This is a genomic window from Vagococcus allomyrinae (assembly GCF_017829975.1).
GTDB lineage: Bacteria > Bacillota > Bacilli > Lactobacillales > Vagococcaceae > Vagococcus_D > Vagococcus_D allomyrinae.
Genome location: NZ_JAEEGA010000009.1, coordinates 1 through 57,671 on the forward strand (window position 1 = coordinate 1; position 57,671 = coordinate 57,671).

Consider the following 57,671-nt stretch of genomic DNA (forward strand, 5'->3'; position numbering starts at 1 on the left):
TTTATTTTTTCTACCTATATTATCTCAAATTGAACGGAAAAAGTCTGTAAAATCAAAAAAAAGTTGTATAAAACAGCTATCATTTTATACAACTTTAATTATTTAACTTTTTCAGCAGCCTCGGAATTTTCCTAAGTCTTTTTGTTTTGGGGCTGTTGCAGTTCTGTATCAAGCAGCGCCACGGCCTTTGTTAAAAAGTCATTAATTACCATCTGTTGTTCGTAGCTATAATGATCTGCTAGATCAAGCATGGCAAGATTTAATGACTCATAGCTAGTTTTAATTTCGGCTTTTTCCTCATAAGTCGGAACAATCATCACTCGTCGGCGGTCATTTGGATCTTTTTCGCGGCGAGCGTAACCAATTTTTTCTAACCGATCGATTAAAGCGGTAATCGTCCCTGTAGATAAGCCGGTTTTTTTACTTAATTCTCCTGCGGTCATGGGCCCCAGTTCATTTAATAGGTCAATCGAGATAAAATCATTGCCTGAAATATCCAACTGTTTAATGACTGATTGCTGATAGAGAATCGTTCGTGAGCCAAGAGCCCGCATTAGATCGGTTAATTGTTTTGAGGTTAAATCCCTCGCGTCTTGATTCGTTGACAAAATAAGGATCCCCCTTTATGATGTAATATATCTCGTTAAACGAGATACTTTTCTAACGAGATAATTAAATTATAGCAAATCAGCTTCATTACAGCAAGTCGACGAAAGGAGAACAACATGGAAACATTGATTATTTATGGAACTAAATCTGGTGCTTCAGCAGAGTGTGCCAAGTTATTAACTGAAAGCATAGTGGGAGCTAAGATGATTGATATCGAGAGGGCTCAGCCTGAGCTGGCGAAATTTGAGCGAGTCATCGTGGGAGCTGGGGTGCGCAATGATAAAATGTATAAATCGATACGGGACTATTTGCAAAAAAATCAAGCTGAATTATTATCGAAGGAGCTAGCTTGCTTTTTATGTCAAGCCAAGCCGCAAACTACTGAAGCGGTGATTGTAGCTAGTATTCCTGAAGCCATTCGTCAAACGGCGCTGGCAATTATGAGCTTTGGCGGATATAAAGCCAATTGGGTGCCAGTTAGTTCTGAGCATAAATTAAAGGGCATTGATCAGGGAAAAATAGCCGAGTTTGTAGGCAAACTCAGCTAAACTTAAGAAGCTTTTGATCAGTGGTTATTGGAAGGGGGTAGTGGCAGTTTGAATGCCTTGTTTGTGATAGCTAACCAGCATTTTTTCTTTCATTTTTTGACTCGTTGCAAATAACCCATCTTCGAGAATGGTCACATCGTAACCGCGGTTTTTTCCTCCAAGGGCTGTTCGATAGACACAACTGCTGGCATCTGCTCCCACGAGGTAGAGCTGTTTAATCTGGCGTTTGACTAAGTAGGCGTCGAAGTCAGCAGCTGTAAAGGCATCAGCTCGATGTTTGTGGAAGACAAGGCTTTGATTAGCAAATTCGGCAATTAATTCTGTGTCTGCTGTTCCCGGTTTCATCTGTCCAGCTGTTAATAAGCTATCAATTGGGTGTGGGGGAATGCTGTGTTTAATATAAATCACATCTAATTGCTCGTTTGCCCCATCGATGATCCCTTGAACGGCTTTAATCAATTCCTCCTTTTTTTTATAATGAGGCTGATTGATAATGCCCACTTGCATATCGATCACCAACAAAGCAGAGCCTGTGGCCTGTGGCGAAATCTGAGGACCGGTTGTAGCGGCTATTAACCGATGAAGGCGCCAACCAATTAGAAAAATCAGTGAAACGAACATTATCGTGATGAAAATTAACATATTAAGACGACCTTTCAAGCTCCATTTTTGGGTTTATCCCCTATTGAATAATCCAGTGGAGCTATCTATTCGGATTATTTTACGGAATGTATCGATCAGTTTTCTTTGGGCGGTGTAAAAACTAGCGCCATCGTGTGGAGCTTCTGCTGGTTATCCGGATCAGTCCCTTTGGTTTGGTAAGGTTTGGTCACATTTGCGATCTCTTGGGCCAGCGTTTGCAATTCTGTTTCCGTTACATAAATCGGTGTGGCGGAAAAACCAGAGCCATCATGGCGTATATCAATGATGGGTTGTTCCGAGTAGGCCTTAAATTCGGCCAGTAATTGGAGGGTAAAGCTACTCATGAGCTGGAAGTAAGCTGCACCGTTATTTTCGGCAATCATCTTTTCGATATCTGGGGCAAAGGATGTGTTTAATCCGTAAGTTTTTTCCGTAACGGCCCGAACTTTTTTTTCCGAAACAACGGTAATAATGCCGATTTTTGTCAGGTGTTTTAAGGTTCGATAAAGCGTGGCTTGAGGAATTTCCGGCTGATGGGCCATCAGTTCTTTAGCAGTGCAGTTCCCCAATTGTTGAATGGTGAGAATCAGACTGCTTTTGGTGGGATTAACAAAACACTCCATCAATTCTTTGGTCGTTAGTTCCATTTTGAGCATCCTTTCATGTTGCTTAAGAGGCGATTTTTTTTAGAAAAAACGCCTGCTGAACGATTTGTTTTTATTATCATTGTAATTATGTTATCATTTTGATAATATATAGTCAACAGCAATGGAAAGAAGGATGACAGGGATGTTAACAATCAATAACTTTAGTAAGACGTATAAAGGGGGCAAAAAGGCCGTCGACACTATTAGTCTAAAAGTTGAGGCAGGTGATATTTTTGGTTTTATCGGTCACAACGGTGCGGGAAAGAGTACCACGATTAAGGCTGTGGTGGGAGTTTTGGATTATGAAGAAGGAGAGATTCTGATTGACGGCCATTCCATGAGAACAGAGCCGCTTATTTGCAAGCAGCAACTGGCTTATATTCCTGACAATCCTGATTTATACGAGCATTTAACTGGGATTCAATATTTAACCTTTATTGCCGATGTGTTTGGTGTAGCGGCTAATATTCGGCAGGAGCGAATCAAACAATACGCTGATGCTTTTGAACTAACAGCCAGCTTAGGTGATTTAATATCCTCTTACTCTCACGGCATGAAACAAAAGTTAGCCATCATTTCAGCTGTGGTTCACGAGCCAAAGCTCTTGGTCTTAGACGAACCCTTTGTTGGTCTTGATCCAAAGGCAGCAGTGGTCTTAAAGCAATTGATGCATGAGTTGTGCGGCAAAGGCAGTGCGATTTTCTTTTCAACTCATGTTTTGGATGTGGCGGAAAAACTTTGTAATAAAGTGGCCATGATTAACCATGGTAAATTGGCTTTTGCTGGTACGATGGAGACGATGTTGGCCGAAAAAGCGGGTGGCAGTTTGGAAGATGTCTTTATGGATATTCTGAGTCAAGAGGTCTAGGGGGACGGATAAATGAATGAACATGTGCAAAAAACGGGCAAACATCTGACTTGGTTGTTGGTAAAAAACCGCCTGTTAGCTCAAACGGGTTTAAATGTTTTTCGTTATGAGAAAGACCCTAAAAAGAAGCGTCATAAACTCATGATGATGATCGTGATTGTGTTTGTCATGATTATACTTCTCGGTTATCTGACAAGTATGGCGGTTGGTTACGCCTTGCTTGGCTTTAATGACTTAACACCAAGCATTGCGTTGTTAATTAGTAGTTTACTTAGTTTGTTTTTTACGATGTTTAAAGCAAATGGTGAATTATTTGGCTTTAAGGATTATGATATGGTGATGTCATTGCCCATTTCAACCCGGGGCGTGATCAATAGTCGTTTTATTAATATGTATCTTTGGAACACTTTGTTTAGTTTAGCGATAATGCTACCTATGGGGGCAGTCTATGCTTGGTATGGCCAGCCCGCCTGGTATTTTTATCCCTTATGGCTGTTGGGCATCTTGCTAAGCAGCTTACTGCCAACTACCTTAGCGGCTGTTTTAGGCGCGCTGATTACGGCCGTTTCTGCTAAGTTTAAATATGCCAGTGGCATTGCAACGATTTTGTCTTTTGTCCTGATTGTGGCCATCTTAGTTGGCAGCATGAGTTTAGGCTCTGCGGATTCTGTTGTAGCCGGGTTATTTGATAGTTCTGGTAATATTGACATAGGGGCCCTATCCTCCTTTGTTCCGCTTGTTTCAGAGAGCATTAATCAGCTCTATCCACCAGCCGCTTTGTTTACAGCTGGAGTGGTGGAAGGCCAGTTTTGGCAGTTTATTTTATTTGCTGGGATTTCGATTTTTTGGTACTTGGGTTTTGTCTATTTATTGTCATGGCGTTATCAACAAATAAATACGGCTATCACCTCTCGTGCCAGTCGGGCCGACTATCAATTGGTGACCTTACATCAGGGGAACCAGCTCGGTGCCCTGTACAAAAAGACCTTGATGCGGATTTTGAAATCGACCGTCGCCGCAACTAATTTATTGATGGGATGTCTGATGGCTCTGATCGCGGCAGGAGCCGTGTTAGTGGTCGGACCAGAAAGATTTGCTCAAACTTTAGAAATGCCCGGCTTGTTACCTGTCTTAAAAAGTGCAGCCCCTTTTATTGTCGCGGCAATGGCCAGCATGACCAATACCGCCTGTGTCTCACTAGCATTAGAAGGGAAGACGATTTGGCTGATTCAGTCACTGCCGATTTCGCCGAAAACGTTATACGACAGTTACTTATTGGTCAACCTAACCTTTACCTTACCAACCTCAATTATTTGTTCTGCTTTAATGAGTTTGGCCCTCAAACCTAATTTTGGGGAAACGATTAATCTTTTTGTGACACCGGTCGTATTAGTAATTGCCTCTGCTTTTATCGGCGTGATGATCGGCAACCGCATGGCTTACTTTGATTGGCAGGAAGAAACACAGTTGATTAAGCAGAGCATGATGAGCATGTTAGGAATGCTCGGCGGCGTCGTGGTGATCGGGTTGTGTGGTGTTTTTGTGACAATCGGCATCATTCCGCTGGAGCCAGTTATATTATCCCTATTGTTAAGTTTGCTTGTGGCGCTGATCACCGGCTTGCTTTACTCGAAAGAAGCAGTACGGCCGATTAAGAAATAGTCAAAAACACCTAAGGAAAGGCCTTAGGTGTTTTTATCGTTTCGCAGCAACTGACAACCTTAAATCTTTGCTAAAAAAGCAAAAAAGGAATTGTTCAAATCCCAATAGTCTGCTAAAGTAAATAAGTTACGTAGGAGAGTAGGGAAAAGATGAAAAAGAAATTAGTTATTGGCACATTTTGGTTATCCTTTGCCAATATGTTCTCCAAAATATTAGGCATTATTTATATTATCCCTTGGCTGGCGATGATGGGCAGTCAGCAAGAAGGCTTGGAAGCTCAAGCCTTATACAATGTGGCTTATGTTCCTTATGCGCTATTTTTGACCTTGGGAACAGCCGGCTTTCCCAGTGCGATCGCCAAGCAAGTTGCCGAATATAACGGCAAAAATAACTTTAGAACCAGTTTAAACGTCTTAAAAGTCAGCGGTCTGTTGATGACTGCTACTGGGATTGTTTCCGCAGTTTTAATGTATCTATTAGCACCTCTTTTGGCGCAGATCAGTCCAGTTAGCAACACTGAAGACGCGATCATGTGTATTCGCTCCCTCTGTCCTTCATTGGCGCTGATTCCCGTTTTAAGTGTTTTTAGAGGTTTTTTTCAAGGGAACAATGAATTGAAACCTTTTAGCTTGTCGCAAATATTGGAGCAGTTTGGTCGGGTAGTCTTTATTTTAGGCTTTACCTATTTCGTGCTACAAGTCAATCAGGGAAAGATCGCTGAAGCGGTCAAACTCAGTACCTTTGCTTCTTTTATTGGTGGTCTATTAGCCTTGGTCTATCTGTTGGTTTATGCCTATCAAAGGCGTCAATTCTTCCAACAAAAAATTAGCGACAGTTTACCTGCGTTGCCAGTCTCTGTTAAACAATTGCTTTTTTCGATTATTAAGGAATCGATTCCCTTTGTGATTATTGGATCGGCGATTACCTTGGCTCAATTGATCGACCAATTGATGCTAAAAGAAATTTTAGTCGCTAAGGGCGGTATCACTCCTAAAGACATTGAGTTTCTCTTTAGCCAATCCTCGGCGAATCCCAATAAATTGACAGCCTTAGTCATCGCATTAGCCGCCTCAGTCGGAAGTGCCTCGCTACCATTAATTGCTGAAATCGGCAAGCGCGATCGGGCTGAGTTGGAGCGGGCAGTGGCTGATAGTTTGCGCATGACCTTGATGATGTTGTTGCCGATGGCAGTTGGTTTGATGGTGTTAGCTCAACCGGCCTACCGTTTGATTTTTGGTGTTGACAGCCAAGGCGGCAATTATTTAGTGATGGCAGTTTTTGCTGCGGTGGCTTTTTCACTGTTTGCCGCTGTTTTTACGATTATTCAATCCTTAGGGGAACATCGCTTAGCCCTGAGTTACTTCGGGTTTGGTCTGCTTGCCAAGGTGCTCTTACAGATCCCATGTATTTACTTCTTTGAAGGGTATGGCGCCAACTTGGCTTCCACTCTTTCTTTCAGTTTGATCACTTTTTTGGCCTACAAGCGGTTGACGGATAAGTATCAGATTCGCCCACTCTACTATGTTCGCAGTAATGTTGGTCGAGTTTTAGGTGGTAGCTTGATAATGGGGGGAGTCTGCTATTTGGCAGGAAGGATGTTACAACCTTATGTGGATCTAAATTCATGGCTGGCTAGTCTGCTTTATGCGATAATCATTGCTGCCATTGGGGTTCTCGTATACGGCCTCATTGTCTTTCGCAAAACGGCTAAGCACTATTACTTAGCTTTCAAAAATAAATAAAGCAAGCCTCTCCAACAGCTCTGTCAGTGAAGTCAGTCTGTTCGAGAGGCTTTTTCGATTAATAAACGAGAGTTAAGCAAGTAGGGTAGCTTATAACGACGAGCCAGTGAGTACAACAAGGGCTTTACCTGATCGTTTGTTAAACTAAGAGCGGCTAGTTTGGTTTGAAAGTTGGCTTTTTCTTCAGGGGTTGCTATTTTCTTAAAATAGCCCCAAACATGTTGGTAAGCATTGCGCAAACTGCCAAGGCTGGGTTCGGTTTCTTGAGCTGTTATTAAAAGCTTACGGAAGTGTTTTTCTTTTTCCACCGTCCATTGATTACCTGAAAAAAGTTGGCGAATGTCGTTATAGAGACCTTGTGAACGGGACATGACTAAATACTTCCAAGTAGCCCACTCTTCCTGTGGCGGCGAGAGCTTTGCCATTTGGTTTCCTCCTTTGTCACTAGATGAATGACAGTGTTAGTTATTAGTGTAACTCAAAGAGCCTGAGATGCAAGATAAACAAAATCGGTTGTTGTCGGTCATTTGACTTGTTGTACTAACTTTGCTCAAGTCAGTGAACTGAGAGGTCTGTCCAATTGGAAAAGTTAACCTTTCCAATTGGATCCAGCTTCACGAGGCAACCCTTCGGAAAAAAGACAAAAATATTTTAGTGACAAAAAGCATCACTTAACTATTTTGCTATTTTTCTTTCAGGGCTGAACGCCTCGTTCCGCTTTTCTTAATGGGAAGAGTACTTTTAAAGAAAACCAGTTGTTTTCCATGGAGACGCTCATATTTCCTTCATATTTTTCAGCGATGTAAGAGATGCTTTTTAAGCCATAACCGTGATAATCTTTATTTGACTTGGTTGTTTGAGGCAGGCCGTCCAATAAGTCGATCTGGTCTGTGGCGTAGTTTTCCACTAAAATCATGGCCAAGTGCCCCCTTTTGAAGACCCTTAGATTAACCAGTCGTTGTTCCTTGTCAGGTAATCGTAAAACCGCTTCTGTGGCATTATCCAAAGCATTGCCAAAAAGGCTGCAGATGTCCATCGTATCCATAAAATTTAGCAATTGACCGTCGACAATACAGGTGAACCGGATCTCTTTTTCAAGGCAGTAAATGTTTTTCCGTGATAAGATGGTGTCCAAAATGCCATTTCCCGTATGAATATCGGAGCTAAAGGTATTGATGGCTTGCGTCATTTCATCCAGATAGGCTTCTTTTTTTTCTGAGTTTTTTTCCGTACGAATAATTTCAATTTGGTGTTTCAAATCGTGAAATTTTTGCTCGATCAAGCCGGCACTTTCTTTATAAGCCACGTATTGTTCATAGTGATTTTGGAAGATATTGTTAACGGCTTTTAATTCATTTTGCAGATGGTGTTCATACACCTGTTTTTCTTGCATATACAGAATGCAAATGCCACAAAAGTTAATCAATGTTCTCACTAAAAAAATCGACAAAGGGTCGCCAAAAGAGTAAGTGGTGGTGGCTAATAAAAAGCCGATATTGCTGATGGCAAAAATAATGACGGCGGTCAGGACAGCGATAAAGACATTCCGCGATTGAATAGTTAAGGAGGCATCGATGCGATGAATTCGCTGTTCATATAAGTAAATAATGGTTAAAATAACCAGATACCAAACTAAGTTAGTGCCTAAGGCGATATAGGGGTTGTCAGGAAAAGATTCCAGGAATAAATGACAATACATTTGCCAAGCAAAGGCTGCCATAAATTCGGCAACGATAAAGGCTTTGGCGCACAGATAACTGGCGTACTTCAAATTAATTGCCCCGCTGGCATAAATCGTTAAAAACATCCATAAGACATTTAAGGCCATACCGGGTATCCAAAAAGCCAAGCTCCAGCGGCTAACTAACAGTTGGAGGCCGACTTGACCAATGCCCATTAAGGTGAAAATCAGTGGCCAGCGCGCCCGTTTAGTTAAGGGTAAAATAACGATTAAACAGGTTAACCACTCGGCCAAAGCTGTGTAATAGCGCGGAATATTAGGCAAGAGATCTTGCATCATGACAGGTCATCTCCAATGTAGTTAGTCAGCGCTTCGAGAAACTCCTTTTTTCGGGGACGGCTGATCTGCAAGTCGTAGCGTCCTACTTTAGCGATGTTTTTTTCGATGCCAGAGACGTGTTTAAGGTTGACTAAATAACAGTTATTACAACGAAAAAAATCATCCTTTAGCAATTTCTGTTCCATATTTTTCATGGACTCTAAAATCGTGTGGGTTTGTTCACTAGTGTGTAATTTTAAGTAATGGCCGTCACTTTCCACAAAAATCAAGTCACTGAGGTTGATTTTTTGAAAGCCGCTACTGGCTTTTATCGTCAGATGTTTTTGTTCCTGATTGGCTTGTTTTTTTAAGACTTTTTTGAAGTGCTCACTGAAGTTAAAATAAGTCAGTGGTTTAAGCAAAAAATCGACTGCGTTGACTGCGTAGCCTTCAATGGCAAATTGCACGTAGTTGGTGACAAAGACGATCATAACTGCCTCATCTACTTGCCGAATTTTTTTGGCAGCCGTCATGCCATCCATTATTTCCATTTCCACATCAAAATAAATGATATCGTAATTGCTTTGGTAATTGTCAACGATACCTAAGCCGTCATGATAACAATCAATGGTACACTTGATGTGATGCTGATTAAAAAAAGTTTCGATATGGTGTTCCAGCGTTAAACGATTGGCTTCATTATCTTCAACAATCGCAATTCTCATCCTGTTCGCTCCCTCATCTTGATAGGTAACTGTTACTTTCGTGAAATAGTATAACAAACTTTTTAGACTTGTGCTATAGATATGGAAAAGGTCTGCTTCTCGTCATACTTAAACCTGCGACAGAAAATGAATGAAATGACTCAAGTTATGCATGCTTGATTGCAAACGTTTCCCCTGATGCTATACTAAATTTAAGAGCTTAAATGGGCTGCCATCGCCTTTTTACTAATTGAAATAGCTGAGCTGATGGGATCGACCATTTATAGGAGGAGTGACGTAAGAATGAAACATCAACAATTAATTGAGCAATTATCTCTGACACAAAAAGCCTTTTTAATGTCAGGAGCAAGTACGTGGGAAACCGTCCCTTATGAGGCTTTAGGGATTCCGGCGATCTTTCTAGCAGATGGGCCTCACGGCTTACGCAAACAGGAAGGGGCTTCTGACCATCTAGGGTTAAATGCTAGCTTAAAGGCGACTTGTTTCCCAACGGCCGCTACCGTTGCCAACAGTTGGGACCCTGAGTTAGGGGCGGAGATCGGCCGTAGTTTAGGAGCAGAAGCGCGCAATAACAATGTTCATGTGGTTTTAGGACCAGGCTTAAACATTAAACGACACCCTTTTTGCGGGCGAAATTTTGAGTATTTCAGTGAAGATCCCTATCAAGCAGGGAAAATGGCTGCGGCTTATACTCGTGGCATTCAAGAGAATGGGGTTGTCGCATGTCCGAAGCATTTAGCGGCTAACAGTCAAGAAACCCGCCGCATGACGACTGATTCGATTGTCGACGAGCGGACTCTAAGAGAAATATACTTAACAGGATTTGAAATAGCAGTCAAAGAAGGACAGGCTAAGTCTGTGATGACCGCTTATAATCGCTTAAATGGCGTATATGCCAATGAAGACGACTGGTTGTTGCAAGAAGTCCTCGTGAAGGAATGGGGGTTTGATGGCTTTGTAGTATCTGATTGGGGTGGCAGTAATGACCACGTAATGGGGGTAGTAGCAGGTAGTCATTTGGAAATGCCGACGACAGGCGTCAATGGAGCCAAGGAGCTTGTCGACGCTGTTGCCTCAGGTCGTTTATCAGAAAGTCTGCTTGACCAGCGTGTTGATGAGTTATTGTCAGTGGTGTTGGCAACCGCCAGCAACAAGGAGAGAAGCCAACGGACTTTAGAAGAGCATCATGAAGTTGCCAAAAAGGCTGCCCGGGAAAGCATTGTCTTGCTGAAAAATCAAGAGGTGCTTCCGCTTAAAGCTAAAACGACCATCGGCATCATCGGTGACTTTGCCGAAACGCCTCGCTATCAAGGGGCCGGTTCATCCGTTGTCAATCCAACTCAGTTGGATACGACTTTAGAAGTGATTGGTGCTTATGACCTTGATTATCGAGGGTTTGCGAAAGGTTATCATCGCAGTTTTAAAGAAGATCAAAAGTTGATCGATGAAGCGGTAACGTTAGCTAAACAAGTTGACACAGTTCTGCTTTATGTGGGACTTGATGAAATTAGTGAGTCAGAAGGATTGGATCGCACGACCTTGTCTTTGCCTGATAATCAGTTAGCCTTGATTAAAGCCATTTCGGCAGTTAATTCAAAGGTGGTTGCCATTATTTCCGCCGGTTCAGTCATAGACATGGCTTGGGATGAGGAGGTTCAAGGGATTCTTCACGGGTACTTAGGTGGTCAAGCTGGGCCAAGCGCGATGCTTGACGTTATTGTGGGACAAGCCACTCCTAGCGGCAAATTAAGTGAAACCTACCCTCATGACTATCGGGAGTTACCAGCTGCTAGAGACTATCCGAGTGCTACCAATCAAACGGTTTATCAGGAAGGGCCTTATATTGGTTACCGCTATTTTGAAACCGTGCAAAAGGCAGTCAAATACCCTTTTGGTTACGGCTTGAGTTACACTCAGTTCGCTTATGCGGATTTAGAGATTAGTCAGACCGGCATTAGTTGTCTAATTAGCAATGTAGGGCAGTATGATGGGGCTGAGATTGTGCAACTATATGTAGCCAAAGAGTCGGAGCTGATCTATCGTCCAGAAAAAGAATTGAAAGGTTTTACCAAAGTCTTTCTAAAAGCTGGCGAGAGCCAGCGAATAGAGATACCCTTTGATGATAAAACCTTCCGCTACTACAATGTAGCGAGTCAAGAGTGGCAAGTGGAGCCAGGGGAATATCAACTGTTGGTTGGGGCAAGTGTTCAGGATATTCGCTTAAGCGGTAGTTGCCAGCAAAAGGGGCAAGAGGTTGTTTTATCTTATGATGTGGCGACAATCCCTCATTATTTTAGTGGTCAGGTCGCTCAAGTTACCATGGCCGAATTTGAAATATTATTAGGGAAAGAAGTTCGTCTTTTACCTTTTACAAAAGGCCAAGAACTGTTTATGAATGATTCGATTAGTCAATTGGTCTATGCTAAAAGTGGCGCCGCCCGTGTGGTCTATCATATTTTAAATGGAATTTTAAAACGCAGTGAGAAAAAAGGGAAACCTAATTTAAATATTCTGTTTATTTACAATATGACCTTTACAGCAGTTGGAAAAATGACCAATGGTATGGCCAATCATGAGATGATGGAAGCTGTTGTGGTCATGGTGAATGGGCGTTTTTGGTCAGGAGCGGGTCAACTTTTTGGGGCTTTCCGCCGTAATCGAAAATTGCAAAAAAGGGGAATTTAAGCTACACTATACTATACTTATAAAGGTGATTAATCAGTGGAATCTAAAAAACAAGGCCCCTTAATGGCCATTCGAAAATTTAAGGAGAAACACCCAGATTTATTTGAATTTATCATGTTTAATATCATGAGCAATGTGGCGACGATCACCAATTTTATCGTGTTGTGGATTGGAACAGGTCTTTTGTTTGCAAGCTTATCTGAGATTAATTTTCATTGGTTTATTTTTAACTATTCGGCAACCGAAGGCGGACTTGCAGGGTTTCTGAGTTTTCTTTTAGCCTATGTCTGCGCTCAAATTGTCAATTTTATTGTTCAACGGAAGTTTGTATTTTCGGCAACGGTTGACATCAAAAAAGTTCTGCCATGGTATATTTTAACCGTGACGGTTGCGGGGATTCTTTCTGTTTGGTTACCACCTTATATGATAAAACTAACACAACCATTTTTACATGGTTTTGCCCCAACATTTGCCAATATTGTGAACATCGTCTTACAGGTGGTGATTAATTACCCGATGATGAAGTTCAAAATTATGAAGAAGGAGTAAGGGCTAGAAAAAGGAGTATTTAATAATGAAATTGTTAAGCGTGGTCGTCCCTTGTTATAATTCAGAAGCCTATATGAACCACTGTTTGGATTCGCTGTTGAGTGGTGGTGAAAGCTTGGAAATTATCATTGTGAATGATGGTTCAACTGATCGAACGGCTGAAATTGCTGATGATTATCAGCGCTGGTTTCCGACGATGATCAAGGTGGTTCATCAAGAAAATGGTGGACATGGCATGGCCATTAATTCTGGATTAAAGATCGCCACAGGTGACTATCTTAAAATTGTCGACAGCGATGACTGGGTGGATCAAGCTGCCTTAAAAGCTATCTTAAGCCTGATTGAAAGCTTAAGGTCAGAAGGTGGTGTTGACATGATCATCAATAATTATGTTTATGAAAAAGTGGGTGCTCGCAATAAGAAGAGCATTAACTATTCAACCACCTTGCCGGCTAACCGCGTTTTTTCCTGGGACGAAGTCAAGTTGCCGATCGGCAAATATTTACTGATGCATGCCTTGATTTACCGACGTTCTGTTCTGGAAGCATGTCAGTTGAGTTTGCCTAAACACACCTTTTATGTGGACAATCTTTACGCTTTTGAACCGCTCCCTTATGTTAAGCGGATCTATTATTTAGACGTGGATTTTTACCGTTATTTCATCGGACGTGATGACCAATCGGTAAATGAAAAAAATATGATTGCTCGCATCGATCAACAGCTATTCGTCAATCAGCGGATGGTTGATTTTTATACGCAGTTGACAGATTTAAATGAGGATCAGAAAAAATACATGCGCCAGTATTTGGAAATTATCACCAGCGTTTCTTCTGTGATGCTACTAAAAGAGGGCTCACCGGAAAATCTACAGAAAAAAGCCCAGTTATGGTCGTCTATTGCCAAAAAAAATCTGCCATTGTATCGAATGATGCGAAAAAGCTTAATTGGCTATAGTGTAAATCTGCCAGGTAAAACGGGGCGCTACACGGTAATTGGTGTTTATCGGGTGCTACAAAAAATTTACGGATTTAATTAGGGTGAGATTAGGGGGAAAGGCGTATGTCTGAGTTTGATTATTTAGTTGTGGGAGCCGGCTTGTTTGGTTCAACCTTTGCTTATGAAGCGGCTAAACGGGGCTGCCGAGTTAAAGTGATTGACAAGCGTGACCATCTTGGCGGTAATATTTATACGGAGCGAGTAGCCGGGATTGATGTTCATCGTTATGGTGCGCATATTTTTCATACGAATAATAAATCCATTTGGGACTACCTAAATCAATTTACTGAGTTTAATCATTTTGTTAACGCCCCGATCGCAAATTATCAAGGAAAACTCTATAATTTACCATTTAACATGAACACCTTTTATCAATTATGGGGGACCCTTACGCCAGCTGAAGCTCAAGCAAAAATTGCAGAACAGCGAGAGGTTTTGGCCGGCAAAGACCCGCAAAACTTGGAAGAACAAGCTATTACTTTAGTGGGGACGGATATCTACCACACCTTAATCAAGGAATACACCAAAAAGCAATGGGGGAAAGATCCCAAGGAACTGCCAGCTTTTATTATTAAGCGATTACCTGTGCGCTTCACCTTTGATAATAATTATTTTTCTGATAACTATCAAGGAATTCCGATTGGCGGATACACTGAGATTATTAAAAAGATGTTAGCCTCAGATCAGATTGTGGTTGAAACTGAGGTTGATTTTTTTGATAATAAAGTCGAGTATTTACAAAATTATCCCAAAATTATCTATTCAGGCATGATTGATGAATTTTTTGATTATCAGCTAGGGACGTTAGCCTATCGCTCTTTGAGATTTGAAACAGAACTGTTGCAAGGCGTTGCTAATTATCAGGGCAATGCAGTTGTTAATTATACCGATGGGCAAACGCCTTATACGCGGATTATCGAACATAAACATTTTAATTTCGGCCAGCAGCCGGACACGATTATTACCAAGGAATATTCTAAAGATTGGCATCAAGGAGATGAGGCTTATTATCCAATTAATGATGATGAGAATACTCAACTCTATAAAAAGTATGTGAAATTAGCCAAAAAAGAAGATAATGTTCTTTTTGGTGGTCGTTTGGGTACTTATCAGTATTTAAATATGGATCAGGTCGTTGCCAGTGCGCTTGCGATGGTGAAACGAGAATTTAACTAAAAACCAGGAGAACTCCGTCTTTTCGCGAAAAAAATCGCTGAAAAGAATGGGGCTCTCTTTTTTGTGTGTCCTAAATTAAGCGGGTGACAAGATATGTTTTTTTCGCGACAGGTTATGCAAGAATTATTTAATCCAAACAGGGAGATGCTATACTTAATATAACATTTGAAGAATATTAAACTGCCTTGAAAGCGGGCGGCATATTCTAGAGACATAAGGGGGAGAGTTGTGAGATGTTTTGACATTTTTTGTCACTCAATTGAAAGCGTTCTAAATGTTAGAGGGGCGAGCAGGCCTCCTAGTAATGAGACCATGAGAGGAAGCGTTTAAATGAAAAAGAAAAGAAGGTTACCAATACCAGTTGCAGTTATTATTTATTTTATAACAATTATTTTGACTGTTGTATTAGTTGTGGGAAATGTCGTGATTTTATCTTATTCACAAATCGTCACAGGATTTCTGGGGCAGTCATCCTCTAAACTAGTACCAGCAAAAGGGGAAGAACCAGTGGATTATTTCACGAGTGATTTTGATTCCAATGAGGCCCTACATGATTACAGCAAACAACTAGGGCAGGAGATTGTTGAAGAAGCAATTGTTCTATTAAAAAATCAAGAGAAGGCGTTGCCACTGGCGTCAGGCAATAAAGTCAGTTTATTGGGACAGAATTCGGTGGACTTGATTTACGGCGGTGGTGGTGCAGGTTCGATCGACACGAGCCAAGCCCCTGATTTTAAGACTGTAATGAAAAAATCTGGTTTTGAGATCAACCCGACCTTATGGGATTTTTATACCGAAGGACCAGGGAAAGAGTTCCGTAAAGAGACTCCAAGTATTACTGGGCAAGGCGCCTTCAAAGTAAATGAAGTGCCTAAATCAGTTTATACAAAAGAAGTGATCAGTAGTTTTGCTGATTATCAAGATGCAGCGATTGTTACGATTGGCCGTTCTGGTGGTGAAAGTGCTGACCTGTCTCCAGACAAATTAGACTCTGGTTTTCATTACTTGGAAATAGATCAAGAAGAACGGGATTTACTACAGTTAGCCCAAGATAATTTTGACAAAGTGGTGGTTATTTTAAATACCTCTAATCCGATTGAACTGGATTTTCTTGAGAATTACGATATCGATGCGTGTATTTGGGCTGGCGCTTTAGGACAAACTGGGGCATATGGCATTGGTGAAGTTTTAAATGGCAATGTAAACCCTTCAGGGCGTTTAGTGGATACATACGCTTATGATGTTTTCAGCTCGCCTGCCATGGTTAACTTTGGTGATTACACGATTAAAAATAGCGAAGTGGCGAGTGGTGACAAATACGTTGTTTATGGTGAAGGAATCTACATTGGCTATAAATATTATGAAACCCGTTATGAAGATGTGGTCTTAGGCAATGAAGACCGTCAGGCCTATGATTATGAGACACAGGTTCAGTATCCCTTTGGTTATGGCCTTTCTTATACTGATTTTGAATGGTCTAATTACCAAGTCAAGGAATCGGATGATTCCTTTGAAGTTAGTTTAACAGTGACTAATAAGGGCCAGACGGCTGGAAAAGAAACCGTTCAACTTTATTTACAATCCCCTTATACGGATTATGATAAGGACAACTTGATCGAAAAAGCAGCGGTTCAATTAGTTGGTTTTGATAAGACCGTCGAAATTGCTGCTGGCGAAGCAGAAACTGTTACAATTGAGGTCTCAAAAGAAGAGATGAAAGCATACGACAGTCAAGGACACGGGACTTATATTGTCGATGCTGGGGACTATTATTTGGCGGCGGGCCGAAATGCTCATGAAGGGTTAAACAACATCTTGGCTGCTAAAGGCAAAACGGTTGCTGACGGCATGGATGTTGAAGGCCGCAAAGAATTGGCAAAGAAATTTACCGTGGATCAATTAGATGCTAAAACCTACGCTGTTTCAGCAGAAACTGGCAAAGAGATTAGCAATCAATTTGAAAATGTCGACATAAAAAAATACGATGACGACTTTGTCTACCTTTCCCGCAATGACTGGGAAGGCACTTGGCCGACAGTCTATGCTGATGGCAAATGGAAGGCTAGCGAACAACTGTTGGCCGACCTTGAGTTTTCTCATGAAGAAAATAAAGAGGACAAGATGCCTGAATTTGAGAAAATCAGCGAGGAATACGGCAAGCTTAGCGCCGCTATGTTAATTGGTGCAGATTATGACGATGATAAGTATCAAGCACTGTTAGATCAAATGAGTTTGGAAGATATGACCACCTTAGTGAGAATGGGCGGATATGCCACTCGCTACATTGAATCAATCAACTTACCAGGAACGATTAACAAAGATGGTCCTGCTGGGATTTCCAGTACCTTGGTCGGTGGTGGTGAATCGACTGCCATGGGCTATCCCGCTCAAGTAGTCGTGGCCTCAACTTGGAATTCAGACGTTGTGAATCGCATGGGTCAAGCGATTGGGGAAGATAGTTTAGCTGCTAAAGTGTCAGGTTGGTATGCACCTGGGATCAACACTCACCGCTTGCCATTTGGTGGTCGTAATTTTGAGTACTTCTCAGAGGACAGCTTTATTTCTGGTAAACTAAGTGCTAGTGAAGTTGAAGGCGCCCAAAATAAAGGAACCTTTGTCTTTATGAAACACTTTGCCTTAAATGACATTGAAACAAACCGAATGGGTGGGGCGATGTTTGCCAACGAACAAGCCGTTCGGGAAGTCTTCTTGAAACCATTTGAAACAACCGTTAGAGAAGGAAATGCTTCAGGTGCCATGGCTGGGATGAACCGAATTGGCCCGCGTTGGGTAGGGAGTCACAAAGGCTTGATGACTAACACGCTTCGAGAGGAATGGGACTTTACAGGTCTTGTGATTACTGACCAAGCTTCGTTCCCGAATTTTTATTACCAAGACATGTTTGGTGGGTTAGAAGCGGGGACAGACATGTGGTTAAATACTAGCACCATGTTATGGAACTTCTCCGATGAGTCGTTGACGCCGACGATGGCTAACCATTTGCGGAATGCTTCACACAATATTATTTACACGATTGTTAACAGCAATGCCATGAACGGCATGACGGCAAATACAGAAGTTAAAAAGGTCACCCCTAAATGGAAATTTATGCTGTTTGCAGCGGATGCAGTAATTGGTGCGTTATTAGCCTTTATCTTCTTTATCACAACACGAAAGTTAATCAGACAACGACGTGAGAAAAAGGCGGCAATTAGCGAATAAATAAAGAAAGAAACGTAAAACAGCCTGGGAAAAAATTTTCCAGGCTGTTTTTGTCAGCGGTATTCTTAAGTGAGTTAGGACGTTTACATAGCAGGACGGCTATTTAGCTTTCTGATAGGATGGTGATGATAGCGAGGTGCTTGTTATATAATTTTATTGGAAATTATGAGTCATATCCGGAATCAGTTGACGTTGAAGTCTCGCTGAGCAAATGGTTATAAAACTTGATATACCTGTGTTTTGCTACTGCTAATGCAACGACATGAGTAAAATAAAAGACGTCAACTATAACGATACGAAATTTTGGTAAAACCGTTTTCCTGTGTTATTTAATATAGCTGGTATAACCAAAGCTATTTTTTGAATGGCATCTAAGGAGAAGTTGAAACAATTTGTTATACTATTTAATCGAAAATTGAGGGTTATGTCCGTAATCAGTTGACGTTGAACCATTGGTGAGTAAATGGTTATAAATATTGATATGACTGTGTTTTACTACTGTTAATGCAACGATGTGAGTAAAATAAAAGACGTCAACTGTAGCGATACAAAATTTCCAGAAAATTGTTTGCTTGTGTTATTTAGTTTGGTTGGTATAATTAAAACCATTTTTTGAATAGCACCTAAGGAAAATTTGAAACAACTCGTTATACTATTTAATCGAAAATTGAGGGTTATGTCCGTAATCAGTTGACGTTGACACCTCGCTAGGAAAATGGTTATAAATCTTGATATTCCTGTTTTTTACTACTGTTAATGCAACGACATGAGTAAAATAAAAGACGTCAACTGTAGCGATACAAAATTTCCAGAAAATTGTTTGCTTGTGTTATTTATTTTGGTTGGTATAAACAAAACCATTTTTTTAATAGCCTCTAAGGAGAATTTGAAACAACTTGTTATACTAGTTAATCGAAAATTGAGGGGCATGTCCGTAATCAGTTGACGTTGACACCTCGCTAAGCAAATGGTTATAAATCATGATATGCCTATGTTTTACCGCTTTTTTTTCAATGGGATGAGCGAGAAAAGGGCGTCAACTATAACGATACAAAATTAGAAAAAAGTATTTGAAAGTTGTTTTTTTATTCAGGTAGAGTAAGTTGAATAAACTAGATGTTTCTAATTTCGATCTTTGATGAATACAATAAAATAAAACTAATAACTTCGCTTTAGTTTTAACATATTTTTGTCATTTTGTAAAACCGCTAACTCACCCTTTTTGACCATGTAAATTTTCGAAAAAATTACGTAAACAAGTCGAATTGGCGATATAAAGGGGTTTTCCAAAATGAGTACAGAGAAGGATTATCAAAAAGTAGGCTAAAAAGGGTCAGTTAGCTGGCAAAAAAAATATTACTTATATGACTTATCTGAGTTAAATGAGAATCAAGATGATCATTTAGGATATAATGGAAGAAAGAATAAGTTCATTGGAAAATAAGGGGATGAGATTAATGGAACTGCCAATTAACCAATTAGGCCAGATACTAAAAGGATTGTACGAATCGGGTTATTTCGAAACTGAGGGATTGCAAGACGGGATTGGGCAATTAATCAATGATCAACAAGGAACGATAGGTATTTCGATGCAAGAGAACCCAGAAGAACAGTAGCTTAACTGTTAAAAAGTGAAATAGCAAGGACGGTGTGTATGAAAAAAGTAAATGTGATCTTATTTTCTGAATTTGAATTATTGGATGCAACAGGACCAATTGAAATTTTTAGTCGGTTAGCTGATTATCAAGTGACTTGTTTTTCGGAAAATGGCGGACTAATAACCAGCGCTCAAGGTGTCCAATTACAGACTACTCCCTTTTTGACAATAGATCCAAGAGGGATTCTATTAATTCCTGGAGGGAAGGGAACAAGAAGACTGGTTGATAATGACCAGTATCTTAGCCAATTAAAGCAATTGTCGATTGAGGCAGAGTATGTATTGACAGTTTGTACAGGAGCCGCGCTATTAGCCAAAACAGGATTACTAAATAATCAACGAGCAACAACGAATAAACTGGCGTTTAGCTGGGTGAAATCGGTCAATCAAAATGTCAAATGGGTTGAGCAGGCGAGATGGGTGGTCAGTCGTAACATTTATACATCTTCTGGCGTTTCAGCTGGAATGGACATGGTTTTAGGGTTTATTGCAGATCGACATGATCAGCAATTGGCCAAGCAAGTAGCAAGAGAAATTGAATACAACTGGCATGAAGATCCAGACGTAGATCCCTTCGCAATCACTGAATAATAATTAGCGGACAACGGACCTATAAGAAAAAGGAGTGTCACCATGGAAAAGTATTGTCAGTACGGTAAATTGTCGGCATGAATGAAGAGGAGCCAAACGCCGTTTATGTTTTTGAAGTTTGGGAAAACAAGGAGCTTATGAAGCCTGACTTTCCTTGGTGATTGTCGAAAGCTAATTGGCAAGCAATGCCGATTCTTGATCTATCAGTACATAGTCATTATCCAGAATTGACAATATATGGTGGTAAAGCAACGTGATAAATTGAAAAGCTAGGAGCGGTTAAATGTTAAAACGTGGAGATAAAATTGGGTTAGTTGTCAATTCTAATGGATTGTCATTGGACCGTGAAAAAGAAGTGGCGATGTTAATAAAGGAACTTATTGAGATGGGATTGACACCTGTTTGTAGTCCGTTTTTGTTTCAAAATAAAGGGATCTTCAGTGGGACTGCCGAGGATCGAGGCATGGTGATGAATGCTTTTTTTGCCGACGAGTCGATTAAGGCTATTTTCGATATTTCTGGTGGCGATATTGCTAATCAAGTCCTGCCTTATTTAGATTATGAGTTGATAAAAAATTACTCAAAGCCTTTTTTCGGCTATAGTGATTTGACTACACTTTTAAATGGAATCAACCAACAAACCGGTGTTATGACATATTTATTTCAATTACGAACGATTCTCTGGGATCAAACAGGGCAGCAAAAAGCTCGTTTTATTAAAAGTATCTTCAACGATGATGACAGTCTATTCAAGAGTCATTGGCAATTTATGCAAGGAAAGAGTATTAGTGGTCCGTTAATTGGTGGAAATATTCGTTGTTTTTTGAAGTTAGCAGGGACCCCGTATTTTCCTGATTGTCGAAATAAAGTGTTGTTTTTAGAAAGTAATGGTGGTGGTATTCCTCAACTAACGACTTATTTAACGCAATTACGACAAATGGCGGTGTTTGATCAGATTAGTGGTATTTTATTAGGTAGTTTTACTGAATTGGAAGTAAGTGATGAAGAAATGACGATCAGTGAGTTATTGTCTCAAGTGATCGCCAATCCCGATTTGCCTGTAGCAAAAACGTCGGATGTCGGCCATGGTTCACACTCACGTTGTCTTGTAATTGGCGATAAAATCGAGCTTACTAGTTAAGGACAATCCTCTTGTTAGTTGAGATGTAAAGAAAAACACGACTGAAACGTTCAGTCGTGTTTTTCTTTATTCGGTTCGTTTTAATTGATCGATGACGAGGTTAACGACTCAAGGAGTGAGCGATCCAACCTCTCAATCCATTAGCAATATTATCTCAAATTACGTGAGTTAATATTAATTTATAAAACATAGGTTCTTAGAGGTTCCCTTTAATTTTGGAAGAATAAAACCTTTAAATCTAATATACAAGGAGTTGTCTGAAAGTCATCCCTTGCAATAGCCTATAGTTTTAACTAACAGCGTCTTCGGTGAAAGCTAGTTTGTGTACAGCGTTTTTCTTTTGTGTACAAAATACATTCAGTGTTTCTTGAGTCAAGCTTTAAGCGAAGTATTGTAATCGTTTGCTGTTATTCATATACTGAAATTACGAATAAAGGAGGGGACAATAAATGAAAGAATTTTTACAAAAATTAGGGAAATCGTTGATGATGCCAATATCGATTATTGCGGCTGCCGGGATATTTTTAGGTCTGGCATCAGTTTTGCAAAACCCACTAATCGTAGGAGAAGGCTTTGTGTCATTAGGACACGTTCAAAATGTGATTGGTTTTATTAGAGCGATCGTGGCAGCTCTGTTTGGCAATTTACCGATTCTCTTTGCCATCTCAGTCGCCATTGGCTTAGCAAAAGCTGAGAAGGCAACCGCCGCCTTTGCTGCGGTTATCGGTTTTATTTTATTCCATGTGACGATTAGCTATATTTTAAATCTTAATGGTATTAACGCCTTAACCACTTCTGTTGATGCCCTAGTGGAGGCTGGCTCAAGCCAATTAGAAGCGACTCAAATTGCTTCGGCCTATGAATCAGTATTAGGCTTCTTCACCTTGAGAATGAATGTTTTTGGCGGGATTTTAGTCGGCTTATGGGTGGCCACAGTTCACAATCGTTTTTATGGGATAGAATTACCGATGGCCATTAGTTTCTTTGGCGGTAAACGGTTTGTCCCGATTATTACCACAGTGACCATTCCCTTTTTAGGCCTGTTAATGTACGCGATCTGGCCGGTTTTAGGCAAAGGAATTGAAGGGATTGGCTCAATCATTGCTGGCGCTGGAGTAGCTGGTACGTTTCTTTTCGGTTTTATCGAGCGCTTGTTAGTGCCGACAGGGTTGCATCATATTTTAAATCAACTAGTTCGTTTTACGCCAATCGGTGGTGTCGCACTGATTGATGGCGAGCAAACCGTTGGGGCCCTAACTATTTTTAATACCTTGCTGGCTCAACCAAATCCAGATCTAACGGTGATGCAAGAGGCCACTCGCTTTTTGGCTCAAGGGAAAATCCCTTTTATGGTCTTCGGTTTACCTGCGGCCTGTTATGCCATGTTTAAAACTGCAAAACCTGGTGAGAAAAATCGAGTGAAAGGCTTGCTCTATGCGGCTGCCTTGGCTAGTTTTACGACGGGAATTACGGAACCGATTGAGTTTGCGTTTATCTTTGTCTCGCCTTTCCTCTTCATTTTTCACGCCTTAATGTCAGGCTTGTCATTTATGTTGATGGACCTTTTCCATGTCTCCATCGGAAATGTTCAAGGAGGGGCAATTGATCTGACGGTCTTTGGTATTTTAAGAGGAGTGGACACTAGATGGTTTTTAGCTGTTCTAGTGGGAATCGTTTATGCCTTTGCTTATTATTTTGTCTTTAAAAAAGTTATTTTAAAGCATAATGTTAAAACTCCTGGACGAGAAGAGGTGGAAGGGGAATCAGTTGTCATTCAGGACGGGGGCAACCTTGGCCAAACAATTGTTGAGGCGCTTGGTGGTAAGGCTAATATCAAAGAAATCGAAAATTGTTTTACCCGCTTGCGACTGGTGTTAGTCTCAACAGACCCTGTTGATGAAGGTGCCTTAAAAGCCACAGGGGCAGCGGGAATTGTCAAATTAAATGACACGAATATTCAAGTGATTTATGGGCCTCAAGTAGAGGGAATCGCATTAAAAGTTAAAGGAGCAGCTCAAATTGAAGAAAAATAATATTGTATTAGTAGGTGGCGGGTCAACCTGGACACCGGGAATTTTAAAGGCCTTAACCACTCATTTAACCAGCTTTGGTTTAAATCGCGTGACACTGTATGACACAGATGGTCAACGGCAAGAGGTAATTGGCGAGTTTGGGAAAATTTTATTTCAGGAGGAAGCCCCAGAAGTTGATTTTCGCTATACGACTGATAAAGAAGTTGCCTATCGTGATGTTGATTTTGTTTTTTGTCAAATGCGAACTGGTGGCTATCCCATGCGTGAGCAAGATGAAAAGATCCCTTTAAGCTTTGGGGTTTTAGGTCAAGAAACATGTGGGCCAGGCGGATTTGCTTATGGGATGCGTTCGATTCGTGATATGGTTGAGATGGTTAAAGAGGTTCGCCGCTTAAGCCCTGAGGCGTGGATTTTGAATTACACCAATCCTGCGGCAATTGTGGCACTAGCTCTCGATAGCTATTTTCCTGATGATCAACGAATTTTAAATATTTGTGACCAGCCTGTTAATTTATTGCGATCTTACGGGCGATTGATCGAGGCGGATTATACGAAATTTGAGCCGACCTATTTTGGATTGAATCATTTTGGCTGGTTTACTCATATCTACGATGAAAATGGTCAAGACTTAGCCCCACAAATTAAGGACACCATTTTAAACGGAGGGTTTCGTCCAGTTGATGCAGAACAGCGTGATCAGTCTTGGTTGGACACCTATGCCATGGTTGAGGACATGTTGCTTGATTTTCCTGAGTATCTGCCTAACACTTATTTACAGTATTATTTATATCCAGAGTATAAGGTAAGCCATTCAAATCCTGACTATACGCGGGCGAATGAAGTGATGGCAGGACGTGAAAAAAATGTTTTTGGCGAGTGTCGTGATATTGTGGCCAAAGGAACGGCCAAAGATTCCCACGTGGTTCATAATGATGCCCATGGGGACATGATTGTCGAAGTGGCAGCATCGATTGCCAACAATCTTCGTCAAACCTATATTGTGATCGTGCCTAATAATGGCATTGTCGCTAATTTGCCCAATGATGTGATGATTGAAGTGGCGGCGTCACTGGGAATTAATGGGCCTATGCCGTACGCCGTTGGTCAAATTGAGACCTTCTATAAAGGGCTGATTGAAGGGCAACACGCTTTTGAAAAATTGACTGTTGAAGCATATCGTGAAGGATCTTACACGAAAGCTCTACAGGCGTTGACCTTAAATCGGACGGTTGTTGATGGGAAAAAGGCGCGCAAAGTATTAGATGCATTGATCGAAGCCAATCGAGCCTATTGGCCAGAATTAACTTAAGGAAAAATCGGCCTGCTCAAGAAGGAGTTAGGCCGATTTTTATTGTTGATAATAAGCAGCTAAATACTCGGTAAAGAGTAAATTTGTGAGATAATGTAGACTAAAGCGGTCAGCGGTATCAATTCCTTCAATCGAAGCCGGCGAAATCATGCCGTAAAGCTGGTAATCAGTTAGTGCGGCGATTGGATTAGTGGAGAAACCAGTGATGCTGAGAGTGGTTGCCCCTTTGACCGAGGCAATCGTCGTGGCCGATAAAACAGTTTCGGTCGTACCGCTGACGCTAAGGGCTATGGCTAAGTCGTTTTTTGTTAACAATTTTGCATTGTGTTTCATCACATGAGGATCGATAAAGGTGTGGCTGTTTATGCCTAAAATTTTCAGGCGCTCATGAAGTTCTTCAGCCGGGAAGCGTGAGAGACCAACAGCAAAAAAGACAATGCGGTGGGCTTGGTGGATCTGCGTGATGATTTTGTCAATCACGTCTTGGTTGATCAGTTGTTTTGTTCGCACAATTTGTTCATCTAAAGTCGTCAACGTGATGACGTTCTCCTTTTCATGAGTCGTCAAATACAAGGCCTCTCTAAAATCAGAAAACCCTTTAAACCCTAATTTTTGACAAAGGCGGGTAACGGTATTGGGGACAGTATAATTTTGGGTGGCAATCTCACGGATGGTTAATGATTTGATGACGTCTGCCTGATTTAACAAGGATTGTAAGACATCTTCCTCTGTTGAGTTAAGTTGATGACGGTTCTTTTTAAGCAATTCGTAAAAATACATAAAGAGCCTCCTAAAGTAGCAAATGTGATGATGTTCAGTTGCGGTCGTGTTGATTAAACTAGCCGAGTTTCCTGGCCCCAGCTAGAGATTATTTGACAGAAACGATCGCTTTATTTCCGGTAACAGCATGACGAGGGATATAGGTTTATCATAGCTGATTTTTTTCGGAGTTTCAAATTTATCTGAAGAGTCACTGAGTGAAAAAAAGCTGCTTTTTCATTAATCAGTAAGTAATAAACAAGGAAAGTAGGAGCAGAAATGAAAATTGGTATAGCGATGGATTCTTTTAAAGGAAGCGTGACAAGTTTAGCTGCTGGGTTGGCTGTGGAGCGCGGGATTAAGCGAGTTTTGCCAAAGGCCCAGATTGAACTTTGTCAGGTTTCAGATGGGGGAGAAGGTAGCTTAGAGGCGATTTATGGGCACTGTGGGGGAACGTGGCAAAGGCTAAAAACGGTTAACCTGATGTTTGAACCTGTGGAAGTCGACTATCTAATTAGTTTGATTCAAGGAGAAAAAACTGCTGTCATTGAAAGTGCCAGAATAATTGGGTTGCATTTTATTCAGCCTAGTGAGTCTACCGTTGATCAAAGTAGTAGTTATGGGCTGGGGCAAGTCATTAAAGATGCCGCTGGTAAAGGTGTCAAAAGAGTGATTGTCACTTTAGGAGGAAGTGGCACGACGGATGGTGGCTTAGGTCTGTTGCAATCATTGGGAGCTGAGCTTTTTGATGAACAAAAGAAGCTGATTGGCTTGACCAATCCTCTCAGAATGATTGCCAGTTTGGACATCGAGCCAGCCCTTGAGTTTTGTCGACAATCTGGCATTCAATTGGAAATAGCCAACGATGTGACCAATGTTTATGGCGGAGAGGCAGGGGCTGCTTTTGTTTTTGGTCCCCAGAAAGGGGCAAGTGCTAGTCAATGTCAGTGGTTGAACGAGCAATTATTGAAAGTTGCGGCTTATGGTATCGAGACTTACGATATCGACTTACAAAAAGTTTCTGGAAGTGGGGCGGCTGGTGGACTTGGTGGTGCCTTCTGTTTGCTCGGTGCGAAGATGATTTCGGGATTTGAGCTGATGTCAGAGGTGCTTAACTTGGCGGAACGTCTTAAAGGAACTAGCGCGATTTATACGGGGGAAGGCAGCTTAGATGGTCAGTCAGCTGCTGGGAAAGTCCCAGCTGGCATCGCAGAAATCGGCAATCGCTATGGCATTCCTGTGATCGCATTAGCTGGACGACGGGATCAGTCTTTAGGTCAGTTAGAAGGGCAATTAACAGCGGCTTTTTCAATTCAATTAGAACCATGCTCTTTAGCTGAAGCGTTGACTAAAGAGAAAACGGAGCAGGGACTGGAGACAGTTGCCAGTCAAAGCATTAAACTACTGCAAGCCTCTTTTGCCTCAGTCGATAGCTGAGACAAGAGAAACTTAAACTAAAAGTAGCTTGGCATCTTTGGTTACGGCGTAGATATCTTCAAATTTTTCGTCAACGATGGGCGATAACTGTTTGGTTCGTTTAATTGTTAAACTTCGGTAAAGAAAGTAAGGCATGATCCAACCGAGAGTGCCAGGAATAGCTAAGCTGACCATTAAGGGGATCTGATGACCGAGGATGGCAAAGACCGCTCCTGCCATCAAAGCAGTCCCGATCACGCCGAAAAGATAAGCGACGGTGGCGGGAATCAGTCGTTTAGCGTGTTTAAGCGAGATGATTTCTGCCACAATCCCATCAAATTTCCGTTGCAGACGGTTTAGTTCAGCCTGGTGGTCAATTTTGCGGTCTCGTTTGAATGTTAAGGTGACGGTATTAGGTTGAAGCGTTGCCGAGTGACTGTCTAGTTGCCAGCCAAAATGAAGGTAGTTGTCCAGATAGATTCCTGCTACTTGCTCATTAATGGTTATGTCCGTATAGTCGTAGCCGATAAATTTATTTTTTTCCACGTGTCTCACTCCAGTTAGTCAGTCTTTCAAGGTTTCCCCTTGTTGATTCCTTTATATTACAAGGAGAATGTTGGCAAATCGTTTAATAAATGTTGCCAAAATGTTAAAAAGCTAATCCTTTTGAGCGATTTCAACAAGTTTTTAGGGTAATGATAACCGTCGTCCCACGCCCTAATTGACTGGTAACCTCAATTCTTCCTTCCAGTAATTCAATGACTTTTATAACCAAGGCAAGGCCTAAGCCGTTTCCTTGGCTATTGTGAGAGTGATCTCCCTGATAAAATTTATCAAAAAGATGGTTTAGGGTGTAATCGTCCATGCCACAGCCGTTATCACTAATGGTAACAGTTAGTGAGTCATGATCAGATGTTTGAGATAAGGTAATGGTGCCAGCGACTGGCGTAAATTTTAAGGCATTTGCCAAGATGTTTCGCCAAATAATTTCGACCATGGCGGGATCGGCTTGTATGTTTACTCGTTCTTCTATATTAGCTTGAATGGTCATCCTTTTTTCATTAAATAGTGGTTCGAAGCTCAACAAGGAGTCTGTTAACTGTCGGCAAACATTGTAAGGCTCTGTTGCTAGCTGGATTTCCTGATTTTCCAACTTGTTTAGGCTTAAGATATTCGTCACTAAATGACTGAGGTTATTGGTGGCCGTAATGATGGTCCTCGTATAGGCCTGTTGTTTCTCAGGGGATAAAGGTTCTTTGAGCGCTGTTGCGTAGTTTTGGATTATTGCTAACGGGGTTTTAAGTTCATGGGAAACGTTGGCAACAAAATCTGTTTTTAGGGTTTCTAAAGAGCCTAGTTCCTCTACCATTTTATTAAAATCCTGAAACATCACATCGACGTGAGTTAATTTTGTTGAGTGATGAATCGGTGCCAAATGGATTGAAAAATCACCATTAGCGACTTGTTTCGTCGCCTGACCTAGCCGTCTCATAGGTTCATCAAAAGCACGTCGCTTTTGAATGGTGGTTATAAATGTAAAGATAGCCGCAATAAGTGCCCAGTATAACAGGTACCAGAATAGATATGGTTGGCTTTCTTTAAGGATGTCCAGCTTGTCGGTTGCGGTTATGCCGTAGATGATTCCCGGGAAAGCACCAAGAGCGCCTAATAAAAGGAACGAGGCGGCGTAACCCCACCAAGAAAAATAGCGAACGTTAATATCAAAGGGTTCTTTTTTCATACCAACACCGCCTTATAACCTAAGCCATAAACTGTGACAATTTTAAATGCGGTGGCAGTTGAAAATTTATCTCGCAGTCTCGTCATATAGACATCAACGGCTCGCAAACTGGTTTGACTGTCAATCCCCCAAAAATCATCCATCAGTTGGCCACGAGAAAATGTCTGGTTAGGGTAACTTAACAATTTGTACAGCAAATTAAATTCGCGTAAGGTAACAGGAACATCTTCTCCCTTTAAGGTGGCGGTTAAAGCCTGTTGATTCAAAACGAGTTCGCCAATTGTCAGTGATCCTGCCGTCGCGATGTTGGCGCGGCGCAATAAAGCCGTTATGCGCAATGATAATTCCGCCATATTTAAGGGTTTGACCATATAATCGTCAATGCCAATATTAAAGCCACGCTGTTTGGCCGAAAAATCATCTCGTGCTGTCATAAATAAAATTGGAATGTGGGCATCAACCTTGCGAACGCTCTGGGCAAACTCAAAGCCGTCGATCTCAGGCATCATAATATCCGAGATGATCAGATCAAACGAATGGTTATACATCTTTTCATAAGCCTCGTTAGCATGGCTGCAAGGGCTAACTTTATGGCCATTATTTAGTAAAAAATCACTGATAATATCCCTTAATTTGTCGTCATCTTCAACAATTAGAATGTTACTCAAGATTTCCACTCCTTTAACTAGTTGTTACACTTATTATACGGTAAAAAAAGTGAAATACACAGGTTATTGCGAGAAATGGATTTAATTGAGTCGTTATGCATAACTTAATGATATGTCAGAGGAATGGCCTAAAGAGGAGGCTAATTCGCCAAGGGTTCCTCTAAAACACAATGTTAAGTCTGCTTCTTGGGTGAAATCTTGTGGGAAGTAGCGACTGGCGGGCTTGCTAAGAAGCACAGTGGTCGCTTTGTTGAGCGTTTCAGCGACAAATTGCGAACAAAAGCAACCAGTCAATGAATGAAAAGGCAGTCCTATTAAGCCAGCAATTAAACTAGCAGAACTATAGGCAGTGTGATCGCCGTGAGCAAATTTTTTACTGTAACGCTTCATGCGTTGGTAATTTTCGTCTGAGACCTGTACGCTGTACAATTCGCAGATAGCCATTACTTTTTTGGGAGAATTCATTAACGTAGGATGTTCTTGACAGAACCCTTTTTCTAGTCGGAAACTATAGAAGTCATTGAGATCGTCATCAAAACAGATTGACGCATGAGTGAATTGACTATTTGTTAGGTGTTGCAAAACATGCGAGAAAAAATCCTCATAGCGGGTCAGTAAGACATAAACAGTATGTAAGTGAGCCATGGATATTACCTCCAAGTAATTAGTTAACAATGACAGCATAAAGGAAAAATGTTGCTAAATTACTTATAAATTGTTTGAATTGTGTTAATAAGGGAGCAGATGTTATATTAAAAGAAAGAAACTTGGAAACAGGAGGACGAAATGAGCAAATTGACAACCTTAATTATTGTAAGAGGAAATTCAGGAAGCGGGAAAACGACCACTGCCAAGCAACTACAAGAGAAGTTAGGAGATGGCGTCTTATTGATCTCTCAAGATACTATCCGGCGAGACATGCTGTCAGTTAAAGATGGACCTACTTGTCCAGCTATTGAGTGGATTGAACAGCTTGCTCGTTATGGCAATGGACGGGTCTCCTATGTGATCATAGAGGGGATTTTACGCAGAGACTGGTACGGTCAAATGTTGAAGGGACTAATTGAAGAATTTGATCAGGCCCTTGTCTATTATTTTGATTTACCATTTGCAGAAACTTTAAAGCGCCATCAAACCAAAGCTAAAGCGACGGAATTTGGTGAAAAGGAGTTGAATACTTGGTGGTTGACTGAGGATTTTTTAGAGGTGGCAAATGAGCAAAGAATTGGTCCAAACGTGACAGAAGCGGAGCTTTTGAAGGAAATAATGATGGTTTTACCTCAAAGAGGTGAAGGGATAGTCCTACAGACAGCACGCTGTATCGTCCGTTCATTTGAAGAAAGGGATATCACGTCATTTATAGCCTATCGCAACAATCAGAAGTGGATGCTGTACCAAGGGTTTAAAGGGCTGACAGAGGCGACTTATAAGGAAACTTTGCTGACAGATGGGACGCTTTTTGAAGGCAAGCAATTGGCCATCGTCAGCTTGTTGACCGATCAATTAATCGGCGATGTTTTTCTGAAGTTGGAAAAACAAGTCCTCTGGTTGGGGTATACCATTGCACCTGAGTTTGGGCGACAAGGTTACGCTTATGAAGTGGTGAGGGAACTGATTGGCTGGGCTAAAAGTCATCATTATACGGTTAAGGCTGGGGTTTTGACCGGAAATCAGGCGTCGATTGGTCTCTTGACTAAATTGGGCTTTACTTATCTCGAGACAGTTGAAGGCGAACTGATTTACCAATTGTGTGAGTGAGGTTATCTGAATGATTTTCACAAATAGTTTCAAAGTGATACCGGGAAACCTGAGAAGAAAGAGGGAGAGGGCGGTATCAAATTGAAACTTTGTGATCTTTATTCTTTCATTTAACGATCCATTTTGTTAAAATAGAGAACGCGTGATAAAAAGGGATAGGGGTGTCCAATGGAGGAAGCAAAAATTATGTGTTTGCGTTGTGGTAATCAAGAGGTGGCGTTAAGTCGACATGAGCATGGGGAGAACTATGTGTTGTTTGGTTGTGATGAAAAGAAAGCTTTATCTCCAGAAATAACGATTGCCATCAATGTGGCTATTTGTGATAAGTGTGGGGAAGTCGCTTTTTTAAAGGCAAAGGAAGTCACGGAGCCAATAGTTTAAGATCATTTTTTTAGAAAGTGGTCAATAGTAGCTCTCAAGCTATTATTGCGCTATAATAAAGGGAGTAGTAACAGATGTGTTGATGTTAAGGCATGCTTTTTAAACAAGGAGGCGGTAAAAATGGAAGAATCAGTGTTCTTTAATCGAGGAAATGCATTGGCTTCAAAAAAGGATCCTAAAGATTTATACCGGACCGTTCAAGTTGAGCAGTCAAAACAGCGTGGCAAAGAAAATCTTGTGATTGTCTTGGATGAAAATAATCAGGAACATCTTTTGTTTAGTTTTGATGATCAATTGCCTAAACAAACAGGAGAAGAGTTTAAAATTAAAGAACGAATTTAGAATAGACATCCAGTAAAATCAGCAGACCATATAGTTCTACTTGATTACTTACATAACAAACAGTACGTTAATAAGAGCTATATAAACTAAAAGAAGGAACTTAGCTAGTTATTAGTAGAGGGACTTCTTTTTGTCTTTTCTCGATTTGCCAGGAATAGGAGCAGTTAAATGAAAGTGACAAGAGGGATGTTGCACCCTGAATTGCGACTAAAAGGAACCGTCATTCGGAAAGTGTTTAATTTTAAAACTGAAAAAAACTTTCAAACAACTGCCAAACTGGTTCGAAAAGTGATGCAAGGCAAAACCAGTGCTGTGATTGACTGTCAAGAACGCATGATGATAAAAAACGATGGTCAAAAGTTGCGTCTTTGCTTGTATCAATCCCATAGCCCAAAAAAGAATGCCACGGGTGTTTTGTGGTTTCACGGTGGTGGGTATGCGACTGGGGTGCCAGAGATGGATTTAGCGTATTATGAAAAAATGATTGCCACCAGCAACTGCGTTATCGTGGCACCTGATTATACCTTATCCACTGAAGCTCCTTATCCCGCAGCTTTAGAAGACGGCTATGCTGCCTTACTTTGGTTGAAGGAACATGCCGATGAATTAGGGATCCGCAGTGATCAGCTTTTTGTTGGTGGTGACAGTGCCGGGGGTGGTTTGACGATTGCCACCGTTCTCTATGCTCGCGATCAGGGGGAGGTCAATGTGGCTTTTCAGTTGCCCATGTACCCGATGATTGATGATCGGATGACGACGGCGTCGATGGTGGAAAACGATGCGCCTATTTGGAATGAACGAAGCAACCGCGTCGCTTGGGCGATGTATTTAGGCGAGTTAACAGGCAGTCAGGAAGTGCCCGTTTATGCGGCGCCTTCCCGTGAAACGAATTATCATGGTTTGCCACCGGCTTATACATTTATCGGAACGGTCGAACCTTTTTATGATGAAACGATGATTTACATTAAGCAATTGCAAGAAGCAGGGATTGAAGCTCAGGTTGATGTCTATGAAGGTTGTTTCCACGGATTTGACATTATCGGTCGCAAGGCTGCCGTTAGTCAAAGAGCGTTGGACAACATGATGAGGGCCTTTAAAGAAGCCACCGACGCTTATTTTGCAAAACAAAGGGACTAAAACAAGGCATGCTCGTTGGATAATCGCGAGCATGTCTTGTTTGTTTGTGGTTTATGGGAGGGGATCTTTGCCTAAAGCGTTTTTGAACAAATTATACTTAACAAATAATAATTCAACAATGACAAAAAGCATAGCTGTTGATTCGTAAGTTTTCCCTGACAAGTTAGCGAGATTAACAATCGATGTGGTAAAGTAGATGTTTTCAGTAGATATCCGCGCTAAAGTGCTATTTTTAAGTTTGGAAATAGAAATGACTTTGACGCCTAAAAAGGTCAACTGTTTTGCGGCATTAACTACGTGAGTCGATTCGCCATCGAGGGACAGCAGAATCACCACATCTTCAGCTGTTACGATCTTAAAAAATTCATCGTGAATCTGATTGGTATCCAAATCATAAACGCAGTCGCCACAAGAAAGGAAATTTTGCTTAAGGTGTTTTGCTGCCTGGTTTTGAATATCGCCTGAACCAAAAATAAATAGTCGCTTGCTTTGATGCATGAGCTGACAAATAGCGGAAAAGTCTTTTTTCTGCAATTCGTTAATGGCGTGAATATAGCCCTCAGAGATAATCTCCGTTACGTTTTCCTGGGCTTTTGTCGGGCCTTGAGTTTCCCATTTTAAAAATATTTTTAGCTCACTAAATCCCTCTAAGCCAATCTTTCGTGCGAAACGCAAAATGGTTGTTCGAGAAACGTTGCAAAAATCAGCTAATTCATTGACGGTCATCTTGGCACAACTCTGTTTATTAGTATTGATCATCTTCCAAATGTAACGGTCATTTTCGTTTAATTTATCGTAGTATTCATTGATTAAAGCGTCTAATTTCACGTTGAGTCCACATCTTTCTTATTGAGGTAGCGCTCTCATTTTTGAGGGCTTTTTTCTGTCTATATCAGGATTATAGCATGTTTTTTTTATTCGTCACAAGGTTTCTTAAGACTATAACGAAGTGAGTTAAATGAGGGGAGCAATTATAAAGGTAATAAAGGTGTGAAAATGTCCGCTTTTTGTGCAAAGAAACAAGAGCTGTCCATTGGATTCACTTTTGGGAAAACCTCTTGTGTTACTGTGAGCATTTGATAAACTGAGAGCAATTACATAAACGTTAGCGACGTTAAATGAAAAAGAAAGGACAGAATGTTAATTGAAAAAAAGAAATTGAGAAGAGGGATGTACAGATGATGAAAAAAGTTCAGCAGTTTGGTGGTGCTATGTTAGCCCCAGCTTTATTATTTTCTTTTGCAGGGATTGTGGTTGGATTCGCTATTTTATTTAAAAATCAAGAGATCATGGGAAGTCTGGCAAATCCAGATGGTAACTGGTACAAGTGTTGGGATGTGGTGTCAGAAGGAGCTTGGGCAGTCTTTAGACAAATCCCATTACTATTTGTGATTGGACTGCCAATAGGGTTGGCTAAAAAACAAAGCGCCCGTGCTTGTTTAGAAGCATTGGTAATCTATCTGACGTTTAATTATTTTGTTTCGGCAATCTTAAATTATTGGGGCGCTAATTTTGGCGTCGATATGTCGGCTGAAGTTGGCAGTACTAGTGGTTTGGCCATGATAGCAGGCGTTAAAACCTTGGATACGGGGATGATTGGCGCGTTGATTATCTCTGGCATTGTGGTTTTTTTACACAATCGTTATTTTGATACCGCCTTACCAGAAATGTTAGGAGTCTTTAGAGGAAGTTCCTTTGTCGTGATCATTGGCTTTTTCGTGATGTTGCCAGTGGCGTTACTCTTTGCCTTTATTTGGCCGAAGTTTCAAGGGGTCATCTTAAATATGCAAGATTTCTTTATCTCATCTGGTAATGTGGGAATTTGGGTCTATTCATTTTTGGAAAAGATCTTGATTCCAACTGGTTTGCATCATTTTATTTATTCTCCATTTGCTTATGACAGTATTGTCGTTCCTGGTGGAACAGCGGCATACTTTTCAGAACATTTAACGGATTTCCAAACAACCTCAAAAAGCTTAAAAGAAATGTTTCCAATTGGTTTTTCACTGTCTGGTATGTCAAAAGTTTTTGGGTCTGTCGGGATTGTCCTGGCCTTTTATCGCACCGCTAAACCTGAGAAACGAAAAGCCGTTTTAGGGTTGATGATACCTGTTGCTTTAACGGCTATTATGGCGGGAATTACCGAGCCATTGGAGTTTACTTTCTTATTTATGGCGCCGGTCTTGTTCGTGGTTCATGCTATCCTTTCCGCGACCATCTCAACAGTAAGTTTTGCTTTTGGGGTCGTGGGGAACTTTGGCGGTGGTTTGATTAATTGGTTTGCGATTAACTGGCTTCCTTTATGGAAATACCATTCGTCCACGTATATTACGCAAATTATCATTGGTATTATTTTTATCGGAATTTGGTATCTTGTTTTTACTTTCCTTATCTTGAAATTGAATTTGCCGACACCTGGTAGAGAGGCCGAAGATCAAGAAATGAAGTTGTACTCTAAAAAAGAATATCAAGCATTAAAAGAGGCCGAAAGTCCAACAGAAAGTAGTAAGTCTTTAAAGGGAGATGCCAAAAAAGCTCATGATTTTCTTGAAATCTGTGGTGGCAAGGATAATATTGTGGATGTCACCAATTGTGCCACGCGACTGCGTTTAACTGTTAAAGATGGTAGCCTAGTGGGCAGTGATGGGGATTTTAGGTTGCGAGGCGCTCAAGGATTAGTGAAAAATGGTCAAGCGATTCAAATCATTGTTGGGTTATCAGTACCAAGTGTTAGAGATGAGTTTGAAAATTTATTATAGAAGAGGATGAATAAACATGGAAAAAAAATCAATTTTAATTGCAGGTGGCGGTAGTACTTATACGGCAGGAATCGTCGTAATGATGCTGGAATATTTGGATAAGTTTCCTGTTAGAAAAATTAAAATGTATGACAACGATGAGGAACGCCAACAAAAGGTAGCAGAAGCTTGCGAGATCATCATCAAAGAACGAGCCCCTGAGATAGAGTTTTTGTATACGACAGATCCAGAGGAAGCTTTCACGGATGTTGATTTTGTGATGGCGCAATTGCGTGTTGGAAAATATGCCATGCGCGAACAAGATGAGAAAATACCTTTCAAGCATGGGGTTGTCGGTCAAGAAACCTGTGGTCCTGGAGGCATCGCTTATGGCATGCGTTCGATTGGCCCAATTATTCAATTGGCAGACTATATGGAAAAATATTCTCCAGAGGCTTGGTTGTTAAACTATTCTAATCCAGCGGCGATTGTGGCTGAAGCAACCCGTCGTTTAAAACCTGATTCAAAAATTATCAATATTTGTGATATGCCAATTTGTTTAGAAGAAATCATGGCACGGGTTATCAATAAAAAGTCTCGCAAGGAGATGGACGTTCAATATTTTGGTTTAAATCATTTTGGTTGGTGGACCAGTATTAAAGATAAAGAAGGCAATGACTTAATGCCTGAAATTAAAGCCCATGTGGCCAAATACGGGTACGCAGAAAATACGCCAGCTGGTCAACATAAGGAAGAAAGCTGGTTGGAAGCCATGCGTGCAGGTAAGCAATTGCTGGAAATCGAACCCGATTTCTTATCAAACACTTATTTAAAATACTATTTAATGGCAGATGAAACGGTAGCCCATGCCAATAAAGACTACACAAGAGCCAACGAGATCATCGATGGTCGGGAAAAAAATGTCTTTAACGAATGCGCGCGGATTGTCGCCAACGGTTCTGCCAAGGATACGACGATTGCCTCTAGTGAACACGCCGTCTTTATTGTTGACCTGGCTCGGGCTTTGGCATACAACACGAAAGAGCGGATGCTCTTGATTACTGAAAATAAGGGAGCCATTGAAAACTTTTCTAGCGATGCCATGGTTGAAATCCCATGTATTGTTGGGAAGGATGGTTATGAACCCATGAGTGTTGGAAAGATTCCCACCTTCCAAAAAGGATTGATGGAACAACAAGTGGCCTCTGAAAAATTGGTAGTGGATGCTTGGGTGGAAGGATCTTACCAAAAGCTCTGGCAAGCGATTACCATGAGTAAAGTTGTACCAAGTGCGCAAGTTGCGAAGGATATTTTAGATGACTTAATTGTGGCTAATCAGGAATTTTGGCCAGTGTTAAGTTAACAATATTCTTAGAGACAGAGGCAGAGGGCGATTTTGTCGCCCTCTTGTTAATGCAAAGGGAGGGATAAGCATGGCAATCATCATCGGCAATAAATTGCATAGCTTGGGACAATGGCTGACAAAAAAGCGTGATAATCAGCGAATAATGAAGCTAGCAGAATTATTTTTCTTTAGCTTACCAACTTTATTTTTACTGTACCATTATTTAATGGCAGTCCTAAGTGAGCAGGATTTTTTTCATCTCTTAGTCAGTAATCCTAGATATACCATCCAATTTATGACCTACGCGTCTTATTATTTTGTGTCCTTACTATTTCGATTGTTAGGACAGTTAGTGAATAAACCGCAAGAAAGTAGTCTGGTTAAAGTCGTCTTATTGCTGACATTGGTGAGCCAATTACTCAGTTTAAATCTGGTAGTTACAGCAGTTGTCTTAATGGTTAGCCGTCAATTGTTTCAGCGGGAAATGCTACGAATTAACATTCCTGACGTTTTTGCTAGCCAACAAAAAGTTTTACTGGTGCTAGCCAGCTGTTTACTGTTGGTTTCAGGTCTCTTGGCATTGATGACAGCAGTCTTATCTTAAAAGTGAAAGGGCGTTGAGTATGGCGGATAAAACAGTCTCAGCAAACATCAGCAGTGAGGCTACACGGCAAAAGCAATTATACATAGGGCTTTATTTGGTTGCCTATCTGGCATTTTCATTTGCTTCCACGCAGTTCACCCCCTTTTTATCTAGTCTAGGCTATGATACGTTTGCCCGGGGGCTTTTGCTAGCATCTTATGCTGTGACGACGTTGGTATTTCAATTAGTATTAGGGTTCCTGTCGGATAAGTATCAAACAGTGAAAAAGGTTTTAGCCATCGTCCTATTAATTTACGCAGTGGCCAGCCTCTTATTCTTTAATCTCAATCAGCAGCATTTTTGGTGGCACATGGTATTAATCGCTATTAGTGGCGGGGTGTTGAACACGGCAACTGGCTTGTTGGATACCTGGGTATTGCAATCGCCATTGGCAGTTCGCAAGTCTTTGTCGTTTTTAAAAGCCTTTGGTTCCGTCGGTTGGGCTTTTGGTAGTCTGAGTGTCTCGTTCGTTGTTTTGAATGTGGGATATCGCGGCTTAGGCTTCAGTATTGTGTTACTGATCGCCATTGCGGTAGCTGTTGGGACACTTATCGAAGACAGTATTGCAATTTCAGAAAAAAAACGACAGACAGAACTGACATTATCTGATGTCGTGTTACTACTAAAAGATAAGCGTTACAGTTTGTTAGTGTTGATTTTATTTCTTTTGTATTTTGTTATTATATGCAACAATGTTACGGTCATAGACAAGATGTTGGAATTAAAGGCTAGCACCTTGGAAATTGGTTATAAGTGGTCGATCCAATCTTTGTTTGAAATTCCAGCTTATTTAATTGGCGGTAGGTTACTTCAAAAAGTCAACGGCTACCATTTATTGACAGTTTGTGGAACAGCTCTATTTATTCAATTTATTCTTTATGCTACTGCTTCAACAGTTCAGCAAATCATTGTGATTAGCGGCATGCAAATGTTGACCACCCCGCTATTGATGGTGTCATCAAAAGTGTTGATTTACGAGTTGTCTAGTGAACACATGAAAGCCACGGGGCAGATGTTGGCTTTGAGTATTTTTATAGGCTTAGGATCAATGGTAAGTCCGGTTGTTGCTGGCTTTTTGGTTCAATGGCAGGGAATTACCTTTACGTTATTTGGGATTGCGAGTATTCCGTTAATCGCCATTGGTTTGTTAATTCTTTTAAGAAGGATGGGGGAACGTTACGATTAACTAATGAAAAACCAGTCATTCGTTTTGTGAATGGCTGGTTTTTGGTTAAGTCTATTTAACTAGTATAGGATGCTTAATTAGTTAATCTTTCCTGAATAAATGTCAGTAAGGCCTGCTTCACACTCTCGGGAATCCATTCTCTCAGTCGGGCGGTTGCCACTGGCAGCAACCATTTATCAATATCCTGATGCTTACAAGGTTAATTTATGTTTTAGACGATCAATAATTAATTGATATAACCATCATAAAGAGCCGTGTTTTTATCAACAGTTTGATAACGTTTTAAGGTGCCAGATTTACTTCCACGGGTATAAAAATAAGTTGCTGGTGGTGTACCGGTAAATTTGACCTTAATATTAACGTATTCGCCTTTAGCGGCAAAAGGTACAGATTGAAAGGCATGTGGCGTAGAAAGTACTTCAATAACCACACCTGGATCATCAGGCTGTTCGGCTTCGGCAGCGAAGAGTTGTGTTGGGAAAAGGAATATCGCTAATAGAATGACTAACCACGTGCTGATTTTTTTCTTCATAAAGTAACACCTCTATTATTATTTTGTAAATGTTCACAATAATGGTGATAACATTAAGAAAAAAATGCGCCTACCGGAAGGTGTTTGATCTGTTAAGTGCGAGTGATGATAACCAAGCAACACTCAGTTTTTTTATTCGTTTTCATCAAGTTCTTCTAGGTAGGTTGTTAAGTTCTGACTATAGTCTTCTAAGTACTGTTTTGTCTGTTCAGCAGACAGTTGGCCAATTTCATCTTCTGACTTAAGGGTCGGGAAGTTGGTTTCCGTTTCACTGACGGCTTCTTCAACTACCACGGGCTCCTCAGTTGGCTCGCCGATAATGTCAATGACTTCTCCTGTGACAGGCTCTGCTTCGCTGATATCTTCGACAATAGGTTGTTCTTTTACGACATCACCCACCACTTCTTGACTATACCCTAATAGAGAAATTAAGAACAGTAAGGCTGTGCCAATCGTTACCAGATACACGCCTATTGCCTGTTGTGGTTTATTCAATTTCATAATGCTTTTAATTCGATCTGCGACAGGTGATGAGACTAGACTCGCCTGGCCATTCCCATCGATTCCTTTGATGGCATTCAACAAAAGCAGTTCCGCGTATTCTTGGCGTTTTGACAAGCCGAAGTGTTGAATCACCACTTCATCACAGGCTTTTTCAATATCTTCTGATAATAGGTGGTCCAGTAACCAGACTAAAGGATTAAACCAGTGAAGGGCACAAAGTATGGTGCTCCAGCGTTTAATTAAGACGTCCTGCTGTTTGATATGAGTCATCTCATGGGTGATGATATAGTCCATGCTGACAGAATCAATATCGGTCAACAGCGACTGAGGCAAGATGATTTTCGGTTTAAAAACCCCATAAGCAAAAGGTTGCAGCAGTTCATCAGAATAACGAATTTCGGTTTTTTTATTAATGCCTAAGGAGTCAGTCCAGCCTTTTTCAAGACCACCGGTGAGAGGTAAGCTAGATTTAGCGATAAAGTCAACTTTTCGGTAATCAAAAAAGAATTTCATCAAGGTTACGGCTGCACCAATTAAGTACAGAATAATAATGATTGCCGAGGTATTTAAATGTGACTGACTGTTAGCTTGAATCACCGCATCGCTTAATGGGATGGTGGTAGTTTCGGGATGGAGAATGTTGATTGTCACTCCTAAAGGGATGGTTAGACGAACCATGCAAATTAGCCATAATAATTTATAAAGGCTACTGGGCATTTTCTTTTTAAATAACAGTTTGATCAACACAATAAAGACTAGGAGTAAGCAGTATTTGATAAGGTATTCGTAGATAATGGCCATGGGCATTCCTACTTATTTTCTTCAATAAAGTTAAGTAATTGCTTAACACTTTTGGCAGTTAGGTTTTCATTTTTGGCTAAGGCCGCTAAAAAACGATCGTAAGAGCCATCGTACATGTCATGAACTAATGCTTGAGTGCGTTCGTCGGCGACTTGGTCTCTGGTGACTAAAGGCGTACAGAGAAAATTGGGATTGGAGCGTTCAACAGCCCCCTTGGCCATGGCTTTCTTTATAACAGTATAGGTGGTATTGCGGTTCCAGCCAATTTTTTCAGCCAAAATGCGGGCAATATCGCCGGCAGTCATTGCGCCATGGTCCCACAAAACATCCATAATATTTAACTCAGAGTTTGATAATTTCATTAGGATAACCTCCAGGTTTATATGATTCGATAACGTTGACTAATAATAGCGTCAATGCTATTCTACACGTAGAAAGATCTATAATCAAGGGCTAGCTAGGAGAGATGAATTGAAACGGAAAAAATTGAGAGTGATGTTGATCTTTTCCAGTGTATTGCTAATAAGTGTCGTGGCAATATTATTCTTAAATAGAGGGAAACAGGAAAATCAAGAGACGATAGAGCCAAGTGTGGTCAAAGACGATGGTGAACGTTGGATTCAAATTGTTCGGACATCGGAATCGGAACCATCAGATTTGTATTTATATGATAACGGCGTACTATCAGGTTGGTTGGAAGTCAAACTAACTGTTGAAAAAGAAGGGCTCTACATTGCAACCTATATGGGAAAAATCCATCGAAATCGTTTAGATTTTTGATGGATTTTTATGTGTCTGATAAATTGAGGAGAGATAGAAGTATGGGGAATCAACTATGACCGCATGATGCAAGTGATTGCATAAGTGAATGGGGAATTGACTTATGCCTCCTAGCTCCCTCGTTATTCTAATACTACCATGTGACTAGTGTAGTAGTCAACGTTTCTTAAGGTAAACTCATTGTTTATCGCTATTTTCTTATGAAGGAAGTAGTTATTTTTTAGTGGAGAGAGCGTTATGTTAATTTGCTGCGGAAAACTTTTGTAGAGGATTAAGACAAGATCGACTGACGGGGGGATAGGTGTAACTCATTTTTTTCATAAAGGTTGTTCCAGCGTGATGATTTTTTCTTTACTTTTTAAGGGGTTTCTTATATGGTAGAGATAGTTTCCTATAAAGAAAAGGTGATGAAAATGGAAAAAGAAAAAAAGCCTTACGGAACGGTTTTAGTTCGAGCGTCAAAGATCATGGATTTTTTAGCAGAATCAACGGCAACAGAGTGCCTTAAAGATATTGCTAGCGCCACTGGGATGACGACGTCAACCACATTAAAAATATTGGATACGTTGTTGATGATTGGGTATGTCACACGTGATAAAGGCAGCAAAGAATATTCATTAGGCCCTTCTTTGGTTCGTTACGCGAATAAATATATCAATGACTCGGTGTTAGTGAAAGTTGCCACCCCTTTATTGGAGGAGCTTCATGAGTTAGTGGATGAAACCATTCATTTAGGCATATACAGTGGCAATGAAGTGATGTACTTGAATAAACTAGAACCAAAAAAACAATCGATTTATATGACATCTAAAGTAGGGAGCACTCGTCCGCTTTATAGTTCTGCCATGGGGAAAGCGATTTTAGCGACCTTTACTGAAAAGGAACTAGTCGATTATTTAGCGAAAACTGAATTGGTTCCGTTCACAGCTAATACGATGACCAATACGATGGCATTAAGAGCCGATATTGACAAAGTAAAAGGGCTAGGTGTGGCTTTTGATGATGAGGAAATGGAACAAGATTGTTTTTGTATCGGGGCAACCATTAGATTAGAGGATAATCAGTACGGTGCTTTTAGCGTTAGCATGCCTAAGTTTAGGGTAACAGAAGCGAAAAAAGCAGAGTTGATACAGTTAATTAAGGCGACTAAAGCCGGGATTGAGAAAGAGATCGCAGAAGGATAAAAGACGTAGCTGAGAAATGATTAGGAAATAGCTGATTTGCTTTAAGCTGATAAGACACTGATTGCCCCGCTTGGGAAGGATCAGTGTTTTTTTTATGCCCTTAGTCAGATTTCGCTAATGAGAATTCTTCTGAATTAATTGAATGAAAGCCCTTGAATTATTTTATAATAAGCGCTATACTGTAGTTGTATTTCTTTAAAAGAAATTTAAGTTTCTTTATAGGAAATTTAAGTAAAAGAGAATCTTCTTATTTTGTGGTTGAAGTTGATGACAAAATGAGTTAATTAAATTGAAGGAGACGATACTACATGAAAATGGAAACAAGATACGCAACGAATCCTGAGGCGATTAGACATCATTCTACGGAACAATTGCGCGAGGAATTTTTAGTGGAAGAATTATTTGTACCAGGCGAAGTGTTGTTAACGTACACTCACAATGATCGGATGATCTTTGGTGGGGTGACGCCGACAACGTCTACTTTGGAAATTATTCTAACGAAAGAGTTAGGGGTGGATTATTTCTTGGAGCGCCGTGAGTTAGGTGTGATTAACATCGGCGGACCTGGTAGTATTTCAATTGATGGCCAAGAAGAAGAGATGAAAAAGCAAGACGGGTATTACATCGGGAAAGAAACGAAACAAGTGCTATTCAAATCGGATGACGCGTCTAACCCGGCAAAATTTTATTGTGTATCTGTCCCTGCTCACAAGGTTTACCCAAACGTCAAAATTAGTATCGACGCCATTACGCCAATGGAAACAGGGGAACCGAAAACATTGAATGAGCGCAAGATTTATCAATACGTCCATCCGAATGTTTGTGAGAGCTGTCAGTTGCAAATGGGGTACACGATTTTAGCTGAAGGTTCTTCGTGGAACACGATGCCTTGTCATACTCATGAGCGCCGGATGGAAACGTATCTTTACTTTGACATGGATCCAGACACACGGGTCTTCCACTTTATGGGCAAACCAGATGAGACCAAACACTTAGTGGTTGCTAATGAGCAAGCGGTCATTTCACCAAGTTGGTCCATTCATACTGGCGTGGCAACTGCAGATTATACCTTTATTTGGGCGATGTGTGGTGAAAATATTACGTATACAGACATGGACATGGTTGCCATGGATCAACTGAAATAGAAAAAGGAGATGCTACAATGACAGAATTTAAGATGGATGCCTTTCATTTAGAAGGTAAAGTTGCGTTGGTTACAGGAGCTGTTTACGGGATTGGCTTTGGGATTGCGTCATCCCTTGCGGCGGCAGGAGCTAAAATTGTTTTTAATAGTATTAATGACGAGTCAGTGGCCCAAGGATTGGCTGCCTATCAGGAAGCAGGGATTGAGGCTTATGGGTATGTTTGCGATGTGACAGATGAACCTGGTGTCCAAGCGATGGTTAAACAAATTGAAAAAGAAGTCGGCGTGATTGATATTTTAGTCAACAATGCAGGGATTATCAAACGGATTCCCATGTTAGAAATGTCAGCGGAAGACTATCGCCAGGTTATTGATGTGAATTTAACAGGGCAATTTATTGTAGCTAAAGCTGTTTTACCGTCAATGATTGAAAAAGGTCATGGGAAGATTATTAATATCTGTTCAATGATGAGTGAATTAGGCCGTGAAACGGTCAGCGCCTATGCCTCTGCAAAAGGCGGATTGAAGATGTTGACGAAAAATATTTGTGCTGAATTTGGCGGTCATAACATTCAATGTAACGGCATTGGACCTGGTTATATTGAGACGCCACAAACAGCGCCATTACGGGTGGAAGGTCATCCTTTTAATAATTTTATCATTGATAAAACACCGGCGGCTCGTTGGGGAACTGTGACTGATTTACAAGGTCCAGCTGTTTTCCTAGCTTCAGATGCCTCTAATTTTGTTAACGGGCATATTTTATATGTTGATGGTGGAATTCTCGCGTCAATTGGCAAACAACCTTAAAAGGTTGACAGTGAATAACTAAAAGAGAATGGCGCTTTTTGCCATTCTCTTTTGTCAGTTTTGGTCCAAATGAGTAGGTTGAGGAAGGGTTTGTCGAAATGTTGAAAAATTCGTTTTATCATGACTTAAGTGATCAGAATAAGTATATGATCAATTGTTGTTTTTTTATTTTTTTTGTGAATGGTCTGTACGCCATGATTTTTGGGTCGATATTGCCGCTTTTAAGCGACGCCTATGGCTTAAACGATACTGTCAGTGGCATGTTGATTTCCAGCCATCAAGGAGGAAATTTACTTGCGGGCTTTATTGCAGGGATTTTACCGGTCTATTTAGGGCGTAAAAAGGCAATTCTATTTTTAAGTAGTTTTGTGATGATTGGTTTTGGTTTGATCATTGTGACAGGCCAGCCTTGGGTATTATTTGTGGCTTTTTTCTTTACGGGAATTAGTCGAGGCAGTATTTCTAACTTTAATAATAAAACAGTCAATGATGTTTCAAACAGCAGTCCAGCCGCTTTGAATTTTCTCCACAGTTTATTTGCAATCGGAGCTTTACTAGCACCGTTTTTAGTGATTGTAAGTACCGCTTTTTTTGGTGGAAAAGGCTGGCAAGTGGCTTGTGGGGTGATTATTTTATTAGTGATGGTGTCCCAGTGGCTGTTTTCTAAAATGCCTCTTGAAAAGGAACAGGGACTAGAAAAGGCAAGAGTAAAAAGCGGTGGGTATGCCTTTTTCAAAGAGCGTCTGTTTTGGACGACTGTTATCATTCTCTTTTTTTACTTATGTGCAGAAGCAGCGATTAATGGTTGGTTAGTGACGTATTTTGTTGACGCCAATATTATGAGTGTTCAGCAAGCTCAGTTATTGGCTTCATTGCTTTGGTTAGCCATCTTATGTGGACGGCTCGGCTGTACTTTTTATGGCGATCGCCTGTCGCGTAGTCGGTTGCTCGTAATCATTAGCATTGGCACGAGCTTGTTTTATTTTTTGTTATTATCAACTCAAAATTATTATGTGATTGTATTGGCGGTCTTTGGTTTAGGTGTCTCTATGGGAGGGATTTATCCGACGGCAATGACGATTGCTGGTTCCTCAATTAAGCAGTACCCGATGGCTATGGGCTGGTTGTTAGTCATCGGCGGCATCGGTGGAATTATGATGCCAATCGTGACAGGGATTTTATCCACTAATTATGGGATTTTCGCTGGAATGGCAGCTATCATTGTAGCGATTATCATCATGTTAGTCGGCGTTGTAAGTTATGTTCGGTGGGAAAAAGGTGCTAAATCCATAGATTGAGTACTAGATAGTTCGAGAATATCAGACAATCTACTATAATGCAGATGAATGATTCCCGTAACTAATAAAAGAGAAGTTAAGTGATTATGGCTTAACTTCTTTTTTAGGGCAAAATCATCAAAATTACTGACGATAATGCCCGATTTTTTGAATCTATTTTCATGGAATAGCATGAAATAATAGGGTACAATTTATCTACCAACTAACTAAAGAGAGGTTATTAAATGTCACTCAAGGAAAATTTTGCTGAATCAAATAGTCAAACATTAGAGTTATTAATTAAGAAACTTATGAAGGGGCTTACAGGGATTGTGGATGATGGCACCTATTCATTTGAGGCGAATGGTGAAGTTGTGGATGATAAGAGCTGGAATGCCTGGAATTGGCCTCAGGGAGTAGCACTTTACGGATTGTATAAGTACGGGAAAAAACAAGGAGATGCTGAAGCGGCTCGTATTATATCTGATTGGTATCAGCCTTATTTACAAAGTGTTTTTGCTGATAAAAACATTAACAGCATGGCACCGATATTAACCTTAGCTTGTCTGTATGAAGACTCTGGTAATCCAGAGCTAATTCCCCATTTAGAGGATTGGGCAAAATGGTCAATGGAAACGCTGTCCAAAACGGCGTTTGCTGGCTTTCAGCACGATACTTTTGGTGTGACAAATCATCAGCAATTATGGGATGACACTTTAATGATGTCTGTGCTAGCTTTAGCCAAAATTGGGGTGCTATTCGCTAATAGTGAGTATCTGGCTGAAGCTGAACGGCAATTTTTAGTCCATTGTCAATTTTTAATGGATAAGCAAACGGGCTTATGGTATCACGGTTGGACCTTTGCCGGAAAACATAATTTCAGCAATGTTTTTTGGGCTCGAGGGAATTGCTGGATAACGATTGCGATTCCTGAGTTTATCTCGATTATGGGTGAAAAGTTATCGCTATCAGTGAAAAATTATTTGATTGATGTCTTAAATGCCCAAATTGATGGTCTGGTTAAGTATCAAAATCCTGAGGGACTGTGGCACACAGTCCTTGACGACCCGACTTCCTATGTTGAAACATCGGCAGGGTTTGGTTTTGTCTATGGGATTGAAAAAGGGGTTTCCATGGGAATTGTCAGTGATGACCGCTTAGTTCATTCAACTCGAGCATTTGAGCAGCTACTATCGTTTATTACCAGTGAAGGGCAAGTCAAGAATGTATCGGCGGGGACGCCGATGGGAGAGACGAAGCAATTTTATAAGGATATTCCCATTACGGATATGCCTTATGGTCCTTCGTTAGCCATCTTGGCTTTAGGAGAAAAATTGTCAGAGGAGTAGTGCCAATGAATAGTGATTTAGTTGATAAAGTCTATTTTGATCAGGACTTTTCTATCTATCATAAAATTAAAATTCAACATCGGATGGAACGTCCTCATTTTCATGACGGCTATGAAATTCATTATACACAATCGGGAGTCACGGAGTATTACATTGATGAAAAGAAATATCATGGTGGGATGGGAACTGTGGGAGTCATTAACTCCCATGAAATTCATCGGGTTGTTGTGGATAAAGAAGAAGAGTATGAACGTTATTTTATTTATTTCAAACCTGGCTACTTACATGAATTTTATGATCAATATCCAGAATTGAACATGTTGTTTACCTCAAGATTTGTCGGTTTTGAGAATTGCATTAATTTAAATTCAGATGAACAGATTGTGTTTAAACATTTTTTAGATGAGCTGTATACCTTAAGTCAAGACGAGGGGATTTATTTAAGAGAGTTAAAGAGCAAATTATTATTAGTGCGCTTGATCATCTTTTTAAATGAAAAATTTATGACTCAGACGAATGTTAAAACCCCAGTTGAATATAAGGGCAAAGAACAATTGGAAGATATCACAAAATTTATTCGCCATAATTATGCGGAAAATATCACATTGGATTTATTAACGGAAACGTTCTTTCTCAGCAAATCAACCATCATTCGAATTTTTAAAAATAACTTAGGCATCACCCCTGTTCAATACTTGATAAACATTCGCATAATGACCTCACGGCAATTATTGAAAAGCGGTCACAGCGTGAAAGAGGTATCGGAGGCGATCGGTTACAAGGATGAATCAAGTTTTATCAAAAAATTCAAAAGTATTCAAGGGGTATCCCCTAAAAATTATGTGAAACAAAACAATCGCTAAGGAGGCGTCAGCCGTTGACTCAACTGTTACCTTTTCAAATAGCAGCAAATCGAGCGTTAAATCGCTTTGTCTACCAAGACATTCAGTTAAAACCGTTTAAAGCACCCTATCAAACTATGGAAGGGAATGTCAATTTAACCGAGGGCAAGTTTGACATTGTGTATCCTGTCAGAAAGAATTTTTTAGAGGCACGCTTGAAGCAAGTCATCTCACTTAATGATGGGCCGTATCCGAATATTTACACCCCATTTGAGAATGATAAAGTGGAATTTTCAACCTTTTTAACAACGCCTCACACCTTAAGTTGTTTTGCTTCAACTGTTATTATCAGCGAGACGACTTGTGAGTGGCCTTTTATGTTAAAAACTTGTGGCGGAGTAAAAATTTGGGTGAATGGTGAATTACAAGTTGAATTTAATCCATTTACGAGAAATGAGCCAAGTGCGCAGACCATTTCATTGAAGTTTAAGGCTGGTGACAATCAATTAGTTGTCTACTTTGATGACTTAGCGGAACGAGACATTAACTATTACTTTGAGCTGATCAATCTTTCTCAAGAGATGTTAGAAGGCTATCTTCCGTTGTCAGTAGCCTCAGCAGAATTCCAACAGGCGGAAGCGTTATTGACTAGTATTTATTTTAAACAAGATTTTTACGCAGCGGGAGAGATTGAATTCGTCGTTCCTGACAATACCTTTCAGGTGAATCAGCGCCTCAACATCAGAATTAACCCAACGATGTTTGACGTTAATGAAGATGCTCAAGATGGCAATATCAGTGAGTTTAAAGTGCCGGACATGAGTGTTTTACTCGAAGCTGGTCAAACAGACTTCTCTTTAGGAGCAGTTTCGCAGTTTCCAACGGCAGGCATTACGAAATGTGAGTTGGCCTTAAAATTGTCTGATGGCAGTGAAATCAAACGAAAGATTGTTTTCTCAGTATACGATGAAGGCAAATTTGTTGCTTGTTGCAACGGTTCGAACATTTCAGCGAGAAAAAGCCAAGCCTTAACTTACTACAGTCAATTGGTCTTAGATGATATTAATGTGGGGCTTGCCAAAATCATGACTAATAGGTATCAACATGAGAGAGATTTTGCTAAATTTAAGGGAGCCTTTGAGTTAATTAGAAGCAAAGGCGATTGCGCCGATTTCGTTTTAACGCCTTTATTAGCGGTCTTTTCAGCACATGAAGAAAAGTTTCCAGCAGAATTGGCTTCTCAAGTAGAGGCCTTGGCAACGGATTTCCGCTATTGGATAGATGAACCGGGAAATGATGTGATGTGGTACTTTAGTGAAAATCATGCCTTATTGTTTCATATCACCCAATATTTAGCTGGTTATCGTTACCGTGACACACAGTTTTCTGTCAGTAAACGTATGGGGGCAGAGCAATATGAAATTGGCAAACAACGTTTGGCAGAGTGGTTTGACTTATTTTTCCAATATGGCTTATCTGAATGGAACTCAACCACCTATTTACCGATTGATTTGATTGGCTTTTTCAGTTTATATCTAGCGGCACCTGATCAAGAAATAAAAGATCAAGCGAAAAAGGCCTTGGACTTTATTTTTGAAATTGCCGCTATTAATTATCACGGGCACACCATGTCTTCGACTTATGGCCGGGTCTATGAGCATAACTTAAAAGCCATGCAACAAGGTGAAATGTCGAGTATTTTACAAATTGCTTGGGGGAAAGGTTATTTTAATAATGCCTTGCGTCCTAGTTTCTTATTTTCGCTAACAGATTACCAACCTAAAGAGGAGTTGTTGGCCTATGTGGAGTTGGCACCTGGTGAGGCTTTAACGGCTGAGTATACCCAAGGGATTAATCAGGCTTACACCTATCTGTATAAAACGGCAGATTATTCCTTAGCTAGTGTGATAAATTATCAACCTTATACACATGGCTTACAACAGCACACCTTAAATGTTTCCTTAGGAGACGAAGCGACCTTACTGTGGTTGAACCATCCGGGAGAACGACAGTTTAGCGGCGAGAATCGTCCGAGTTTTTGGGCGGGCAATGGCAATTTGCCACGAATTTTCCAATATCAAAATGTCAGCTTGGTCCATTATCGACTAGCCCCTGCTGAGTTACCTTATATTCATTTATATGTACCATACTGGCGCTTGGATGACTGTTGCCAAGAAGGGAATTGGTTATTTGTTCGCAACAAAGAGAGTTATTTAGGGGTCTATTTTTCAGAAGGTTATGCCCTTCAGACTGAGGGGGCTATTAGTCAGCGTGAGATTCGCTCATATGGACGTGAGCATCATGTGGTTGTGAAATGTTCATCAGAAAAAGAAGTTGGCAGCTTTGAGGTGTTCAAAGAAGCTCTTCTGCAAAGTCCGATTCAAGCGTCAGAGGGCAATTTGAACTTTGTGGATAAATTAGGGAGTCGTTTAGCAGTTAGCGACAATCAACTGTTGGTGGAGAATCAGCCATATGCTTATAAAGCTGGTTTTGAACGGCAAATTAAACGAGAGGGGGTTAAGGATTAAGTGATTGACAAGCTACCATCATCACAGCTAAAGGATGATTATTACCAAAAAATCCAATTAATTGCGGAAAAATTGATGAGTCTCAGCGATGAAGAAGCCCCAGCTATCGATCATTCATTAAGTGAGGCAAAATTGGCTGAAATTGGCTTTTTCGCACGTGATTTTGGCATGAAAGAATGGGACTGGCCACAAGGTGTTGGGCTTTATGGCTTGAAAAAAGCGGCAACTAGCCTTAAAGGCGATGTGGCTGGCTTTATAGAAAGTTGGTTTTATGAGCAATTGAAGCTCGGTCTGCCTTTGCGCAATATTAACACGGTAACGCCATTGTTAGCCCTTTATGATTATGAGTTTGCAGAGGCTATTTCAGTGGAGTGGGCTCAGTGGATTTACGAAGAGGCTGAGCGAACAGAAGAAAATGGGTTGCAGCATGTGACGTCAGGTGAGACTAAACGTGAGCTAAACTTGCATCCGGGTGAAATATGGATTGATACATTGTTTATGACGGGCCTCTTTCTCGTTAAGATGGGAAAGAAACATCAACGAAAAGAATGGGTTGATGAGGGGATTTATCAAACCCTGCTTCATGTTAAATATTTACATGATAGAAAAACCAATTTATTTTTTCACGGCTGGACATTTGAGGGGCGGCATAATTTTGGTGAGGTACTTTGGTGTCGCGGGAATAGTTGGATGGCCTTGGCTTTGCCAATTATTCTTAAAACTGCTGAAGAAGACTTAACCACAAGTGAGAAAAGATTTTTGACAGAAGCGTATGTCAAACAAGTCGAAGGCTTATTTAGCGTTCTTGATCGCCGCTGTTACCAATGGCACACGGTTTTAACTAATGAGGAAAGCTACTGCGAAACATCAGGGACAGCGGGAATTTTAGCAGGAATTTTCTTAGGCATCGACTACGGGTTACTAGATAGAGAGACGTATTTACCCGATGGTCTCAAGGTATTACAGTCAGTACTCGATCAAATAAGTGAGTCTGGCGAAGTCAAAGGTGTTTCAGCTGGCACACCAGTGGCTTTGACCGAGGACGCGTATCACCGTATAATTCAGGCTCCAATGGCGTATGGACAGTCGATGGTTTTACTCATGCTAGCATATGCTAAAAAATACATAGAAAATTAAATCGGAGGAAAAGGGAATGAAAAAAGTAAAATTGATTTTGGTAGCGTTAACTAGTCTGTTAGTGATGGTAGGATGTGGGGCTAAAAAGGAAGGGGGAGGTAGCAGCGAATCGTCTAAAAAAATGACGGTCTTGTTATCAGAGGAGCCGACTGCTGAAAATGCCTTTAATAATGCCTTGAATCGCTGGGCCAAAGAAAGTGGCAATGAAGTCGAGACAATTGTCATTCCTTATGACGATCAATTAACCAAGTTTCCGTTAATGTTGAAAAATAAAGACGTGCCTGATATGGTTTCAACCACGCGTTTAACCCGTTTATATCCTGAAGAGTTTAAAGATTTAAGCAAAGACATTGATGTCTCCATTTTTGATGAAGCGGCCTTGGATATTGTGGGACAAGATTATGGCTCTGATAAAAAGCTGGCTTTACCGAATCAATACACGATTACCAGTTATTTCTACAATAAAGATGCTTTTGAGAAAGCAGGACTGGAAGCGCCTACTCAGGACAAATTATGGACATTAGATGAGTTGTATAAGAATGCCGAACTGCTTCAGAAAGCTGGTGGTGTGAAATACGGCTTGGCAGTCGATTTTTCAAGAGCTCGCTATGATAACTTTATGTACAGTAACGGTGGTTCAATGACGAAAAAATCAGGGGATGATTTTACAGTCGCCATTAATAGCAGTCAGAATGTTAAAACCTTGGAAAAATTTGTTGAGATGAACCAACAAAATGTCTTACCAAAAGTGATTTGGACAGGCGGTTCGGCTGATAATCCAGCAGACTACTTTAAAAATGGGGATGTCGGGATTTATTTATCTGGTACATGGAACTACAACATGTTGTTAACGGATGTCTCTAAATTTGAATTTGGCGTTATGCCTTCGCCAATGGGAACTGAGACACAATCAGTGATTGCAGGTGGTGCTGGCCTGGCCATTCCAAGTGAGGCAGCTAACAGTAAGTTGGCGATTGAATTTATGAAGTGGTTGTTCTTAGACGAAGAAAATTATCAAACTTTCTTGGCGGAAGATAAAGGGATTTCCTTTATTAAAGGAATTACCTATACGCCAGAGGATGAAAAGGTCGCTCAAGATTATCAAATTTTACAAAGTGAAACGGAACATGTTACCCCGGCTTTTCTATTAGATGAACAATCGGGTTGGCGGAATTATCTGGATAATGAGTATCGCGATTTCTTGAAACAAGCAGTCAATGAAGAATTGACGGCGCAAGAAGCTTTGGATGGCTTTGCTGAAGGGCTAGCAGAGAAATCAGAGTGGCAAATGAGCAAATAGTCTGACGATCTAGTTTCGACTAAGTAAGCCTCAGCTGAACGGGTTATTTTATTCAGCTAAGGCAATGGAACTATCTGTCTGGTTAATTTACGAGAGGTATCTGTCCAGATAATGGTGGGAAAGCCCTTATCTGGATCATTTTGAAAAGGGGGACCTAGATTGGCAACTGAGATTACGTTAGGGAAAAAGAAACGCCGAAATGGGACACAAAAACGAGCCTTTTGGTTATTAATAGCTCCGAGTGCCATTCTGTTCAGCGTCTTTTTCTTGATACCGTTAGTACTTAATATCTTTTTTTCATTCACTGATTATGATGGCTGGAAAACGTTGAATAATGTGGGATTAGACAATTACACGAGAGTGCTTCAAGACAAAAATTTCTGGGGAGCATTCAAGCGTACGATGATTTACGCCATTGTTAATATTCCCTTTAAAGTGGCGATTCCTTTAGCGCTAGCAGGATTATTAGCCTCACCACGAGTGAAAATGAAAACTTTAACGCGAACCATGATTTATATCCCAGTTTTATTGTCATCCTTAGTGGTGGGGATTACGATCAATTGGATGTTCAGTCAAGAATACGGCTTAATTAATTTTTTGATTACATCATTGGGAGGCGTTGCGCTAGAATGGGGCACGAATCGCGTCTTAGCGACGACCATTATTAGCATCGCCAGTACCTGGGCTTCGACTGGTTTTTACATGATTATTTACATTGGAGCCATTAACAATATCCCTGTGGATGTATATGAGTCAGCGGATATGGATGGGGCCAGCAAGCTCTATCAGTTCTTTAAAATTACATTCCCGTTACTAGCGCCAACGACTTTTTTAGTCACGCTATTAAGTACCATCAATTTGTTAAAAGAGTATGCGTTAATTCAAGGGGTAACCCAAGGTGGACCAGGGACCTCTACCACCTTTATTATTCAATATATCTTCGATAAAGGCTTTAATCAGTCCCAATACGGTTACGCCTCGGCGGTATCTGTTTTAGTGATGATTGTCTTTGCAGTCGTCGCATTTGTTCAATTTAAAGTCAATGATGGAGGGGAGACAACTAAATGAAACGTCAAAAAACCAGTATTGTCTTAACGATGATTAGTGTAGTCAGCGGCTTGTTAATTGTTTTTCCAATCGTTTGGTTGGTGTTAAGTTCATTCAAACCCTCAAGCGAATTATTTTCGTTGCCACTACATCTATTGCCACAAAATTTTACGGCAGAGCATTATGTGAATGTTTGGAATAACGGCTTTGTGACCTATATCTATAATAGTTTCTTCTTAGCAATTGTTGGCACTATTATTACGTTGATTATCAGTTCGATGTGTGGCTACGCATTGGCGATCTATCGAAATACCATTTCTTATACGAATATTGTCTTCGCCGTGTTTCTTTTGGGGACTTTGATTCCTGGGGAAACATTGACCGTCTCTCAGTTTACGGTGATCAGTACAATCGGGCTCTATAATAACATTTGGGGCGTAATTTTGCCTGTGGTGACAACAACAACCGGCATTTTTATGTATCGTCAGTATTACATGTCTGTGCCAATGTCCTTTGTTGAAGCGGCTCGGATTGATGGTGCCAGTGAATGGTTAATTTTTATGCGTATCATGTTACCACTCGCTAAGTCGACGACGGTTACGCTAACAATTTTTAGCTTTATGTGGCGTTGGAACGATTACATTTTGCCACTATTGGTATTGTCGGATCAAAAAAAATACACTATTCAAATTGCTATCAAGAATTTTATCGGAATGAACGGCGTCGATTGGAACTCTATTTTAGCAGCTTCAGTGATTTCGATTATTCCCGTAATTATCATCTTTATGCTATTACAAAAATACATTGTGGGAAGCAACACATCTGCTGGTGAAAAGGGATAGGGAGGAGTAGCCATGTCGAATAGACCACTAGGCGTAAGGGCTCATGACTTGGCAGTTGATTCTATTGAGGCCTTAATCTCGCGTCTGCGGAAGTATCAATTGAGTGCCATTCAACTGGCGCCAACTAAATCATTTCCTAAAGAAGTGAATGATATTAATGCTTTTTCCCTTGAACAAGCCAGTTATTACGGTGCCTGCTTAAGAGAAGCGAAGATCGAGGTAACGGTTTTAGGCTGTTATGTTAATTTGTCTTCATATGACACAGCTGTTAGGCAAGACGCCATTGAGACTTTTTGTCACTATATAGATCTGGCTAGTTCTTTAAACGCTAAGTTCGTCGGAACGGAAACAGGAAGTGTCTTAACAGGCTATACTCAGGAGAACTATTCAGAAGAGGCTTACGAGTTGATGATAGCATCACTTCAAACCATTGCTAGATATGGGGAAAGACAAGGTGTTAGCGTCGCCCTAGAAGCCGGCATTAATCATCCCTTACATGATGTGGCGACGATCGAGCGGGTTTTAGTTGATTGTCAGAGTGACAATCTTGTCGTGTTGTTTGATTTGGTTAACCTATTGACGGAGGTTAATAGTCATCAACAACAAGAACTGTTGGAAGCCAGTTTTGCTAGTTTTGGTCACAAGATCAAGGTCATTCACTTGAAAGATTGTCAGTTTATTGAGGGCGAAAAGGTGACGTTTCCTTTAGGGCAAGGGGTTGTCGATTATCCCTTGCTGATGTCTTACATTAGGAAAATGAAGGAGCAGCCACAATTGTTACTGGATGAAATACCAGAAGGGGATTTAGCCATGAGTATTCGATTTTTACAGTCATGGTTATAAGCAAGATTCATAGTGGAAGGAAGATAATATGTTTTATGTTGATCAGGATCTACCGTGGCAAGCCATCGATGGCAATTCTAAACGGAAAGTGATGGCAATTGGAGAAAGCATGATGTTTGTTAAAGTCGCATTTGCTCTGAAAAGGGAAGAGGCAATCACAGTTCATCGTCATCCTCATGAGCAGATTACTTATGTGTTGAAAGGGGCTTTTCTCTTTAAAATAGGTGAGCATGAACAACTTGTTAAAGCTGGCGACTCCCTTGCTTTTTTACCAAATCAAGAGCATGGCTGTATCCCTTTAGAGGATGGCAGTGAGTTGCTAGATGCCTTTACCCCCTTACGTGATGATTTTCTACTTAGCTAATTATTTATTAAATCACTACATGTCTGATGATGGGAGAAATACCTAATAAAAAACATTATTGAAATGGTTAGAATAGAAGAGGGAGCAACTTATGAATCACTACGATGAAAGTAAAAAGTATGATGCCGTGATTCAAGAATTATGGCATCGTAGCTTTACTAAATTAGCTCATTTATCCGAGTTTCAGCTGAGCGAATCAGCCTATTTTTCTTGGAATCAAGAAACGGGCCAACCTTCACAAGTTTATCAATCAGACCAAGGTATCGGCGGCTTAGACACTCATTATCGCCTACAGCAAAGGATTGAAATTGAGCCTTTATGGGCCGGGAAGAATCTTCATGTCCACGTTAGCACCAGTGATACAGATATGTGGAACACGAACAACCCTCAATTTTTAGTCTTGGTTAATGGAGAGATTATTCGAGCGTTGGATATTAACCATAATTTTTTTCAGTTAACTCCACATAGTTCTGAAGGAGATGTTTTTAAGATTGAACTATTTGTTTACGCTAATACGGCTAAGCAAGACATCTTTATTGAAAGTTGGTTAAGTGACAAGCAAGAAGAGGTCTATCAGCTCCATTATCTCTTTAAAGGGTTGAAAGAAGCGGTCGATTATAGTCAACCGGATAGTAGTGAACACAAGCAATTGCAAGCACTACTGACAGAGATGTATCTTCAGTTGGATTTGACGACAGATCAGTTAGCTTTTAAACAATCGGTTAAAGAAACGCTTTTGTTAGTAGAAGCAAAGGACTCGTTGTTTGGGAATCACAATCTGATTCAGGAACATGTGATTGGCCATACCCATATCGATATTAGCTGGCTATGGGCTATTGATCAAACGGCTGAAAAAGCGGTCCGTAGTTTTTCAAATGCCGTCTATTTATTGACTCGTTACCCCGAGATGAAATTTATGTCGAGCCAGCCAATTTTATATCAATTTGTTAAGCAACATGCCCCCGAATTATACAATCAAATAAAAGCGTTTGTTAAGTCTGGGCGTTGGGAAGTAGAAGGATCCATGTATTTAGAGAGTGACATTAATTTGGCCAGTGGCGAAGCGTTGATTCGTCAGATAGCCCATGGCAAACGTTTCTTTAAGGAAGAATTTAATAAAGAAAATAAAGTGTTGTGGCTGCCGGATGTGTTTGGCTATACCGCTTCGTTGCCTCAGATTATGAAAAAATCTGGAATTGAGTATTTTTTGACCTCAAAAATTGATTGGAACGACACGAATAAAATGCCCCATGATACGTTTTATTGGCAAGGCATTGATGGCAGTCAAGTTTTGACTCAGTTTTTAACGACGGCTGACCATCGCGAGGACCGTCAATTTAATGTGACCTATAATGGCCGGCTGAATGCCTCCCAAGTTAAGGGAACTTGGGCCAACTATAAGAACAAAGAGATCTCTAACCATGTTTTGCAGTGCTACGGTTTTGGCGATGGTGGCGGTGGGCCGACGGAAG

General features: G+C 40.6%; 53 protein-coding genes and 1 pseudogene (1 of these 54 running past the window's edge). 39 read left to right on the forward strand and 15 right to left on the reverse strand.

What is annotated here, in order from left to right:
• Positions 1-131 precede the first annotated feature (131 nt).
• Entirely contained in the window at positions 132-608 is a 477-nt protein-coding gene (locus I6N95_RS13815) for a MarR family winged helix-turn-helix transcriptional regulator (RefSeq protein WP_245249521.1), read from the reverse strand.
• A 117-nt stretch (positions 609-725) separates the two neighbouring features.
• Between I6N95_RS13815 and I6N95_RS13820 the strand changes: the two genes are divergently transcribed.
• Positions 726-1,157, forward strand: a complete 432-nt coding sequence (locus I6N95_RS13820) for a flavodoxin domain-containing protein (RefSeq protein WP_209528980.1) — start codon at positions 726-728, stop codon at positions 1,155-1,157.
• Positions 1,158-1,181: 24 nt separating this feature from the next.
• On the opposite strand, the gene I6N95_RS13825 is transcribed toward I6N95_RS13820, so the two are convergent.
• Together I6N95_RS13825 and I6N95_RS13830 are read right to left on the reverse strand one after the other, a co-directional pair.
• A complete protein-coding gene (locus I6N95_RS13825; RefSeq protein ID WP_209528982.1) occupies positions 1,182-1,799 on the reverse strand; it encodes a cysteine hydrolase family protein in 618 nt (205 codons plus the stop codon).
• Positions 1,800-1,894: 95 nt separating this feature from the next.
• Positions 1,895-2,446, reverse strand: coding sequence for a helix-turn-helix domain-containing protein (locus I6N95_RS13830; protein WP_209528984.1), 552 nt, complete (start codon positions 2,444-2,446; stop codon positions 1,895-1,897).
• A 142-nt stretch (positions 2,447-2,588) separates the two neighbouring features.
• Between I6N95_RS13830 and I6N95_RS13835 the strand changes: the two genes are divergently transcribed.
• The 3 genes from I6N95_RS13835 to I6N95_RS13845 all read left to right on the forward strand — a co-directional run bounded on the left by I6N95_RS13835 (position 2,589) and on the right by I6N95_RS13845 (position 6,718).
• A complete protein-coding gene (locus I6N95_RS13835) occupies positions 2,589-3,314 on the forward strand; it encodes an ABC transporter ATP-binding protein (protein ID WP_209528986.1) in 726 nt (241 codons plus the stop codon).
• A 12-nt stretch (positions 3,315-3,326) separates the two neighbouring features.
• Positions 3,327-4,976 (forward strand): hypothetical protein, encoded by a 1,650-nt coding sequence (locus tag I6N95_RS13840; RefSeq protein ID WP_209528988.1) that lies wholly within the window; start codon positions 3,327-3,329, stop codon positions 4,974-4,976.
• A 149-nt stretch (positions 4,977-5,125) separates the two neighbouring features.
• Positions 5,126-6,718, forward strand: a complete 1,593-nt coding sequence (locus tag I6N95_RS13845; RefSeq protein WP_209528990.1) for a putative polysaccharide biosynthesis protein — start codon at positions 5,126-5,128, stop codon at positions 6,716-6,718.
• A gap of 32 nt (positions 6,719-6,750) precedes the next feature.
• Here I6N95_RS13845 and I6N95_RS13850 read toward each other — a convergent pair whose 3' ends face one another.
• The 3 genes from I6N95_RS13850 to I6N95_RS13860 form a co-directional block, all read right to left on the reverse strand.
• Positions 6,751-7,143: a YbgA family protein gene (locus I6N95_RS13850; protein ID WP_209528991.1), complete on the reverse strand. Its 393-nt coding sequence runs from the start codon at positions 7,141-7,143 to the stop codon at positions 6,751-6,753.
• 269 nt (positions 7,144-7,412) lie between these two features.
• Positions 7,413-8,738, reverse strand: a complete 1,326-nt coding sequence (locus I6N95_RS13855) for an ATP-binding protein (protein ID WP_209528993.1) — start codon at positions 8,736-8,738, stop codon at positions 7,413-7,415.
• Complete coding sequence (locus I6N95_RS13860) at positions 8,735-9,442, reverse strand: LytR/AlgR family response regulator transcription factor (protein WP_209528995.1); 708 nt, start codon at positions 9,440-9,442, stop codon at positions 8,735-8,737. Before I6N95_RS13860 ends, I6N95_RS13855 begins: the two co-directional genes overlap by 4 nt.
• 282 nt (positions 9,443-9,724) lie before the next feature.
• Between I6N95_RS13860 and I6N95_RS13865 the strand changes: the two genes are divergently transcribed.
• From I6N95_RS13865 to I6N95_RS13910, 10 genes are all read left to right on the forward strand, one after another.
• Positions 9,725-12,127, forward strand: coding sequence for a glycoside hydrolase family 3 C-terminal domain-containing protein (locus I6N95_RS13865; RefSeq protein ID WP_209528997.1), 2,403 nt, complete (start codon positions 9,725-9,727; stop codon positions 12,125-12,127).
• Positions 12,128-12,190: 63 nt separating this feature from the next.
• Complete coding sequence (locus I6N95_RS13870; protein ID WP_209529394.1) at positions 12,191-12,676, forward strand: GtrA family protein; 486 nt, start codon at positions 12,191-12,193, stop codon at positions 12,674-12,676.
• A 25-nt stretch (positions 12,677-12,701) separates the two neighbouring features.
• Positions 12,702-13,712 carry a glycosyltransferase family 2 protein gene (locus I6N95_RS13875; protein ID WP_209528999.1) on the forward strand — a complete coding sequence of 337 codons (1,011 nt, stop codon included), beginning with the start codon at positions 12,702-12,704 and terminating at the stop codon, positions 13,710-13,712.
• A 23-nt stretch (positions 13,713-13,735) separates the two neighbouring features.
• Entirely contained in the window at positions 13,736-14,848 is a 1,113-nt protein-coding gene (gene glf, locus I6N95_RS13880) for a UDP-galactopyranose mutase (protein WP_209529001.1), read from the forward strand.
• A 330-nt stretch (positions 14,849-15,178) separates the two neighbouring features.
• On the forward strand, positions 15,179-18,070 hold the full coding sequence (locus tag I6N95_RS13885) for a glycoside hydrolase family 3 protein (protein ID WP_209529003.1): 2,892 nt from the start codon (positions 15,179-15,181) through the stop codon (positions 18,068-18,070).
• A gap of 1,457 nt (positions 18,071-19,527) precedes the next feature.
• On the forward strand, positions 19,528-19,686 hold the full coding sequence (locus I6N95_RS13890; RefSeq protein ID WP_209529005.1) for a hypothetical protein: 159 nt from the start codon (positions 19,528-19,530) through the stop codon (positions 19,684-19,686).
• Positions 19,687-19,724: 38 nt separating this feature from the next.
• Positions 19,725-20,318 (forward strand): DJ-1/PfpI family protein, encoded by a 594-nt coding sequence (locus I6N95_RS13895; protein WP_209529007.1) that lies wholly within the window; start codon positions 19,725-19,727, stop codon positions 20,316-20,318.
• A gap of 283 nt (positions 20,319-20,601) precedes the next feature.
• Entirely contained in the window at positions 20,602-21,459 is an 858-nt protein-coding gene (locus I6N95_RS13900; protein ID WP_209529009.1) for a S66 family peptidase, read from the forward strand.
• Between the two features lie 449 nt (positions 21,460-21,908).
• Entirely contained in the window at positions 21,909-23,492 is a 1,584-nt protein-coding gene (locus I6N95_RS13905; RefSeq protein WP_209529011.1) for a PTS transporter subunit EIIC, read from the forward strand.
• Positions 23,479-24,801 (forward strand): 6-phospho-alpha-glucosidase, encoded by a 1,323-nt coding sequence (locus I6N95_RS13910; protein WP_209529012.1) that lies wholly within the window; start codon positions 23,479-23,481, stop codon positions 24,799-24,801. Before I6N95_RS13905 ends, I6N95_RS13910 begins: the two co-directional genes overlap by 14 nt.
• Before the next feature lie 39 nt (positions 24,802-24,840).
• Here the strand turns inward: I6N95_RS13910 and I6N95_RS13915 are convergent, their stop codons facing one another.
• Complete coding sequence (locus I6N95_RS13915; RefSeq protein WP_209529014.1) at positions 24,841-25,581, reverse strand: MurR/RpiR family transcriptional regulator; 741 nt, start codon at positions 25,579-25,581, stop codon at positions 24,841-24,843.
• 258 nt (positions 25,582-25,839) lie between these two features.
• On the opposite strand from I6N95_RS13915, the gene I6N95_RS13920 reads away from it, so the two are divergent.
• Positions 25,840-26,997 (forward strand): glycerate kinase family protein, encoded by a 1,158-nt coding sequence (locus I6N95_RS13920; RefSeq protein ID WP_209529016.1) that lies wholly within the window; start codon positions 25,840-25,842, stop codon positions 26,995-26,997.
• A 12-nt stretch (positions 26,998-27,009) separates the two neighbouring features.
• Here I6N95_RS13920 and I6N95_RS13925 read toward each other — a convergent pair whose 3' ends face one another.
• The 4 genes from I6N95_RS13925 to I6N95_RS13940 form a co-directional block, all read right to left on the reverse strand.
• A complete protein-coding gene (locus I6N95_RS13925) occupies positions 27,010-27,522 on the reverse strand; it encodes a hypothetical protein (RefSeq protein WP_209529018.1) in 513 nt (170 codons plus the stop codon).
• 130 nt (positions 27,523-27,652) lie between these two features.
• Positions 27,653-28,717, reverse strand: a complete 1,065-nt coding sequence (locus tag I6N95_RS13930; protein WP_209529020.1) for a HAMP domain-containing sensor histidine kinase — start codon at positions 28,715-28,717, stop codon at positions 27,653-27,655.
• Positions 28,714-29,385: a response regulator transcription factor gene (locus I6N95_RS13935; RefSeq protein WP_209529022.1), complete on the reverse strand. Its 672-nt coding sequence runs from the start codon at positions 29,383-29,385 to the stop codon at positions 28,714-28,716. The genes I6N95_RS13930 and I6N95_RS13935 overlap by 4 nt, the downstream gene beginning before the upstream one ends.
• 93 nt (positions 29,386-29,478) lie before the next feature.
• Positions 29,479-30,030: a hypothetical protein gene (locus tag I6N95_RS13940; protein ID WP_209529024.1), complete on the reverse strand. Its 552-nt coding sequence runs from the start codon at positions 30,028-30,030 to the stop codon at positions 29,479-29,481.
• 150 nt (positions 30,031-30,180) lie between these two features.
• Here I6N95_RS13940 and I6N95_RS27830 point away from each other — a divergent pair.
• The 5 genes and pseudogenes from I6N95_RS27830 to I6N95_RS13965 all read left to right on the forward strand — a co-directional run.
• Positions 30,181-30,654 (forward strand): annotated as a pseudogene (locus I6N95_RS27830) (kinase); the annotation flags it as partial.
• A complete protein-coding gene (locus I6N95_RS27835) occupies positions 30,655-31,143 on the forward strand; it encodes a GNAT family N-acetyltransferase (protein WP_430727544.1) in 489 nt (162 codons plus the stop codon).
• A gap of 168 nt (positions 31,144-31,311) precedes the next feature.
• On the forward strand, positions 31,312-31,524 hold the full coding sequence (locus I6N95_RS13955) for a hypothetical protein (RefSeq protein ID WP_209529025.1): 213 nt from the start codon (positions 31,312-31,314) through the stop codon (positions 31,522-31,524).
• 120 nt (positions 31,525-31,644) lie between these two features.
• On the forward strand, positions 31,645-31,866 hold the full coding sequence (locus tag I6N95_RS13960) for a hypothetical protein (protein WP_209529027.1): 222 nt from the start codon (positions 31,645-31,647) through the stop codon (positions 31,864-31,866).
• A 168-nt stretch (positions 31,867-32,034) separates the two neighbouring features.
• Positions 32,035-33,003 (forward strand): alpha/beta hydrolase, encoded by a 969-nt coding sequence (locus I6N95_RS13965; protein WP_209529029.1) that lies wholly within the window; start codon positions 32,035-32,037, stop codon positions 33,001-33,003.
• Between the two features lie 51 nt (positions 33,004-33,054).
• Here the strand turns inward: I6N95_RS13965 and I6N95_RS27720 are convergent, their stop codons facing one another.
• Positions 33,055-33,831, reverse strand: coding sequence for a MurR/RpiR family transcriptional regulator (locus I6N95_RS27720; RefSeq protein ID WP_209529031.1), 777 nt, complete (start codon positions 33,829-33,831; stop codon positions 33,055-33,057).
• Between the two features lie 350 nt (positions 33,832-34,181).
• On the opposite strand from I6N95_RS27720, the gene I6N95_RS13975 reads away from it, so the two are divergent.
• The 4 genes from I6N95_RS13975 to I6N95_RS13990 all read left to right on the forward strand — a co-directional run bounded on the left by I6N95_RS13975 (position 34,182) and on the right by I6N95_RS13990 (position 38,915).
• Positions 34,182-35,762: an alpha-glucoside-specific PTS transporter subunit IIBC gene (locus I6N95_RS13975; protein ID WP_209529033.1), complete on the forward strand. Its 1,581-nt coding sequence runs from the start codon at positions 34,182-34,184 to the stop codon at positions 35,760-35,762.
• Between the two features lie 16 nt (positions 35,763-35,778).
• Positions 35,779-37,104 (forward strand): 6-phospho-alpha-glucosidase, encoded by a 1,326-nt coding sequence (locus I6N95_RS13980; RefSeq protein ID WP_209529035.1) that lies wholly within the window; start codon positions 35,779-35,781, stop codon positions 37,102-37,104.
• Between the two features lie 70 nt (positions 37,105-37,174).
• Positions 37,175-37,690 (forward strand): hypothetical protein, encoded by a 516-nt coding sequence (locus I6N95_RS13985; RefSeq protein WP_209529037.1) that lies wholly within the window; start codon positions 37,175-37,177, stop codon positions 37,688-37,690.
• Positions 37,691-37,709: 19 nt separating this feature from the next.
• Entirely contained in the window at positions 37,710-38,915 is a 1,206-nt protein-coding gene (locus I6N95_RS13990) for an MFS transporter (protein WP_209529038.1), read from the forward strand.
• Between the two features lie 226 nt (positions 38,916-39,141).
• Here I6N95_RS13990 and I6N95_RS13995 read toward each other — a convergent pair whose 3' ends face one another.
• The 3 genes from I6N95_RS13995 to I6N95_RS14005 form a co-directional block, all read right to left on the reverse strand.
• Positions 39,142-39,447, reverse strand: a complete 306-nt coding sequence (locus tag I6N95_RS13995; RefSeq protein ID WP_209529040.1) for a hypothetical protein — start codon at positions 39,445-39,447, stop codon at positions 39,142-39,144.
• Positions 39,448-39,579: 132 nt separating this feature from the next.
• The gene (locus I6N95_RS14000; RefSeq protein WP_209529042.1) at positions 39,580-40,752 is read right to left on the reverse strand and encodes a M56 family metallopeptidase; all 1,173 of its coding nucleotides are present in this window, start codon (positions 40,750-40,752) and stop codon (positions 39,580-39,582) included.
• Positions 40,753-40,760: 8 nt separating this feature from the next.
• Positions 40,761-41,114 (reverse strand): BlaI/MecI/CopY family transcriptional regulator, encoded by a 354-nt coding sequence (locus I6N95_RS14005; protein ID WP_209529044.1) that lies wholly within the window; start codon positions 41,112-41,114, stop codon positions 40,761-40,763.
• 109 nt (positions 41,115-41,223) lie between these two features.
• Between I6N95_RS14005 and I6N95_RS14010 the strand changes: the two genes are divergently transcribed.
• The 15 genes from I6N95_RS14010 to I6N95_RS14080 all read left to right on the forward strand — a co-directional run.
• Positions 41,224-41,532: a hypothetical protein gene (locus I6N95_RS14010; RefSeq protein ID WP_209529046.1), complete on the forward strand. Its 309-nt coding sequence runs from the start codon at positions 41,224-41,226 to the stop codon at positions 41,530-41,532.
• A gap of 374 nt (positions 41,533-41,906) precedes the next feature.
• Positions 41,907-42,716, forward strand: coding sequence for an IclR family transcriptional regulator (locus I6N95_RS14015; protein ID WP_245249524.1), 810 nt, complete (start codon positions 41,907-41,909; stop codon positions 42,714-42,716).
• Positions 42,717-43,024: 308 nt separating this feature from the next.
• Positions 43,025-43,861: a 5-dehydro-4-deoxy-D-glucuronate isomerase gene (kduI, locus tag I6N95_RS14020; RefSeq protein ID WP_245249526.1), complete on the forward strand. Its 837-nt coding sequence runs from the start codon at positions 43,025-43,027 to the stop codon at positions 43,859-43,861.
• Between the two features lie 17 nt (positions 43,862-43,878).
• Positions 43,879-44,670: a gluconate 5-dehydrogenase gene (locus I6N95_RS14025; protein ID WP_209529048.1), complete on the forward strand. Its 792-nt coding sequence runs from the start codon at positions 43,879-43,881 to the stop codon at positions 44,668-44,670.
• A gap of 98 nt (positions 44,671-44,768) precedes the next feature.
• Positions 44,769-45,968, forward strand: coding sequence for an MFS transporter (locus I6N95_RS14030; protein ID WP_209529050.1), 1,200 nt, complete (start codon positions 44,769-44,771; stop codon positions 45,966-45,968).
• 224 nt (positions 45,969-46,192) lie between these two features.
• Entirely contained in the window at positions 46,193-47,296 is a 1,104-nt protein-coding gene (locus tag I6N95_RS14035; RefSeq protein ID WP_209529051.1) for a glycoside hydrolase family 88/105 protein, read from the forward strand.
• A gap of 5 nt (positions 47,297-47,301) precedes the next feature.
• Positions 47,302-48,159, forward strand: coding sequence for a helix-turn-helix transcriptional regulator (locus I6N95_RS14040; RefSeq protein ID WP_209529053.1), 858 nt, complete (start codon positions 47,302-47,304; stop codon positions 48,157-48,159).
• 14 nt (positions 48,160-48,173) lie between these two features.
• The gene (locus I6N95_RS14045) at positions 48,174-50,666 is read left to right on the forward strand and encodes a hypothetical protein (RefSeq protein ID WP_209529055.1); all 2,493 of its coding nucleotides are present in this window, start codon (positions 48,174-48,176) and stop codon (positions 50,664-50,666) included.
• A complete protein-coding gene (locus tag I6N95_RS14050) occupies positions 50,667-51,803 on the forward strand; it encodes a glycoside hydrolase family 88/105 protein (RefSeq protein ID WP_209529057.1) in 1,137 nt (378 codons plus the stop codon). It begins immediately after the preceding gene.
• Between the two features lie 16 nt (positions 51,804-51,819).
• Positions 51,820-53,103 carry an ABC transporter substrate-binding protein gene (locus tag I6N95_RS14055; RefSeq protein ID WP_209529059.1) on the forward strand — a complete coding sequence of 428 codons (1,284 nt, stop codon included), beginning with the start codon at positions 51,820-51,822 and terminating at the stop codon, positions 53,101-53,103.
• 159 nt (positions 53,104-53,262) lie between these two features.
• A complete protein-coding gene (locus I6N95_RS14060; protein WP_209529061.1) occupies positions 53,263-54,171 on the forward strand; it encodes a carbohydrate ABC transporter permease in 909 nt (302 codons plus the stop codon).
• Positions 54,168-54,992 carry a carbohydrate ABC transporter permease gene (locus I6N95_RS14065; protein ID WP_209529063.1) on the forward strand — a complete coding sequence of 275 codons (825 nt, stop codon included), beginning with the start codon at positions 54,168-54,170 and terminating at the stop codon, positions 54,990-54,992. Before I6N95_RS14060 ends, I6N95_RS14065 begins: the two co-directional genes overlap by 4 nt.
• Positions 54,993-55,004: 12 nt before the next feature.
• Positions 55,005-55,835 (forward strand): sugar phosphate isomerase/epimerase family protein, encoded by an 831-nt coding sequence (locus I6N95_RS14070; protein WP_209529065.1) that lies wholly within the window; start codon positions 55,005-55,007, stop codon positions 55,833-55,835.
• 28 nt (positions 55,836-55,863) lie between these two features.
• The gene (locus I6N95_RS14075; protein WP_209529067.1) at positions 55,864-56,199 is read left to right on the forward strand and encodes a cupin domain-containing protein; all 336 of its coding nucleotides are present in this window, start codon (positions 55,864-55,866) and stop codon (positions 56,197-56,199) included.
• A gap of 91 nt (positions 56,200-56,290) precedes the next feature.
• Positions 56,291-57,671, forward strand: partial view of an alpha-mannosidase gene (locus I6N95_RS14080; RefSeq protein ID WP_209529069.1) — the start only. It continues 1,688 nt past the right edge of the window; 1,381 of the gene's 3,069 nt are visible here — the first part of the coding sequence; it begins with the start codon at positions 56,291-56,293; its stop codon lies off the right edge, out of view.

Coding starts and splice junctions, on each gene's coding strand:
- I6N95_RS13855 (WP_209528993.1), bottom strand. CDS start 8,738: ATGATGCAAGATCTCTTGCCTAATATTCCGCGCTATTACACAGCTTTG.
- I6N95_RS13975 (WP_209529033.1), top strand. CDS start 34,182: ATGATGAAAAAAGTTCAGCAGTTTGGTGGTGCTATGTTAGCCCCAGCT.
- I6N95_RS13845 (WP_209528990.1), top strand. CDS start 5,126: ATGAAAAAGAAATTAGTTATTGGCACATTTTGGTTATCCTTTGCCAAT.
- I6N95_RS13840 (WP_209528988.1), top strand. CDS start 3,327: ATGAATGAACATGTGCAAAAAACGGGCAAACATCTGACTTGGTTGTTG.
- I6N95_RS14035 (WP_209529051.1), top strand. CDS start 46,193: ATGTCACTCAAGGAAAATTTTGCTGAATCAAATAGTCAAACATTAGAG.
- glf (WP_209529001.1), top strand. CDS start 13,736: ATGTCTGAGTTTGATTATTTAGTTGTGGGAGCCGGCTTGTTTGGTTCA.
- I6N95_RS13985 (WP_209529037.1), top strand. CDS start 37,175: ATGGCAATCATCATCGGCAATAAATTGCATAGCTTGGGACAATGGCTG.
- I6N95_RS13835 (WP_209528986.1), top strand. CDS start 2,589: ATGTTAACAATCAATAACTTTAGTAAGACGTATAAAGGGGGCAAAAAG.
- I6N95_RS14000 (WP_209529042.1), bottom strand. CDS start 40,752: ATGGCCATTATCTACGAATACCTTATCAAATACTGCTTACTCCTAGTC.
- I6N95_RS13960 (WP_209529027.1), top strand. CDS start 31,645: ATGGAAGAATCAGTGTTCTTTAATCGAGGAAATGCATTGGCTTCAAAA.
- I6N95_RS13995 (WP_209529040.1), bottom strand. CDS start 39,447: ATGAAGAAAAAAATCAGCACGTGGTTAGTCATTCTATTAGCGATATTC.
- I6N95_RS13990 (WP_209529038.1), top strand. CDS start 37,710: ATGGCGGATAAAACAGTCTCAGCAAACATCAGCAGTGAGGCTACACGG.
- I6N95_RS13830 (WP_209528984.1), bottom strand. CDS start 2,446: ATGGAACTAACGACCAAAGAATTGATGGAGTGTTTTGTTAATCCCACC.
- I6N95_RS27835 (WP_430727544.1), top strand. CDS start 30,655: ATGGTTTTACCTCAAAGAGGTGAAGGGATAGTCCTACAGACAGCACGC.
- I6N95_RS13905 (WP_209529011.1), top strand. CDS start 21,909: ATGAAAGAATTTTTACAAAAATTAGGGAAATCGTTGATGATGCCAATA.
- I6N95_RS14065 (WP_209529063.1), top strand. CDS start 54,168: ATGAAACGTCAAAAAACCAGTATTGTCTTAACGATGATTAGTGTAGTC.
- I6N95_RS13920 (WP_209529016.1), top strand. CDS start 25,840: ATGAAAATTGGTATAGCGATGGATTCTTTTAAAGGAAGCGTGACAAGT.
- I6N95_RS14075 (WP_209529067.1), top strand. CDS start 55,864: ATGTTTTATGTTGATCAGGATCTACCGTGGCAAGCCATCGATGGCAAT.
- I6N95_RS14030 (WP_209529050.1), top strand. CDS start 44,769: ATGTTGAAAAATTCGTTTTATCATGACTTAAGTGATCAGAATAAGTAT.
- I6N95_RS13825 (WP_209528982.1), bottom strand. CDS start 1,799: ATGTTAATTTTCATCACGATAATGTTCGTTTCACTGATTTTTCTAATT.
- I6N95_RS14005 (WP_209529044.1), bottom strand. CDS start 41,114: ATGAAATTATCAAACTCTGAGTTAAATATTATGGATGTTTTGTGGGAC.
- I6N95_RS13820 (WP_209528980.1), top strand. CDS start 726: ATGGAAACATTGATTATTTATGGAACTAAATCTGGTGCTTCAGCAGAG.
- I6N95_RS13850 (WP_209528991.1), bottom strand. CDS start 7,143: ATGGCAAAGCTCTCGCCGCCACAGGAAGAGTGGGCTACTTGGAAGTAT.
- I6N95_RS13875 (WP_209528999.1), top strand. CDS start 12,702: ATGAAATTGTTAAGCGTGGTCGTCCCTTGTTATAATTCAGAAGCCTAT.
- I6N95_RS13870 (WP_209529394.1), top strand. CDS start 12,191: ATGGCCATTCGAAAATTTAAGGAGAAACACCCAGATTTATTTGAATTT.
- I6N95_RS13965 (WP_209529029.1), top strand. CDS start 32,035: ATGAAAGTGACAAGAGGGATGTTGCACCCTGAATTGCGACTAAAAGGA.
- I6N95_RS14070 (WP_209529065.1), top strand. CDS start 55,005: ATGTCGAATAGACCACTAGGCGTAAGGGCTCATGACTTGGCAGTTGAT.
- I6N95_RS13860 (WP_209528995.1), bottom strand. CDS start 9,442: ATGAGAATTGCGATTGTTGAAGATAATGAAGCCAATCGTTTAACGCTG.
- I6N95_RS13885 (WP_209529003.1), top strand. CDS start 15,179: ATGAAAAAGAAAAGAAGGTTACCAATACCAGTTGCAGTTATTATTTAT.
- I6N95_RS13980 (WP_209529035.1), top strand. CDS start 35,779: ATGGAAAAAAAATCAATTTTAATTGCAGGTGGCGGTAGTACTTATACG.
- I6N95_RS14015 (WP_245249524.1), top strand. CDS start 41,907: ATGGTAGAGATAGTTTCCTATAAAGAAAAGGTGATGAAAATGGAAAAA.
- I6N95_RS13890 (WP_209529005.1), top strand. CDS start 19,528: ATGGAACTGCCAATTAACCAATTAGGCCAGATACTAAAAGGATTGTAC.
- I6N95_RS13900 (WP_209529009.1), top strand. CDS start 20,602: ATGTTAAAACGTGGAGATAAAATTGGGTTAGTTGTCAATTCTAATGGA.
- I6N95_RS13940 (WP_209529024.1), bottom strand. CDS start 30,030: ATGGCTCACTTACATACTGTTTATGTCTTACTGACCCGCTATGAGGAT.
- I6N95_RS13930 (WP_209529020.1), bottom strand. CDS start 28,717: ATGAAAAAAGAACCCTTTGATATTAACGTTCGCTATTTTTCTTGGTGG.
- I6N95_RS13955 (WP_209529025.1), top strand. CDS start 31,312: ATGGAGGAAGCAAAAATTATGTGTTTGCGTTGTGGTAATCAAGAGGTG.
- I6N95_RS14025 (WP_209529048.1), top strand. CDS start 43,879: ATGACAGAATTTAAGATGGATGCCTTTCATTTAGAAGGTAAAGTTGCG.
- I6N95_RS13895 (WP_209529007.1), top strand. CDS start 19,725: ATGAAAAAAGTAAATGTGATCTTATTTTCTGAATTTGAATTATTGGAT.
- I6N95_RS14040 (WP_209529053.1), top strand. CDS start 47,302: ATGAATAGTGATTTAGTTGATAAAGTCTATTTTGATCAGGACTTTTCT.
- I6N95_RS13915 (WP_209529014.1), bottom strand. CDS start 25,581: ATGTATTTTTACGAATTGCTTAAAAAGAACCGTCATCAACTTAACTCA.
- kduI (WP_245249526.1), top strand. CDS start 43,025: ATGAAAATGGAAACAAGATACGCAACGAATCCTGAGGCGATTAGACAT.
- I6N95_RS13865 (WP_209528997.1), top strand. CDS start 9,725: ATGAAACATCAACAATTAATTGAGCAATTATCTCTGACACAAAAAGCC.
- I6N95_RS14055 (WP_209529059.1), top strand. CDS start 51,820: ATGAAAAAAGTAAAATTGATTTTGGTAGCGTTAACTAGTCTGTTAGTG.